General features: G+C 61.7%; 44 protein-coding genes. 27 read left to right on the top strand and 17 right to left on the bottom strand.

The window, feature by feature from the left end; genetic code table 11:
* Window positions 1–428: MBL fold metallo-hydrolase (locus VKV28_02965; protein ID HLH75746.1), on the bottom strand; the 428-nt coding region annotated here is incomplete at its 3' end.
* Window positions 429–579: 151 nt separating this feature from the next.
* Between VKV28_02965 and VKV28_02960 the strand changes: the two genes are divergently transcribed.
* The 8 genes from VKV28_02960 to VKV28_02925 all read left to right on the top strand — a co-directional run bounded on the left by VKV28_02960 (window position 580) and on the right by VKV28_02925 (window position 11277).
* A complete protein-coding gene (locus VKV28_02960) occupies window positions 580–1299 on the top strand; it encodes a response regulator transcription factor (GenBank protein HLH75745.1) in 720 nt (239 codons plus the stop codon).
* A complete protein-coding gene (locus VKV28_02955) occupies window positions 1296–2660 on the top strand; it encodes a HAMP domain-containing sensor histidine kinase (protein ID HLH75744.1) in 1365 nt (454 codons plus the stop codon). Before VKV28_02960 ends, VKV28_02955 begins: the two co-directional genes overlap by 4 nt.
* A 55-nt stretch (window positions 2661–2715) precedes the next feature.
* Window positions 2716–4014: a TolC family protein gene (locus VKV28_02950; GenBank protein ID HLH75743.1), complete on the top strand. Its 1299-nt coding sequence runs from the start codon at window positions 2716–2718 to the stop codon at window positions 4012–4014.
* A 110-nt stretch (window positions 4015–4124) separates the two neighbouring features.
* Window positions 4125–5093: an efflux RND transporter periplasmic adaptor subunit gene (locus VKV28_02945; protein ID HLH75742.1), complete on the top strand. Its 969-nt coding sequence runs from the start codon at window positions 4125–4127 to the stop codon at window positions 5091–5093.
* 59 nt (window positions 5094–5152) lie between these two features.
* Entirely contained in the window at window positions 5153–8173 is a 3021-nt protein-coding gene (locus VKV28_02940) for an efflux RND transporter permease subunit (GenBank protein ID HLH75741.1), read from the top strand.
* Between the two features lie 58 nt (window positions 8174–8231).
* Entirely contained in the window at window positions 8232–8693 is a 462-nt protein-coding gene (locus tag VKV28_02935; GenBank protein ID HLH75740.1) for a cupin domain-containing protein, read from the top strand.
* A gap of 144 nt (window positions 8694–8837) precedes the next feature.
* Window positions 8838–9887, top strand: coding sequence for an LLM class flavin-dependent oxidoreductase (locus tag VKV28_02930; protein ID HLH75739.1), 1050 nt, complete (start codon window positions 8838–8840; stop codon window positions 9885–9887).
* Between the two features lie 136 nt (window positions 9888–10023).
* Complete coding sequence (locus VKV28_02925) at window positions 10024–11277, top strand: MFS transporter (GenBank protein HLH75738.1); 1254 nt, start codon at window positions 10024–10026, stop codon at window positions 11275–11277.
* 83 nt (window positions 11278–11360) lie between these two features.
* On the opposite strand, the gene VKV28_02920 is transcribed toward VKV28_02925, so the two are convergent.
* Window positions 11361–11783 (bottom strand): secondary thiamine-phosphate synthase enzyme YjbQ, encoded by a 423-nt coding sequence (locus tag VKV28_02920; GenBank protein HLH75737.1) that lies wholly within the window; start codon window positions 11781–11783, stop codon window positions 11361–11363.
* Between the two features lie 749 nt (window positions 11784–12532).
* Between VKV28_02920 and VKV28_02915 the strand changes: the two genes are divergently transcribed.
* The 5 genes from VKV28_02915 (at window position 12533) to VKV28_02895 (ending at window position 16899) form a co-directional block, all read left to right on the top strand.
* The gene (locus VKV28_02915) at window positions 12533–14437 is read left to right on the top strand and encodes a thiamine pyrophosphate-binding protein (GenBank protein HLH75736.1); all 1905 of its coding nucleotides are present in this window, start codon (window positions 12533–12535) and stop codon (window positions 14435–14437) included.
* A gap of 20 nt (window positions 14438–14457) precedes the next feature.
* Complete coding sequence (locus VKV28_02910; protein HLH75735.1) at window positions 14458–15099, top strand: c-type cytochrome; 642 nt, start codon at window positions 14458–14460, stop codon at window positions 15097–15099.
* Window positions 15100–15340: 241 nt separating this feature from the next.
* Window positions 15341–15787: an Hsp20/alpha crystallin family protein gene (locus VKV28_02905; GenBank protein ID HLH75734.1), complete on the top strand. Its 447-nt coding sequence runs from the start codon at window positions 15341–15343 to the stop codon at window positions 15785–15787.
* Between the two features lie 16 nt (window positions 15788–15803).
* On the top strand, window positions 15804–16214 hold the full coding sequence (locus VKV28_02900) for an Hsp20/alpha crystallin family protein (GenBank protein ID HLH75733.1): 411 nt from the start codon (window positions 15804–15806) through the stop codon (window positions 16212–16214).
* 43 nt (window positions 16215–16257) lie between these two features.
* Window positions 16258–16899 (top strand): DnaJ domain-containing protein, encoded by a 642-nt coding sequence (locus tag VKV28_02895; GenBank protein ID HLH75732.1) that lies wholly within the window; start codon window positions 16258–16260, stop codon window positions 16897–16899.
* Between the two features lie 258 nt (window positions 16900–17157).
* On the opposite strand, the gene VKV28_02890 is transcribed toward VKV28_02895, so the two are convergent.
* The 5 genes from VKV28_02890 to VKV28_02870 form a co-directional block, all read right to left on the bottom strand.
* Window positions 17158–18162, bottom strand: coding sequence for a hypothetical protein (locus VKV28_02890; protein ID HLH75731.1), 1005 nt, complete (start codon window positions 18160–18162; stop codon window positions 17158–17160).
* 294 nt (window positions 18163–18456) lie between these two features.
* Window positions 18457–20082 carry an MFS transporter gene (locus tag VKV28_02885; GenBank protein ID HLH75730.1) on the bottom strand — a complete coding sequence of 542 codons (1626 nt, stop codon included), beginning with the start codon at window positions 20080–20082 and terminating at the stop codon, window positions 18457–18459.
* A 31-nt stretch (window positions 20083–20113) separates the two neighbouring features.
* Window positions 20114–21730: a thiamine pyrophosphate-requiring protein gene (locus VKV28_02880; GenBank protein HLH75729.1), complete on the bottom strand. Its 1617-nt coding sequence runs from the start codon at window positions 21728–21730 to the stop codon at window positions 20114–20116.
* Between the two features lie 86 nt (window positions 21731–21816).
* Window positions 21817–22971 carry a Rieske 2Fe-2S domain-containing protein gene (locus VKV28_02875; protein HLH75728.1) on the bottom strand — a complete coding sequence of 385 codons (1155 nt, stop codon included), beginning with the start codon at window positions 22969–22971 and terminating at the stop codon, window positions 21817–21819.
* Between the two features lie 206 nt (window positions 22972–23177).
* Window positions 23178–24707: a DHA2 family efflux MFS transporter permease subunit gene (locus VKV28_02870; GenBank protein HLH75727.1), complete on the bottom strand. Its 1530-nt coding sequence runs from the start codon at window positions 24705–24707 to the stop codon at window positions 23178–23180.
* Window positions 24708–24867: 160 nt separating this feature from the next.
* Between VKV28_02870 and VKV28_02865 the strand changes: the two genes are divergently transcribed.
* The 5 genes from VKV28_02865 (at window position 24868) to VKV28_02845 (ending at window position 29181) form a co-directional block, all read left to right on the top strand.
* Window positions 24868–25512, top strand: coding sequence for a TetR/AcrR family transcriptional regulator (locus VKV28_02865; GenBank protein HLH75726.1), 645 nt, complete (start codon window positions 24868–24870; stop codon window positions 25510–25512).
* The gene (locus VKV28_02860) at window positions 25509–26630 is read left to right on the top strand and encodes an HlyD family secretion protein (GenBank protein ID HLH75725.1); all 1122 of its coding nucleotides are present in this window, start codon (window positions 25509–25511) and stop codon (window positions 26628–26630) included. Before VKV28_02865 ends, VKV28_02860 begins: the two co-directional genes overlap by 4 nt.
* Before the next feature lie 56 nt (window positions 26631–26686).
* Window positions 26687–27202 carry a mismatch-specific DNA-glycosylase gene (locus VKV28_02855; GenBank protein HLH75724.1) on the top strand — a complete coding sequence of 172 codons (516 nt, stop codon included), beginning with the start codon at window positions 26687–26689 and terminating at the stop codon, window positions 27200–27202.
* Between the two features lie 115 nt (window positions 27203–27317).
* Window positions 27318–28007: a hypothetical protein gene (locus VKV28_02850; GenBank protein ID HLH75723.1), complete on the top strand. Its 690-nt coding sequence runs from the start codon at window positions 27318–27320 to the stop codon at window positions 28005–28007.
* Between the two features lie 373 nt (window positions 28008–28380).
* The gene (locus VKV28_02845; GenBank protein HLH75722.1) at window positions 28381–29181 is read left to right on the top strand and encodes an SDR family NAD(P)-dependent oxidoreductase; all 801 of its coding nucleotides are present in this window, start codon (window positions 28381–28383) and stop codon (window positions 29179–29181) included.
* Window positions 29182–29284: 103 nt separating this feature from the next.
* On the opposite strand, the gene VKV28_02840 is transcribed toward VKV28_02845, so the two are convergent.
* From VKV28_02840 to fabF, 7 genes are all read right to left on the bottom strand, one after another.
* A complete protein-coding gene (locus VKV28_02840) occupies window positions 29285–29659 on the bottom strand; it encodes a carboxypeptidase-like regulatory domain-containing protein (protein ID HLH75721.1) in 375 nt (124 codons plus the stop codon).
* A 545-nt stretch (window positions 29660–30204) separates the two neighbouring features.
* On the bottom strand, window positions 30205–30951 hold the full coding sequence (locus VKV28_02835; GenBank protein ID HLH75720.1) for an iron-containing redox enzyme family protein: 747 nt from the start codon (window positions 30949–30951) through the stop codon (window positions 30205–30207).
* A 98-nt stretch (window positions 30952–31049) separates the two neighbouring features.
* The gene (locus VKV28_02830) at window positions 31050–32108 is read right to left on the bottom strand and encodes an aromatic ring-hydroxylating dioxygenase subunit alpha (GenBank protein HLH75719.1); all 1059 of its coding nucleotides are present in this window, start codon (window positions 32106–32108) and stop codon (window positions 31050–31052) included.
* Between the two features lie 33 nt (window positions 32109–32141).
* Window positions 32142–32621, bottom strand: coding sequence for a hypothetical protein (locus VKV28_02825; protein HLH75718.1), 480 nt, complete (start codon window positions 32619–32621; stop codon window positions 32142–32144).
* 87 nt (window positions 32622–32708) lie between these two features.
* Window positions 32709–33650: an ArsA family ATPase gene (locus VKV28_02820; GenBank protein HLH75717.1), complete on the bottom strand. Its 942-nt coding sequence runs from the start codon at window positions 33648–33650 to the stop codon at window positions 32709–32711.
* Between the two features lie 48 nt (window positions 33651–33698).
* A complete protein-coding gene (locus VKV28_02815; protein ID HLH75716.1) occupies window positions 33699–34676 on the bottom strand; it encodes a beta-ketoacyl-ACP synthase III in 978 nt (325 codons plus the stop codon).
* A gap of 15 nt (window positions 34677–34691) precedes the next feature.
* Window positions 34692–35948 carry a beta-ketoacyl-ACP synthase II gene (fabF, locus tag VKV28_02810; GenBank protein ID HLH75715.1) on the bottom strand — a complete coding sequence of 419 codons (1257 nt, stop codon included), beginning with the start codon at window positions 35946–35948 and terminating at the stop codon, window positions 34692–34694.
* A 260-nt stretch (window positions 35949–36208) separates the two neighbouring features.
* Between fabF and tkt the strand changes: the two genes are divergently transcribed.
* The 9 genes from tkt to VKV28_02765 all read left to right on the top strand — a co-directional run bounded on the left by tkt (window position 36209) and on the right by VKV28_02765 (window position 47801).
* Entirely contained in the window at window positions 36209–38245 is a 2037-nt protein-coding gene (tkt, locus tag VKV28_02805) for a transketolase (GenBank protein HLH75714.1), read from the top strand.
* A 132-nt stretch (window positions 38246–38377) separates the two neighbouring features.
* Complete coding sequence (gene pgl / locus VKV28_02800) at window positions 38378–39115, top strand: 6-phosphogluconolactonase (GenBank protein HLH75713.1); 738 nt, start codon at window positions 38378–38380, stop codon at window positions 39113–39115.
* A gap of 26 nt (window positions 39116–39141) precedes the next feature.
* Window positions 39142–39693 (top strand): DUF2939 domain-containing protein, encoded by a 552-nt coding sequence (locus VKV28_02795; protein ID HLH75712.1) that lies wholly within the window; start codon window positions 39142–39144, stop codon window positions 39691–39693.
* A gap of 100 nt (window positions 39694–39793) precedes the next feature.
* Window positions 39794–41632 carry a translational GTPase TypA gene (gene typA, locus VKV28_02790; GenBank protein ID HLH75711.1) on the top strand — a complete coding sequence of 613 codons (1839 nt, stop codon included), beginning with the start codon at window positions 39794–39796 and terminating at the stop codon, window positions 41630–41632.
* Window positions 41633–41707: 75 nt separating this feature from the next.
* Complete coding sequence (locus VKV28_02785) at window positions 41708–44716, top strand: AsmA-like C-terminal domain-containing protein (GenBank protein HLH75710.1); 3009 nt, start codon at window positions 41708–41710, stop codon at window positions 44714–44716.
* 20 nt (window positions 44717–44736) lie between these two features.
* A complete protein-coding gene (locus VKV28_02780; protein ID HLH75709.1) occupies window positions 44737–44991 on the top strand; it encodes a glutaredoxin family protein in 255 nt (84 codons plus the stop codon).
* A complete protein-coding gene (cutA, locus tag VKV28_02775) occupies window positions 44988–45332 on the top strand; it encodes a divalent-cation tolerance protein CutA (GenBank protein ID HLH75708.1) in 345 nt (114 codons plus the stop codon). The genes VKV28_02780 and cutA overlap by 4 nt, the downstream gene beginning before the upstream one ends.
* A gap of 303 nt (window positions 45333–45635) precedes the next feature.
* Window positions 45636–46928: a hypothetical protein gene (locus VKV28_02770; GenBank protein ID HLH75707.1), complete on the top strand. Its 1293-nt coding sequence runs from the start codon at window positions 45636–45638 to the stop codon at window positions 46926–46928.
* Between the two features lie 63 nt (window positions 46929–46991).
* Complete coding sequence (locus tag VKV28_02765) at window positions 46992–47801, top strand: hypothetical protein (protein ID HLH75706.1); 810 nt, start codon at window positions 46992–46994, stop codon at window positions 47799–47801.
* 479 nt (window positions 47802–48280) lie between these two features.
* On the opposite strand, the gene VKV28_02760 is transcribed toward VKV28_02765, so the two are convergent.
* The 3 genes from VKV28_02760 to VKV28_02750 form a co-directional block, all read right to left on the bottom strand.
* Window positions 48281–49603 carry a DUF1329 domain-containing protein gene (locus VKV28_02760; GenBank protein HLH75705.1) on the bottom strand — a complete coding sequence of 441 codons (1323 nt, stop codon included), beginning with the start codon at window positions 49601–49603 and terminating at the stop codon, window positions 48281–48283.
* Between the two features lie 46 nt (window positions 49604–49649).
* Complete coding sequence (locus VKV28_02755; GenBank protein ID HLH75704.1) at window positions 49650–50027, bottom strand: hypothetical protein; 378 nt, start codon at window positions 50025–50027, stop codon at window positions 49650–49652.
* 69 nt (window positions 50028–50096) lie between these two features.
* The coding region (locus tag VKV28_02750; protein HLH75703.1) for a Rieske 2Fe-2S domain-containing protein at window positions 50097–51318 on the bottom strand (1222 nt) is incomplete at its 5' end.

Below are 51318 nucleotides of genomic sequence, written 5' to 3'. Positions count from 1 at the left end.
CGCGCGCGGCGGCCGAACATCCCCGGATGGGCATAGAAGGGGACCTCGCGACCACCGTTGCCAGCCCTAATCAGTTCCAGCGCCTTGAGCATTCCGCCCGCGTGATCCCAATGGCCGTGGCTGAGCACGACGCTTTCTACTTGCCCGAGATCCACGCCCAGGCGGCGTGAATTGCGTTCGAAGGCGTATTCCTCGGGGCCGGAGTCGAACAGCACGGTATGGCGCTCTCGTCCCCGCGAGGCGACAATCAAGCAGGACAAACCGTGGCATGCGCAGCACAGGCAATCACCGGTCAATTCTGTCATCCCGTGCCGTTCCAGATACGCGAGCTCCGTTTCCACGAAGGCGGGCGCGGTGGACAGGTTATCGGTTACGTTATCGACCAGAACCTGAATTTCGAGCTTGTCCACCGGTGTTAGAATGTCCATTGCCAACCTCCTGCGGTCGCTTCCTTATATCATGTGGTGTGTCTTCGACACTCGATCGGGCGCTTAAGTCGCGTCCATTTGCAAGTGCCCAAAGGCTTGGCACAATATTTTTTGCCGCATGTCAAGGCTTACGAGGCAGCAGCCTGAGCCAGTGGAAACGCTACAGCAGCTTTTAGTAGTTGAGGATGAAGCCAAGCTGGCGGCCAACCTGAAACGGGGGCTGGAGGAGGCCGGCTACGGTGTTGTGGTCGCGACGGATGCGCAGGCGGCTCGCCGCGCTTTGGGCGAGGGTAAATTCGATTTGATGACCCTCGACCTGCGCTTGCCGGGTGAAGACGGGCTGGAGTTCCTACACGCACTGCGGGCCGCCGGCTCGGCCCTGCCGGTGCTGGTTCTGACCGCGCGCGGCTCGACTGAGGAGCGGGTGAGCGGGTTGGATGGCGGCGCCGACGATTACCTCATCAAGCCCTTCGCCTTTAGCGAATTGCTGGCTCGCGTGCGCGCCCTGTTGCGCCGCCCGGTTTCTGCCACGCGCACTTTGATCGAGGTTGGGGAGCTGCGCTTGGACAGCGCGCGTCGGCAAGCCTGGCGCCAGCGACGTGAACTCAATTTATCGCCCAAGGAGCTAATGCTCCTTGAATATCTGATGCGTCGGGCGGGTGTAGCGGTCAGCCGCGACACCCTGGGAGAAGCGCTGTGGGGGACGGCATACAAGCCTCTGTCCAATCTGATCGAGGTATTTATCAACCGGGTGCGTCAGAAAATCGATCAGGTGGGCCAGCCCTCCATGATCGTCACGGTGCGCGGGCGCGGTTACCTGCTGCGGGTAGAAGTGCCCGAGCCTTTGCGCGGCGGCGGGCTGCTGGTGTGAGCCTGCGCCTGCGCCTGACCCTGTACTGGGCAATCGTCACCGCAGCGATCCTGTTGGGGGCCGGGTCACTCATTCTGGGTTATTTCTCGCGTGAGATGTGGGGCACGTTGGATCGGGCGCTGCTGGAGGAGGCCGATACCGCCGCTCACGCCTTGTCCCAAGCCTCGCCCCGCGAAGCCCAGGCCATCCTCAATGGCTTGAGCGTCGAGACCGATCTCGGGCCCGGCCGCCGCGTTCGTCTAAGCGCTCCCAGGCGGGTGTGGTTCGATCGAGGCGCGGCGGCGACGCGCCCGCCCGCGGGCTGGCCCCTAGTGCCCACGGGCGTGATCGCAAGCGGCGTTGATGGCCGCTCCCGCTTCGCCGTGGTGCCGCTGCAGTTTCAAGCTCAGCCGGCCTGGCTGCAAGACGGGATCGACGCGGCGCCGGTGGCGGCCACGGTGGCCCGCTTGCGCCGCACTTTGCTGCTGGTGTTGCCGCTTATCCTCGGCTTATGCGTGGCGGGTGGCTACTGGCTATCCGCACGAGCGCTGGCGCCTATCCGGGGGCTGGCCGCGGCCTTGGTGCGCATCGGCCCCAACGATCTGCGAGAGCGGCTGCCTCAGCCGGCCACTAAGGACGAGCTGCGTCGTCTGGTGGACTCGATCAACCAGCTGCTTACGCGCCTGGAGCGGGCTTCCGCCGCGCAGCGACGCTTTATTTCAGAAGCGGCCCACGAATTGCGAACACCCCTGACCGTCGCTCGCAGCGGGCTTGAAGTATCACTGCGCCGCCCGCGCAGCGTGCAGGAAAGCCGCCTGGCGATGGAGGAAGCGCTGGCGGAAGTGGAAAAACTCTGCGCCACGGCCGAGGATCTTTTGGCGCTGGCGCGCCTGGATGCGGCTTACACTGCCACCTCCGACATCCTGGATATGGCTGCCCTGGTGGTTGCGGTTGCCTATCGCGCGCAGCCGCTAGCTGCCGCTCGCCGCCAACGGATCAGCGTATGCACCGACGGTGAATTGCCGGTGCGCGGCAGCCGCCGCGATTTGGAGCGCGTGATGCTAAACCTGCTTGATAACGCGATCAAGTTCACCCCCGAGCGGGGCGCGATCGAGTTGGTGACCAGTCGCGAAGGGCAGTTTGCCCGGCTGGCGGTATGTGACAACGGACCAGGCTTGATGACGGGTGAAGCCGAGCGCATCTTCGATCCCTTCTTCACCAGCCCCAATACCAAGGCGGCCGGCAGCGGTTTGGGCTTGGCGCTGTGCCGCGAAATCGTCTCGCTGCATCATGGTACTGTTGTCGCCCGCCAGCGCGCCGAGGGCGGGTGCGAGGTCGAGGTGCGGCTGCCGCTGAGCGGCTCGAACATAAATATTTGTTAATTAGGTTTAGGTTCGCACCCCTGCTACTTCTTATCCCATGGCTGGCAACCTTGGGATGGGTCTTTTCAAGTTTGGTCAACCACGGCTGGCAGCGGGCAGGAGAACGGCTCAGGGCCTGCGCGTTTCGACTCTGATGCTAGCCGGCCTGCTGCTGGGAGCCTCGAGCGCAGGTGCGCAGAACCTGACTCTGAACGAGGTGATCGAGCGGGCGCTGAAGTTTACGCCGGCGATGGAATCGGCGAGCGCGCAACAGCAACTGGGCGCCGCGAATGTCGACGTAGCGCGTGCTCCGCTGCTGCCCAACCTGGAATACGACACCGAGTATTATCAGGCGCCTGGCTACAGTCCGATTATTACCAATAGCGGCCAATCGGACACCATGTTGGTGCTGACTTATACCGCCTTTGACGGTGGGCAGCGGCTGGCGCGCTACCGAGCCGCGCGCTATGCCAGCCAGGCCGCTGCGATGGGAATGGCGGCGGCGCGCGCACAGGTGGTGTTCGATGCTAGTTTGGCCTATTACAATCTGCTGCAAACCAGCCAAATTGAAACCGAGCTCAAGGCCAGTCTGCACCGGCTGGATCAGTACGTTACTATCGTCATCGCGCTGCAGCGCAACGGACGGGCGATCGTAAGCGATGTGTTGAAAATCCAAAATGCGCGCAACGCCGCCGAGCTCTCCCTGGTCGGCGCGCGCGCGGCGCGCCAGCGCGCCTCGGTAGTACTGGGCGCGTTGATGGGCGATTTCGATCAGACCGATATCGGAATTGCCGATATCACCGCGCCGCCCCCACCTCCGGGCGACGACATCGAGCGCAATCCGCTTCTGGTGGCGGCTCAGCGCCGAGTCAACGCAGCGCAGCAGGAAGTTACGGCGGCGCGTGCCGAAGCCTATCCGACCTTCAGCCTGGCTCTCACCAGCGGCTTTCTCGGAGTCAACCCGCCGCATACGGTGGCTCACAACCTGGGGGCTTCCTACGACGGCCTGGTGACGGTGCCGATCTTTGAAGGCGGCCTGATCCGCGCGCACGTCAATCAGGCCAAGGCGCGCCGGATGGCGGCGCTAGCCCAGCAACATCAGATCGAGATCGATCTTAAGCAGCGCTTGGCCGATGCGCGTCTGCGCTACCAGCAGGCGAGCGAGGAGCTAGCGATGCTGGCCCATGCGCTACCCACTGCGACCAACGCCTTCGCGTTGTATTGGACCCGTTTTCTGGGTGGCGGCAACACCACCTTGCTGGAAGTGCTGGATGCCTACAATCAGGCGGAACAGATGAAGCTCAGCCGCATCCAGCAAGTGTTCGCGCAACGGTTGGCCAGCATCGAGGGCCAACTGATCGTGGCCCAGCCGTGAGCGACTCTCGGCCACGGAGGTGCTCGCGCTGGTGTGCGCCGGCGCTCGGTGCGCTGGCGATCGCGGTGTTGGGGTGCGCTCGCTCGGAGGACTCTAGCACGGCTGGTAATGTGGCCTCGGTGCCCGTGATGGCGGTATCGGCGGCGCGGGTTACGCGGGCGCCGATCCAGCAGAGCACGCGGCTGCTGGGACTGACCCAGGCCTTGCGACATGTTACCCTGCGCGCACCGTGCGCAGGGATGGTCCAGGGGCTAGAACTGCAAAGTGGCGACCGGGTGCGGCGGGGGCAAATCGTGGCCCAGGTGATCAATCAGGAAGATCTAGCGGCCCAAGCAGGCCTGGGCGTGGCGCGCAAGCTGGATCCGGCCTCGGCCGCGCAACTGGCGCGCACGATCAAACGCTTTGCCTCCGATGCGGGCGTGCCAGTGGTGGTTCCGCAAGCGGCGGTGGTGGCCAAGCGCCTGGTCAGCAATGGTCAGATCGTTGCCTACCTCGATCCGCTGGTTGATCTGATTGATCCTTCCAGCATCTACGTCCAGGCCACCGTGCCGATCGATCAGGCCCGTCGCCTGAAACCAGGGATGATGGCGGAAATCAGCTCGCCGCTCGCGCCGGGAGAGGTATTTCCCGCCCGCTTGCAGGCCTTGGCTCCCAGTTTCGACCTCAATCCTGCCACTGCCTCCGCCCGGCTCGCCTTTTTGCGCTCGCCCCCGCTGGCGGTGGCTGGAATCGCGGTGGAGGTCACTATAGTAACCGAGACCGTTTCACAGGCGGTGGTTATACCCAAGGCGGCACTGTTCGAGAGCGCGGGCACGCGTAGTTACTACGTGTTCGTTGATCAAAATCAGATCGCGCGCCGCACAACTATCGTGCCGGGGGTTCGCCAGGATGATTTGGTCGAGGTGCGCAGCGGCCTGCGTCCGGGTCAAATCGTCATTACCTCGGGTGGTTATGCGCTCTCCGACGGCCTCAAGGTGCGCGCCACCATCGAGCCTGACAATGGCGCCGCCAGCAAGCTAATGGCGCCTGCGGCGCAGACGGGTGCGCGCAGACCGGTGGCAAAACCCGGCGACCAGTGATGTTTTGCACAACCGACAGGTAAAAGATCGGTCATTACCGGGCCAGGTTGGCGATTAGCATGAAGCATGATTACTCATTGCTCGCGTTGCTGGCTGTGTTTGCCACTAGCATCCTGGGCGTGCTGCTCGCCCTGGGCATTCCCAATTCGGTCTTTCCCGAGATCACTTTCAACCGCGCGGTGATCATCGCCAACAGTGGTGACCTGCCGGCTGCTCAAATGCTGGTAGCGGTCACGCGCCCGCTAGAGCAGGCCTCTTATGGAGTAATCGGAACGCAGCTCGTACGTTCCTCCACGACTCGCGGGTCGACCGAGATCGACGTCAATTTCAGCGAGGGCAGCGATGCCAACACCGATTACCAATTGCTCAATGCGGCGTTGGGTCAGGTGCGCAGTCAGCTGCCGCCCGAAACAACTATTGACACCCGCCTGCTCACCAGCAGCACCTATGAGATTCTCGACGTCAGCATTAGCTCGCCGGTGCGCAGCTTGGCTGAGCTGACCGATATCGCCTTCTATGAGATGGTGCCCAGCTTCCATCGCATTCCAGGGGTCTACCTGGTCCAGATGGGAGGGGACAAGTACAGGGAATTTGTCGTCCATCTCAATCCGGCCAAGCTTTTGGCCTATAACCTGACGCCACAAGCAGTAGTCGCGGGGTTGGCGCAAGCCAACGTGATCGCCTCGGCCGGGCGGGTCAATGATACCCATCGGCTGTTGCTCACGGTGATCAGCAGCAACCTGCGCGGCACGGAAGATCTGGAAGGCGTAGCAGTGGCCAACAGCGGCGGTCGTCCGATTCGGGTCAGCGATCTGGCCACGGTCGAAGTGGGAATTCGCGAGGACTACGTGCGCTGTGAATCGGAGGACGGCCCGGCGGTCCTGATCGGGGTGTCGCGCCAACCCAGCGGCAACACAGTCGCGATTTCGCGCGAGGCCCACGCACTGGTCAACGAATTCCGCCGCCGCTATCCCGACGTGCGCTTTTCCTTCAATTACGATCAGGCTCAACTGGTCAACGAATCTTTCGGCAGCGTGCGTGACGCCATCGTGATCGGTCTGGTGCTGGCGGTCGCAGTCGTGCTGCTGTTCACGATGAGCCCACTGAGCGCCCTGGTTTCCGCGATCGTCGTGCCGTGCACCATCGCCACCACCTTCTGCGTGCTCAAGGCGACCTCGATGAGCTTCAACATGATGACGCTGGGCGGGCTGGCGGCCGGTATTGGGCTGTTCATCGATGACGCTATCGTGATGATCGAGGCGATCCATCGCTCGCTGGCTCACAGCCGCGAGATCGGCGAAGCGGTGCGCGGGGCACTGAGCGAACTGACGCGCCCCCTAATAGCCTCGACCCTGACCGTGATTGTGGTCTTTTTACCGCTGGCGTTCATTTCGGGCGTGACGGGGCTGTTCTTTCGCGCCTTGGCCATCACGCTGGGCGCCGGGCTGCTGATCTCTTTAGCCATCGCGTTGGCCTTTACTCCCGCTTTGGAGCGCAAGGTCGGCCGTTGGCGGCGACGCAGCCGCCCTCCCGGGCGGCTGTTCCATGGCGCGCTGTTTTTGTACGACCGGATGCTGTGGCCGTTTCTGCGCTTTCCCGCCCTTGCGGTGCTGGCGGTTGTGCTCTCGTTGGGCGCGGCGGGCTGGCTGGCCAGTAATATAGGCACCGACTATCTGCCGGCGATGGATGAGGGCGCATTTGTCCTGGACTACATCACGCCGCCCCAGAGTACCCTGCACGAAACCGATCATTTGCTGCATATGATCCAGGCGGTCTTGAAAAACACGCCCGAGGTGGTCGCCTTCGCTCGTCGCACTGGTACGCAACGCGGTTTCCAGCTCACCGAATCCAACACCGGGGACATCACGGTGCGGCTCAAAGCCAATCGTCAACGTGGGATCAACGCGGTGATGGAGGCGGTGCGCGAGCGCGTGCTGGCCAGCGTGCCTGGCGTGCAGGTCGATTTTTCGCAGGTGCTACAGGATCTGATTGGCGATCTGTCCGGGACCCCGCAACCGATCGAGGTCAAGGTCTTCGGTTCCGATCAAAGTGCCATTCAAAGCACCGCCAACACTATCGCTGCGAGGCTGCAACAAACGCCGGGTCTGGTCGACGTTTACAACGGCGTGGTGCTGAGCAGTCCCGAGGAAGAGCTGGTCGTCGATCACGCCCAGGCCCTGCGCTACGGGCTGTCGGCGCAGGATATTCAAACTGCCTTGCACGCCGTGGTCGAAGGCACGGTGGCCACCCAGTTGCGCGTGGGTGATCGCTTGATCGACGTGCGCGTGCGCTATCCTTCGGATTATCACAACAATCTCGATCTGCTCTCCCAAGTTCTGCTCAAAACTCCGGGCCCCGGTAATATTCCGCTCTCGATGGTGACGAGAATGCGCTACCTGGGTGAGAGCACCGAGTTGGATCGCGAGCGACTGCGCCCGGTGGTTCACGTTACCGCCCGGATCAGCGGCACTAATCTGGGAGTTGCGATGGCCAGGGTAAAGGCGCGGCTGGCCAATCTCGCGCTGCCGCCAGGTGTGACGCTGGAATACGGCGGTTTGTACGCCGAACAGCAGCAGGCCTTTGGACAGTTGGCCTTGGTGATGGTGGTCGGAACTGTGCTGATGTTTCTGGTGGTGGTGTGGGAATTCGGCCGCCTGACTCCCGCGCTGGCGATCGTGCTGGGCGCGCTCTCCTGTTTGGCTGGCAGCCTGATTGCGCTGGAGTTGACCGGCATCACCTTAAACATTTCCTCTTTCATGGGACTAATCATGGTCGCCGGCATCACCGCCAAAAACGGCATCCTGCTGCTCGACCACGCCGAGCATGAAATCACCGACGGCAAGACGCCGCGGGCCGCGCTGACCAGTGCGGCCGAAATCCGCCTGCGTCCTATCATGATGACTACTCTGGCCACTGCCGCGGGTTTGCTGCCATTGGCGATGGGTTTTGGTGCGGGCGCCAAGATTCAGCAGCCGCTGGCGATTGCGGTGATCGGCGGACTGGCTTTCGCGATGGTGCTTTCGACCGCTCTGGCGGGTGGCCTGTATCTCATCGGTACGCCCCGTCCGACGCGCGCTTGAGTCTGGATTGCGGAACGTGTGCGGGCAGGAATAGGGTCGGGGACGGAGAGGACTTTTAATGGCAGCTTCCGATTGGAAAATTAACGGGGTCAAGGTTATCCCTGCCGGCACGCTGGACCCTGATACCGCGCAAACGCCTGGGATGAGCCGGGCGGCGGCGATCAATTATGCGCGCGTGGGAGCGCAAAAACTGTGGGCTGGTACCGTCAACATCGCGCCCGACGCCAAAACCGGAGCCCATCATCATGGCGCTTTGGAAAGCGTAATCTATGTGATCCGGGGCCGCGCCCGGATGCGTTGGGGTGAGCGGCTGGAATTCATGGCCGAAGCGGGGCCTGGCGATTTCATCTTCGTTCCGCCCTATGTCCCTCATCAGGAGATCAACGCCAGCGCCCAGCAGGCACTGGAATGCGTGGTTGTGCGCAGCGACAACGAAGCGGTAGTAGTTAACCTGGATATCGAGCCGGTCGAGCAGCCGCAGCAGGTGCCGTGGATCGATCCCATCCATAAACCGCGTTGAGCAAAGCCACGCGGCGGCGAATGAAAGCCGGCCCGGCGTGGGCGAGTGGAGGCGGGTTGCCTTGGACTGTCCGCTCGGTCATTTTACAAAGCTGCTCTGGAAGCGCTTTTCAACCTTGGGCGCAGCCTCGGCGCGGGAGACGAGATGGATTTTGGCTATTTCACCCTCAGTGACAATCATTACGACCATAATACCCGCTCCGCCGATACGTTTGTCGCCGACATTCTAGACGAAGCGATTTACGCCGAGCAGGTTGGGATGCATTCGGCCTGGATCGGCGAGCATCATTTCAGCACCTTGGGCGTGCTTTCCTGCCCCGAATTGGTGCTGGCCAACGTAGCCGCACGTACTTGCCGAATCCGTTTGGCTCCGGCTGTGACAGTGTTGCCGCTCCATCATCCCATCCAGGTGGCTGAGCAATGGGCCACGTTGGACCTGCTAAGTAATGGCCGGGTCGATTTCGCCGCTGGCCGCGGCTACGACCAACGGGAATATCTCCCGTTGAAGGTTTCATTCGAAGACAACCAGGTGCTCTTCGAGGAGGGATTGGAGATAGTACGCCGTTTGTGGTCGGGGCCACGCCCGATCTCTTATCGCGGTCGCTACTATCAGTTCGAGAATGTCGCCGTTACGCCCCAGCCCGTTCAGCGCCCTATCCCAACGTACGTCGCTTCGTTTTCCAAACCATCAATCGAATTGGCGGCCCGGCTGGGATGCGGACTAATCGTCGCTCCTTTCGCTGCCGCGATGAGTTACGGCGGCCTGCGCCAGGTCGCTCAGCTTTATCACGAGACCTGCGCCCGTCACGGCACCACGCCCGGGCGCCTGATGTGCAGCTACTTCACCCATTTTGCCGATACGCCGGCGCAGGAGCAGGCGGCCCGTGCCCGCCAGATCCGCTATTACAAGGAATGCGTGATTCCGGCCTTCCCCGGCGATCCAAAGACCGCGCCACCCAGTTATCGTTACTTTATCGAGATGGTCGAGCGGTTGCGCCAGGTTAAGCCCGAGGATCTGACCGAGAACTCGGTGCTGCTAGGGTCGCCGGTGGCGATGATCGACACCCTCAAGAAAGTAGAAGAGGCGGGTTTCGACGAGGTGATTTTATATTTCAACGTCGGCCTCAAGGACCACGCCCAGGTCAAGGATGAGATGGCGCGCTTCATGGCGGAGGTGGCTACCAGCCTCACCTGACGCCGCTTCTACTGCGGCGCCTGCTTTATCAACACGGCTTTCGGCCAGCCCGCGCAGCTTGCGTTCTGGCCGCGCTGATGGCACAACCAGGGCGGCCTGGAGTGAGCGGGTAAATCGAGCGTTTTTAGAGGCGGGCTTGAAAGAGTACCAGCCAGGTGCCTGGAGTGTGATGTCGGGATTGCTGGTCACCCAGATCCTGGTTTCCAGCCCCTATCTCACGCTGACTGCTGTCTTCATGACCCCCTTTATTCGGACCTTTGGCTGGAGCCATGCGGCGGTTGGCGAATTGGCTTTTGCCGCGGCCTTGGTGGGCGGTTTCGTAGCTCCAGCAGCGGGCTGGTTGCTGGATCGGGTCGATGCGCGCTGGACCATGGCGGCTGGGATCTCGCTGATGGCGCTGCTGTATTGCTTCGCCGCTCGCTGCTCGTCCTTTGGCGCGATGGCGCTGGTATGGGCGCTGCTGGGGGTCGGCAGCCAGCTCGCGATAATTCCAATCATGGTGGTTTCGATCAACTGGTTCGGTGGCCGGCGCGGCTTTGCCGGCGGCGTGATCATGTTTGGGCGAGGCCTGGGAATGGCACTCTCACCTCTCGTTTTGACCACTCTGATTATCCATTATGGATGGCGCAGCGCGATCGGCTGGATGACCGCTCCAGCCCTGCTCGTTGCGCTACCTTACGTGCTGTGGGTGATGCGAACGCGGCCGGCGGCGACCCAAGCCCGCGGCACCGCCGCGGAAGTCGCCACGCTGCCCGGGCTGGAGCTGAAGGCGGCCTTGAGCAGCACGCCATTTCTGCTGGTTTTGGCCGCCGAATTCCTCTTCACCAGCGGATTTTCCGCTTCGCTGACCCACTCCATTACCTACATGATTGGCCTGGGCTTCAGACCCCAGCGTGCCGCCCTGATCTATAGCGCGCAAACCATGGGGACTGCTTTGTGCACGGTACCACTGGGCTTGCTTGCCGACCGGGTCGGGACCCGTCGTGTTCTGGCGCTGGCCTTGATGGCGGTTGCGATCGGCAATGGTGCTCTCGCGGGCTTCAGCAACCTATACCTGCAACCTTTCATGATTCCGTTGTACATCGTGGGTTGGGGCGTCCCGTGCGGCACCATCTTCGCGCTGTTACCGGTGCTGCTAGCGGAATCGATCGGCTTGCGCCGGCTGGGAACGGCGGTCGGCGTGATGGGTTTTACCACCGCCATTGGCATGGCGACGGGGCCGATCTGGGCGGGCCGCATTTTCGATCTCAACGGCAGCTATGTACCGGCCTTGCTCATCGCCAGCGGCGCGATCCTCCTCGGAGCTGGGTTCGTACAAAACGTGCGGCCTGCACCTGGGCACGACCAGCTTCCACTGCCTCGAGTGCAAGCTGTCTCGGCCACGGCTTGACCACCGTTCCCGCTCCGGCTTCCGCGACGATCTAGAGCCGCGCATCCTGTTACAGCGGGCGGTAAGTGCTGCGCTGGGTTGGCTTATTCGCCGATTATCTTGATCAAAACGCGCTTGGGACGGCGGCCGTCGAACTCGCCGTAGAAAATCTGCTCCCAGGGGCCGAAGTCCAGCTTGCCCGCGGTGATTGCCACCATCACTTCCCGGCCCATCACCTGGCGCTTGTGGTGGGCATCGCCATTGTCCTCGCCCGAGCGATTGTGATGGTAGCGAGTCGAACTGGGATCGAAGGGTGCCAGCTCTTCAAGCCAGCGCTTATAGTCCTCCAGCAGGCCGGGTTCGTCGTCGTTGATAAAGACTGACGCGGTGATGTGCATCGCGTTAACCAGGCATAGCCCTTCGTGCACCCCGGAGTTTGCGACCGCATTTTCGACTTGGCGCGTGATGTTGACGAACTCCATCCGCGCCGGCACGTTCATCGTAAGATAACTGGTATGAGATTTCATTGCCTTCGCTCCGTAACCGCCCTCCTGTACGCCATCAAAATTGTTATGCAAAGCCCGATCCGTCAGTCCTTTTTTGGGTATTTTATTAAATTGCTAGTCCGAGTGGTAAAATATAAATCCAGGTTAAGAAGCTTAGGTCGATCGCATGGAGGGGCAGGCTCGAAAAGAAATGCGGCGGAAGCATTAGACTCAGCACCGCGCGTCGCCAGCATATTCAAGGGCGTAGACAAATTTGCCATCCGACCGCCCCATTTCAACTAAGCAAAATTGACTATCTTTGCGCAAAAATAATCGGACTCGAGAATTACGCGCCGGGGCAACATGCGGTGCCCTGCACGCACGCTTTCTGGCATGAAAAAGTCGACGCAATAGAGCAGCGTAAAGCCTTGCACAATGGGTAAGGCTTGGTCTATGGGTTGCTCTGGCAAAGGGGAAACCTTAGTCCGGAGAAGTTCGGCGCACGCTCTTTCAGCATTATTGCCGCCGTATAAAAGATGGCGTTGTTTCGAAATCTTTTTCTTCAGACCCGTGGAAGATGACCGATAACGGGCCGGTTTGCGGAGACCCGTTTCCACGGCCTACTGAATAAAAAGTGATTTTGGAAAATTCTGCTTATCCGGCGGCTTTTTGTGGATCGCCGGCGGGGCCAGGATAATCACGAGGGCCAGATGCGAAAGCCAAAAGCGCCGACACGCGGCGGTTCGGAAGCTCGATCACTGGATCGCCGAACGTTCATAAAGGGTGCGGCGGTGGCGGTCACCGCGGCTGCCGTGACAAGCCGTATCGCGCCTGGGGCCGCCGCTCAGGCCAGCCCTCCCGACACCGCTGACTTGGTCGGCACCTCCACCCAGCGCGCGGCACGCGCCGCCGTCAACCGCAGTAAGCTGCTCGCGGCCCCTGCGCCACCGCTGAGCGCAATGGTTATCCCCCATCCTGGTTCGGATTTCATGGTGGACGTCATCAAGAGCTTGAACATCGATTACCTTGCGGCCAATCCCGGTTCGAGCTTTCGCAGCCTGCAGGAATCTTTAATCAACTACGGTGGCAACTCGAAACCCGAGTTTATAACCTGCAACCATGAAGAAATTTCAGTAGCTTTTGCCCACGGTTACTACAAAGCGGCGGGCAAACCAATCGCGATTCTGGCGCATAGTACGGTGGGGCTGCAGCATGCCGCGATGGCGGTTTACAACGCCTGGAGCGACCGAGTTCCGGTTATCATGATGGCGGGTAACCTGGTCGACGCCGCTTACCGGCGGCCGGGCGTGGAATGGTTTCATTCCGCCCAGGATCCGGCCGCCATGCTGCGCGATTTCACCAAATGGGACGACCAGCCCGCCTCGCTTCAACATTTCGCCGAGTCGCTGGTACGGGCTTACGAGTTTTCGATGACCCCACCGATGGGGCCCAGTCTGATTGTCGCCGATGCCAAGCTGCAGGAAAGTCCGGTCGATCCGGCGGGACTGCTTGGGATACCCAAAGTCGGTCCCATCTTTTTTCCCCAGGGCGACGAAGGCAGCTTACGTGAGGCGGCTGCGATGTTAGCCGCGGCTCGCCACCCGGTGATCCTGGCGGATCGCGCGGCGCGCACCCAGCAAGGCATGCAACTGCTGGTTCAGCTGGCTGAATTGACCGCGATTCCGGTGGTCGATTTGGGCGGGCGAATGAATTTTCCCAATCGCCATTACGCCAACCTGTCGGGGATGAAACGCCGGCTGATCCGCGAGGCCGACGTGATTTTGGCGTTGGAGGTTTCCGACCTGTGGGGCCAACTCAACACGGTTGGCGATCCGTATCACAACTACCGCCGGCTGGCGCCAACCGATGTCAAACTGATTCACATTAACATGGCAGCCGCCTATATGAAGTCCAACTACCAGGACTTCGAGCGCTATCAAGCGGTGGATCTCGATATTATCGGCGACGTCCAGACCAGCCTGCCGCCGCTTATCGAGTCCTGTCGGCGCGCCTTTCACAATAAGCAGGCGGTTGTCGCGCAACGCACCCAGGCCCTCAAGGCGATGGGCCAGAAAGCATTGCGCCAGACGTTGACAACGGCGACCTACGCCTGGAACGCAAGTCCTATCAGTACGGCTCGGCTGGCGGCCGAAACCTGGAACGTGATCAAAGACGAAAACTGGTGTTTGGCCGCCAACGGCCAAACCATCTGGCCGCACGCGCTGTGGAACTTCACCGAGTATCAGCAATATCTCGGCGGTCCAGGGGGGTATGGAGTCGGTTATGCGATTTCCGCTTCAGCCGGAGCCGCACTTGCCAACAAGGCCTCGGACCGCATCACCGTCAGCTTTCAACCCGACGGCGATCTGATGTACTCCCCCGGTGCGCTGTGGACTGCCGCGCACCATCGCCTGCCCCTGATGACCATCATGTTCAACAACCGCGCCTACCATCAGGAGATGATGCACCTACAGAACATGGCCTCGCTTCACGGCCGCAGCCCTGACCGCGCCTATATTGGCACGGCAATCACCGATCCCGATATCGATTTCGCCAAGCTGGCGTCGGGACTCGGGGTGTGGTCATCGGGGCCGGTCAGCGATCCGGCTCAACTCGGTCAAACCCTGCGCGCCGCGCTGAACATCGTCAAAGGCGGCCATCCCGCCCTGGTCGACGTCATCTGTCAGCCCCGTTAACAACTGGCGGTAAGGTTTCGATGAAAACGGCTATCGCGACCCTGGTACTTGGCTTGCTCGTGGCGGTCAACGGTCATGCCGCCGACACCGGTTCGGCGGCCCATGGCCAAATCCTGTTTAACACGCTGGGCTGCACTGCCTGTCATGGTGCCCAGGGCGAGGGGGGAAACGCCCGTCCTGGCGTACCGGCGCCCAAGCTGGCGGGGATCACGCTCGGCCTGTCGGATTTTATTCGTCAAATCAGGCGACCGCGCGGCGCGATGCCGGCCTTTCCTGCGGCATTCGCCAGCGATCGCGATTTATCCGACCTTTATGCCTATCTTACCTCGGTAGGCGGTAAACCAGCCGCTCTGCCTATGTCAGCGGCACCCCTTGCTCCTTCGGGGTCAGCCGCGCGGGGCAAGCTGCTATTCATCAAGGTGGGCTGCTACGAGTGTCACGACTACGCCGGCGAGGGTTCGGTCTTCACCGGTCCCAGCCTCAGCCCCAACCCGCTGCCCTACCCGGCTTTCGCCGCACAGGTCAGGTTACCTCGCCAATATATGCCTAAGTATCCAGTCAAGTATCTGAGCGAGCAGCAGCTCGCCGATATCTATGCCTACGTCCGGTCGCTGCCGCCGCCTCCGGCGCTCAAGAATTTACCGCTGCTGACCAACCGCTGACGGCAGCGGCTAAAGCCGCTGGCGCTCGCTCACCAACCTACTGTTGCAGCCCTCCAGGCAAAGTTTTTTGGGTCTGCTTCAGGACTTGCGCGCCTGCTTGACGATGCTTATTCGAAATTCAGTCGGCACGTGCTCGAGAAATCCTTCGGGTTTAGTTCAGGCGTTCGAAAGGCCTTGATCAAACCGGCCTCGGACCGCCTTTGCGCAAGGCCATCCCATCAGAGAAAGGAGGTTCTCGCAAATGGCTTTGTTGAGATTCGACACCAGCCCGGACTCGTTTGGGTCTTTAGTGAGCCTACAGCAAGAGCTCGAGCGATTCATGCGAAATCCGGCGTTCGCGATGGGGCCATCGGGGTTCGGTGCCTACCCGCCGGTCAACATCTTTGAATCGTCCGAGGGCGCTTTGATCATTGCCGAGGCTCCCGGTCTGAACGCGGCGAAGCTGAACCTCAGCGGGACCGGGCACACCTTGACCGTCAGTGGCGAGCGAATCTTCGAGCCGGACGGTAATGGTTGGGGGTATCATCGACGCGAACTCAACAAGGGGAAGTTCTCTCGGTCGATTCACTTGCCTGAAAATTATGAGCTCGCAAACGCCGAGGCCCGCTACGAGGCCGGGTTACTGATTATTCGCGTTCCAAGGGCCGAGCGTGCCAAGCCGCGGCAGATTGCCGTCCAAACGGCGTGAAAGGAGGCGAAACATCATGGCAGAAAAAGAAACTCGTGAGATCGCCACCAAGGAGAAGCAGCAGGTGGCCAAGCCGCAGGAACAAACTCGTCCCGGACGGTATTATGTGCCTGACGTGAACATCTACGAGTTTGATGATTCATTAAAGCTTTGGGCCGACATGCCAGGTGTCAAGGAGAAGGATGTAAATGTGACGCTCAAGGATGGCGTGCTGACGATAGTCGGCAAGGTTGCCACCGAGATGTATGCGGGACTGCGCCCGATGTATACTGAGTATAACGTCGGCAACTACTACCGCGAGTTTGCGCTGAACGAAGACATCGACGAGGCGAAGATAAGGGCTACCCTGCGTAGCGGCGTGCTCGAACTCGAATTGCCCAAGAAAGAGCAAGCTAAACCCCGGCGAATCGAGGTTCGTAGCGCGTAGGGCCTGAGCGATAGAGAAAAACTTCTCGCGTGGTGGTTATATCATGCCCAAGCGAGACCTGTATCGAGTTCTTGGCGTTTCAGCAAATGCGGCGCCGGGTGAGATCAAGCGAGCCTATCGGCGAATCGCCTTCACCGTCCATCCCGACGTGGGCGAGCGTCCCGATCCGGAACGCTTCCGAGAAATCCACGAAGCCTACGAGATCTTAAGCAATCCCGACCGGCGCCGCACCTATGACGTTGAGATTGCTGTCCAACAACCCTTTTCGGCCCAGCCCTTGCGGGCGAGGCGAGAACCGGTTGCGGTTCGCGATGATTTCCTCGCGGTTCAACGTTCACTTGGATCGCTGTTCGATCAGATCGAGCAGCATTTCTTCGGATATCGGACGAAGAACGGCGGGCCTCCACGACGGCTCGGGGTGGAAGCGGTGCTCGACGCTGAGGAGGCGCGTTTTGGCTGTCGGGTGCCATTCAGCGTCTTCTGTTACGTCACCTGTCAACGCTGCGGTGGAAGGGGCGAAGGGTGGAGTCTATGTCCGGACTGTTATGGGGACGGAGTTGTCGAAAGCACGCGTGAAGTGGTCATCGATATTCCGCCCGGCGCGAGTGACGGCGACAGATTCGAAGTTCTGAGCGACGCTGGAATAACGAATTTGCTGTTAGAAGTGCGGGTGACCGTGACGTGAGGCTTAATTCCACTATGCCACACACGGGCAGGCTCCCGTAACTACGAGTCGGTATCAAGCGCTCGTTGATGAGCCGTTTGTATTTCGCCACCATCACGAAAAAGCTGCCGAACCGTAGTTCTTAATCGACGTATTCATCGCGACGGTGGTGTTAGCGATGAGGACCGAGACAGCCCGACAGTGCCAGAAATGCGATCCCGCAGGCGGGCGCGTTTGCAGCCGGTCGAATCCGGGCAAACAGCAGCTCGCGGATCAGGCTCAGTTGGGTAACCAGGCCAGCGCGCGAATCTCGCTGAATTCGCGCGCCAGCTTGTGCCATGAATCGCCCCCGTCGCGACTTAAATAAAGGTAGCCGTTGATACTGTTGGCCACGACCAGCTCGGGATCGGCGGCGTTGACCGCGAACCCGTTGATGGTGGAATTGGGCGCCACCGGCAACCTCATCGCATGCCAACTGCGGCCGCCGTCGAGTGAGCGATAAGCCGCGCCGGTCTCGCCGAAAACAACATTGCCGACGCCCGCGAAAATGACCTCGGAGGTGCCGGGCTTGAGCGCTAGACCGCGCGTATAGGCGCAATTTGGCTGATCGCCGATCGGGGCAAACTGATGGAGAGTGAAATCGCCCCCGCCCTCTTCTTTTATCCAAATTCCGTCGGGAGTGGCGACCAGCAGTCTGGCGCAATCACCCGCGCTCAGAGCCAGGCCATGAATATCGAAGCCGCTTTCGATTCGCGGCCCGAGCTGGGGCAATTGTCGCCAACTCTGGCCGCCGTCATGGCTGTGAAAGATGCCTCCCACCTCCACGCCAGCAAACAGTTTGCGCGGGTCGCGCGGATCGACTGCCAGCGCGGTGACGCGTGGCGGGCCAATGGGGATCGGGCAACGCTGGGGTAGCGGCGCGTTAAGCTGCGTCCAGGTGCGACCGCGGTCGCTGGAGCGGAAAATCGCGGGCGGTTTGGTCCCGGCCAGGATAACGTCAGGGTCGGCTGGATCCAGCAACAACGACCAGATGTGTGCGCCTTCCAGCTTCAGTCCCAGCATCTCCCAACTAACGCCGTTGTCCTCGCTGAAATGAACTCCCACGTCCGAGCCGGCGTAGATGCGATGAGGGTCGTGAGGCGAGACTGCCAGGGCGCGTACTTGGATGTCGCCGATTTCCCAGAAGAAGGGCAGTTGCATTCGTGCTTTTTTGAAATGCTCGCCGCCGTCGGGACTGTACCAGATACCGGCGCCAACCGTGCCTACGCAGATTGTAAAACTCATGGCTTGCCTCCGCAGAGCGGCGAGATTCGGCTTGCTGTTTGCCTTATACGTCCGGCCGCGCCATCGGGGCAAGTCGCGTTTCCTAGGGGCTTGCGACTCCCAAATCAGTTGAGCGCTTCGCGGTCTCGGAAACTGGTACCGGCTTGGGCTTAGTGGCGCGGGCCGCCGCGCCCGCCTGCGCCACTGCGATGGGGCCGAGCTGCAAGAGCCTTTGTTGGCCCCCGCTCGCTTCGCTAAAGGACGACATGTCGGCGGTTCGGCGCGTCAGTTACTTGCCGGCGAAGTAGCGCCGCTTCAGAGCCGAACACGCGCTTGCAGCGACGGTTCTTCAACTGTCCACACTTCGCGGATCGCACGGTTGTGCCCCTCCTCAATCAACAAGGCGCCGAGCACGAAGACCAAGCTGCACGCGATGACCGGAAACCACAGGCCAAAGAAGATATCGCCAGCTCGCACCGAAAGTATCGAGATGAAAAAAGGAGTCAGGCCGCCGACCCATCCGGCGCCAAAGTTGTAGGCGATCGAAACCGCGCTGAAGCGAATGCGGGTGGGAAATTGTTCGGTCAGGAACGCGCCCAGTGGACCGAAGGTCATGGTCGCGTACAGAATAATCGCCACCAGGATCAGCTCGACTTTTAGTTTGTCGATTCGGTGCGGATCAGCGCCGGGCGGATAGCCTTGCGCGCGCAGCGCCGCCATATATTGGGTCGCGTCAAAACCATGCAGCTTGCGTGTGCCGATGGTCACGATGGTGCCCTCGGCCGTGCCCGGCAGCGAGCGATAGCTGATCCCTTTGCTGGTAAGAAAATCCCGCGCCCGGTCGCAGGCACTCAGCTTGGTGGCCGCGGTCACCAGGAAATGGAGATGGCAGCTATCGGCGGCGATAGTCACCGGCACGCGGGCCTGAAAGTCGGCCAGCGCCGGATTGGCCGCGCGGGTCAGCGCGGCGAAGAGCGGAAAATAGGTCAGGGCACCAAGCAGACAGCCGCCCAGCATGATCCATTTTCGACCGACGAAATCTGACAGCCAGCCGCTGGCGATCGCCATTGGGAAGGCTATTACTTGCGAGACCAGGATCAAGCTGTAAGTGGTTGCATATCCCACCTTGAGCACGGCAAGCAGGAAGATCAACGAATAGGTCGTCATGAATCCGACCACCACCTGTCCGCTGCACATCATGAAGGCGATCGCGACATAGCGCAGGTTGCGCAGGCTGCCGAAGGTTTCGGCCACTGGCGCGCGCGAGCCCTGGTGGGCCTGGCGCATCTCGCGAAAGACCGGCGATTCTTCCAGCCCGTAGCGGATGTAGATCGAGATCGCCAAAATCACTATGGAGAGCAGAAAGGGCAGCCGCCAGCCCCAGCTCATGAATTGAGGCTGGGTCATCGAAAGGCGCGTGATCAGGATGGTGGCGCCCGACAGCGCCACGCCCAGGAAAACCGCGATCTGCACCCACGAGGTTTGATAGCCGCGCCGCCCGTCGCTAGCATGCTCGGCAACGTAGGTGGCGGCGCCGCTGTACTCGCCCGCCATCGAGAGTCCCTGGGTCAGGCGCAATGCCACCAGCATCGCCGGCGCCATCCAGCCAATCTGGGCGAAGGTGGGTAGCAGGCCGATCGCGGCGGTGGCCCCTCCCATCATTGTTATGCTCACCAGGAAGGTGTTCTTGCGTCCCGCGCGATCGCCGAAATGGCCGAAGACGAAAGCCCCCAGCGGGCGCACGACGTAAGAGACGCTGTAAGTGACCAGTCCTGCGAGCAGATTGGCGGTGGGATTGCCGGGGGGGAAGAACTGCTCGCTGAAAAAAACCACCAAGGCCGGGAAAAGCAGGAAGTCGTACCACTCGAACATGCTGCCGGCCAGCGCCGCCACGATAACTTTGCGCAGCGTGGCGGCGGGGACGGCGGCGGTGGGCTTCATCAGGCGTTGCTCCGGGCAAGCCCTCAGCGGCTCAGTAGCGCGAGAAGTGATAACACTGCTTGGCCACGCATTCGATCAGCGCGGGATGGTTGGCGCGGGTAACTTCCAACGCTTCGCGCAGGGCGGGCAAAAACGCCTCGGCGCGCTCGATCCGAGTGGCCCATCCGCCCAGCCCCTTGGCGACCTCGCAGTAGTTGCCACCCAGATCGAGCGCGTGATGTTTCTCGATCGATTTGGGCATCGAGGCTCGCTCGCCCGCCATCACGCCATTATTGAATACGATCGTCAGGATCCCGATCCGGTTGCGCACCGCGGTCTCCAGATCCATTCCCACCTGGCCCATCGCCGCATCGCCCATGAAGTTGACACATAGTTTGTCAGGGTGGGCAAGCTTGGCTCCCATGATTAGCCCCAGCCCGTGCCCTAGCTGGGTGGACTTGCCCCATCCCAAATAGCCGCGCGGGGTAACGCAGGGCCAGAACGGAACCACCTGCTCGCGTGGACTGCCCGAGTCGTGGGTGGCGATAGTGTTGGCCGGATCGACCGCGCCAATCAAGTCGTGAATGATGCGATATTGATTGATTGGCACTTCACTGGAAGTCAGCTCTGGCGCCCATTCCTTTTGCCATTCTTCCTTGAGCGCGCGCACCTGCGAAGCCATCCCGGTGCGCCGCCGGCGCGGGCCGATCTCAGCGATCAAGGCTTCCAGCACCAATTTGGCGTCGCCCAGAAGCGCGGCTCGTGTGGCGAACTCCTTGTTGATGTCGCCCGGATCGTTGGTCATGTGCAGGATAGTCTTGCCGGCTGGGATCTGTGGCCCCCAGGGAGTGCGGCTGAAGCTGGTGCCGATTCCGACGATCGGATCAGCCTGGCGGAGAAAATGGAATGCTGCCTTGGGAGCCGAAATTGCCGAACCGCCCAGGGATAGGGGATGGTCCTCGGGAAAAGCGCTCTTGCCGGTGTTGGTGGTCAGCACCGGGGCGTCGATCAGTTCAGCCAGCTTGACCAATTCCGCGCTCGCACCAGCATAAAGAATACCCTGGCCGGCATGGATCACCGGGCATTTGGCTGCCAACAGCAACTCGGCCATGGTACGCACCTCAGCCGGATCGGGGCCGGTGCGCAGTGGCTTGACCGGAGTGTAATCGAGCTCGCCCTCCAACTCTGCTTCGCTTATGTCGCCGGGCAGCTCCAGCAGCACCGGCCCCGGCTTGCCCGAGCGCAATTGCTGAAACGCGCGGCGCATCAATTCGCCCACTCGGCGCGGCTGATTGAGTTCGGCGGCGAACTTGGTGATGTGCGCGAAATTGTCCACCGCGGAGAACGTCGGTGGGGTGTAGCGCCGGCCCGTCGCCTGCCCCGCCGGCAGGATCAGTACAGGCACGTTATCGGCGAAGAGCTGAGCTACTCCGGCAAAGGAGTTTTCCACCCCCGGTCCCCCCTGCATCGCAAATACGCCGATACGCGCGCCGTTGGTAGAGCGGCTGATGCCGTCGGCGATCCCCGCGCCCACCCGTTCCTGGCGGCAGATGATCGGGCGGATTCCCACTTCGGTGCAGGCGTCGATCAGCAATTGGCGAGGATAACAGACCAGGAACTCAATCCCCTCCGCCTTGAGTACCCGTGCGATCGCTTCGGTAACTTTCATTTCTACTCCTGGGCCAAGCTACAACTTGCCGCGCGCTGCCCGTTAAGTGCGTGGCTGCTGATCAACCAAAGCCAGTGGTTACCTGCTCAGCGGGCCGCGCTTTGCGCCGCCGGCGGCGAGGGCATGTCGGGAGCTTCTTGCAGCTTGCGCCAAGGCTTGGGCGGCTTGCCTGCGCGAATTGCTGCCAGCTCGCGCAGGAAGATTTTGCGGAGCAGCGCGATTCCGGCGTCGGTGCGTCCAAGCCGCTCGGCACCCCGATCGGCGATTGCCCCCTGGCCGCGCAGCGCCACGTAATCCTGGGTCGAGGTCAAGCCGTAACCTTCGCCCTGCTTGGGCACGTGATGGCGGTCGAACAGTTCGTCGTAATGTTGAGAGGGGTCGTAATTGTTGGCCATTTCGGCCGCCATTAGCTCGGCGGTGGCGGCGGCCGTGGGCGGAATAGCGACGATAGTGAAGCGGCGCGTGTTGCGCTCATCGATCGGCACCGCCCACACGCTGGTATGGAACCAGGGTTCGCCCTTGACCAAGCCGGCCGAGACGATGTGATTGTTGTTGGGAAAGGTCCAGTCGCTGACCCGCACGTTGTTGCCCGGCCGCCGCGCGATCTGCCGAATACCCGCGCTGGTCTCCTCGTAGGACAGCTCTGGACTGGCCGCGGTAATTTCCTCGCCGAAGCGGCCGAGCTTGCCCCACATATGGACGTAGCTGACGTGGGCCGCGTCCAGGGAATTTTCGATCTGCTGGAACCAATGGCAGTCCCACACCTGCTCCTGATGGAGAATGAAACAGCCGGGTTCCTCCAAGCTGTCCTTGCGCGGCAGCTCGAAGCTGGGTGCAGGTCCTTCGCCCATGTATGCGAACAGCACGCCGCAATATTCATGCAGCGGATAGCCTGCGATCTTGACCAGCTCGGGGCGCGGATGGGTTTCTGCCGGCATCTCGGTGCATTGGCCCGTTCCCGCGTAGCGCCAGCCGTGATACATGCAGCGAATCTGTTCGCCCTGAACCCAGCCCGTATGCAGCACGGTGCCGCGATGGGCGCAGCGGCCGCCTACAAGATAAAAGCGCCCGCTCTGACCGCGGAAAAGCGTCAGCTCCTCATTCATCACGCGCAAGCCGCGCGCCTGGCCCGGCGCCAGCTTGTCGGCCACCGCGATGGGCTGCCAGAAACTTCGTAACAGGATGCCCATCGGAGTGCCGGCTGAAACTTCCACCAGCAGCTTGGATTGCTCTGCGTCCACGGCGATGCTCCTTCATGAAAGGGCGGGCCACTTTATCCCGCCGCTGAGCGTCTAGTCGGGTCTTGGCCTGCGCTACGCAGCCACCAACCGGCTTACCTGTAGCGCTTGGATAGTGCCACTGTAAAGCGCCGTCAGCCACTTGGGGCGTGCTGGCAGACCAGAGCCTATAACTTTTTGAGTGAGATCGGTTTGCGGGTTTCTGCTAACTAATGCATCGTTGTGCCGCCGCCGCTGCCTACCCGCCGCAAGAGTAAGAAACCGGGCACGAACAGTAGCGCGCCCACGGCCAGCAGCCGATAGATATCGTTGTAGGCCATCAACTGCGCCTGCTGCACCATCTGATGGTAGAGTAGGCCGTAGCCCCGCATCTGATGGGTTGTCAGGCCCGGGATCAGATTGAGTCGTGGCGCGCCCGGTGCGCGCGCCATCTGATCTATCCGCCAGGCGTCGAAGATCTGGAAATGGCCGGCCAGATATGACTGATGGATCTGCTCGCGGCTGTTGAGCAGATTGGAAACCATAGAGATGCCGATCGCAGAGCCGGTATTGCGCATCATGTTGTATAAGCTCGCCGCGTAGCCCATCCGTTGCGGTTCCACGCAGGACAGAGTGGAGGCCGACATGATGGGAAAGATCAGCCCACCGCCCACGCCGGAGATAAACACCGGGGCCACCAGATTGTTCATACCCACCGCCAGGGTCCATTGCCCCATTTGCCACACCGCATAGCTCAGGACGACGAAGCCCAGGCCGACCAGAAAGCGGGTGTCCCAGCCTCGGCGCGACATCTCACCCACCATTAGCATCGCGCACAACGTGCCCGCTCCACGCGGCACCACCGCCAACCCTGCGTCCCAGGCCGAGTAGCCGAGGAGATCCTGAAAGAACAGGGGATTGAGTAGATTGGTGCCATACACGATCAGCACCAGCCCCATGATTACGATTACGGCAACGTCGAAATTGACGATCTTGAGGATGCTGAGATCGAGAATCGGTTCGGGAAAGCGCAATTCGTGAATCACCAGCAGGATGAGCGCCAACGCCGCGCCGGCGGTGAACAGGCAGACCCATGAGGCATTAAACCAATCGGCGCGCTGCCCGCGATCCAGCACGATCTGTAGCAGGCCCAAGCCCAGCGTAAGGTAGGCAATACCCCAATAATCGATTCGGCGCGCCTGCTTGCGCGACTGGCGCAGGTACTCGGGATCGTGGACGAAGGTGGTGACCATGATCGCGGCCAGAATGCCGGTGGGCAGGTTGATGTAGAAATTCCAGCGCCAGTTCCAGTTGTCTGTGATCCAGCCGCCCAGAGTCGGCCCCAGGACTGGCGCCGCCATCAGCCCCACACCCCACAGCGCCATCGCCATACCTTGCTCTTCGGGCGGAAAGGTCTCCATCAAAATCGCTTGCGAAGAGGGAATCATCGCCGCTCCCGCCGCGCCTTGAATCAGACGAAAGACCACCATCTGACTCAGCGAGCCGGCCGCGCCGCACAGCCCCGAGGCGATCACGAAGACCACTACCGAAGTCAGAAAGTACCGCTTGCGACCGAAGCGGGCCGAAATCCACCCGGTCAGCGGAATCATGATCCCGTTGGCCACGATATAGCTGGTCAAGACCCAGGTGACTTCGTCCACACTGGCCGAGAAGCTTCCTTGCATGTGGGGCAGGCAGACGTTGACGATCGAGGTGTCGAGCACCTCCAACGTCGCGCCCAACATTACGGCGAATGCCACCAGCCATTTATGAGACGAAGCTGGGGCGGGGGCGGGAAAAGTTATGGTTTCAGAAAGCGTTGCCGAGGCCATCGAGAACAACCTTGTTGCTCCTGGAACTGAAAGGCGGAAGCGGAGCCGGTCTATTGATAATGACTGACCAGTCAGTTATTATCAAGCCATGCCGCGAATCGCCGCCGATAAGCGCGAGCAACATACCGAAGCGCGTTGTGAGCAGATCCTCCACGCCGCCTTGCTGCTGTTCGCCCGCAAGGGCTTCGCCGAAACCACCATGGAGGAGGTCGCGGCCGAGGCTAATCTCGCCAAAGGCAGTCTTTATTTGTATTTTCCAAGTAAAGACGCGCTTTTGGAGCAACTGCTCCGGGGCAACCTGCTGCTTCCTGGCGGTACGGAATTGCTAGCTTCCTTGCGCTATCTACCGGCCCGGACGGCGATTCCCAAGCTGGTTCTTACGCTGTGGCGCACGCTCAAGGAGCGCAAGCCGATTACTCGTCTGGTAGTGCGCGAAATTTTGAGCCGGCCCGATCGTGCCCGGCTTTATCTGGAGCAGGTGCGCTTGCCCGCTTTGCGCGCCCTGGCCGAATGCCTGGGCCACTGGATGGATCGCGGTGAGCTACGCCGAGGCGACCCGATGGTGGCCTCGCAATGTCTATTCGGGATGTTGTGGTACCTCATCCAGTCGCAGGAGTTCTTGGGGGAGGGGGACGAAGGACCATCTGACGAGACGATCGAGCAGATGGTTGCGACCATTTTTCTTGATGGCGCCGCGGCGCGGGAGAGCCAGGCGCCCGGAAAACACCAATGAACAGGAATTTTCTGCGTCGCTTAGTGGTGATTGCGCTGGTCCCGGTTATCGTGACCGCGGGCGCGCTCTTTGGGTGGCCCTATTATCGCTATCTGGCAAGCCACGTCTCCACCGACGACGCCTATGTGGACGGAACCTCGGCTACGATTGCCGCGCGAGTAGCGGGCACGGTGGTGGCAGTCGGGGTTAAAAGCAACTGGTCGGTCAAACGTGGCCAGGTGCTGGCGCGCTTGGACCCGCGCGATTACCAGGTCGCGCTGGAACAGGCGCAGGCCCAGTTGGAGCGGGCGCGCCAGAGCGTCGACAGCCTGTATGCCGGCTATCAATCGGCGCAATCGGCGCTGGCGCTGACCCAGGCCGAGTTGCGCCAGGCCAAGCTGGACTACGACCGCGCCAAGAGCTTGCGAGTGCTAGGAGTAATTGCCCAGGAGAAGCTGGATCAGGCCGCTACCGCCTATCGTTCCGCGCAGGCCGAGCGGGGACTGGCCGAGCATGCGCTGGAACAGGCGCGCGCCTCCCTGGGCGCGTCGGCCGAGGATCACGATCGTTACGATCGGCCGATCGTCCACCAGGCGCAGGCCGCCTTGGATGCCGCCCGCTTGCAACTCAGCTACACCGTAATTCGCGCTCCGCTTGACGGGATCGTGACTAATAAGCACATCGCATTGGGCGACCGCGTGCAGGCGGGGGAACCCTTGATGACTCTGGTGCCGCCTCCGGCGCGGCTTTACGTTACCGCCAACTTCAAGGAAACCCAATTGCGTGATGTCCGGGTCGGGCAGCCGGTGACGATGAGCGCTGATGCCTATCCGGGCTACGTATATCGTGCTCACGTCGATTCGATTGGAATGGGCACCGGTTCGGCCTTTGCCCTACTGCCGCCCGAAAACGCCACCGGCAACTGGGTTAAGGTGGTTCAGCGGGTCCCGGTCAAGATCGTGCTGGACGGCCCGCCTCCGGCCCGGATGCCGTTGCGAATCGGGCTTTCGATGGACGTTTCCATCGATGTCAGCGACCGGCACGGCTCGGTGCTGGCCTCGCAGGGGCAGGAGGACCAAGGCGTTTTGGCGGCGCGCGATCCGCAGCGCAATCAGGACAGCACGGCGCTGGCGCGGTGACGCGAGCGGCAAGGATCGCCCATGGGGCATTCGTTCTCCGGTCGAGGCCGGCGCACATGCTGCGCGATGTGATAGGCGCCAATCCCGTGGTGCTTTTGGTTGGAATCAACCCTAGCTTGCATTCCGAGCGGCTGGGCCATCATTTTGCCGGGCCCGGCAATCCGTTTTGGCGCCTGCTGCATGCAAGCGGCCTGGTGCCGATCGCGCTGACCTGCGCCGAGGATCAGCGTCTGTCTGAGTTTGGCTTGGCCCTGACCAATCTTTGCGCGCGCGCCTCGGCCAGCGCCGCGGAACTGCGGCGCGACGAGTTCGAGGAGGGCAAGCGGCAGCTGCGGAGCAAGATCGAGCGGCTCAAACCCAAGTTCGTGGTCTTTGTTGGCTTGAGCGCCTACCAGCAATTCTTCGGCAAGAGCCGCAGCGGCGGAGCCGGGCTTAAAGAGGAGCGGATCGCCGGCGCGCGAGTTTTTGTTCTGCCCAACCCCAGCGGGCGCAACGCCAGCTTTCCCGGCTTCGAGGACAAGTTGCGATGGTTCAGGCGCCTGGCCGAACTGCTCGCCGCGGAGCCGCTTTGACGCTTGAGCCCTCGCGAGGGCAGGGAAAGTTCGCTATCAACGTTAGCAACATCGGGCACAGTGATCCCGATTCTCCAAAATTATCCTGGGCTTTAAGCCATGGGAGATCAGCATCATGAGCTGTAGGGTGGCGGCAAACTGGATGCGACGGGTTGCGAAGACGGCGATCATGATGCCGGCGCTGGTGATGGTGCTGGCGGCGGGCGCGCCGGTCTGGGCCTTCGACACCACCCCGCTCAACTGGGATGAAGTCTTCGCGCCCTGGACCAAGGCGATTTCGGTGGAGGGCGCGCTAGCCCATTACGGCAGCCGACTACCCGGGGATGGCATCCAGGCCTGGAATCTGGCCGGGCGAATCTCGTTGTTCCCCTTTGGCAACTTCGACCTGCGCCGGCACAAATATTTGAAGTACCTAGGCGGTGCATTTGAGTTGGGTGCCGAGCCGATGTTTGCGCATTTTCGCAACAAGGGACAGAATTTCGCCGGTTTGGGCGTGGCGGGCCATTACTATTTTACTGGCATGAGCTTTTATCGCATCGTGCCCTGGATTGGTGGTGCGGCGATCCCCGGTGGCTCAGACCTCGATCTGGGCACCGAGACCGGGGGCACTCGTCTGACCGGTCCGTTTCTAGCCACGATTCAAGGCGAAGCCGGCGCTTCTTATTTTGTAACCCCTCGCCAACTCGTCTATCTGGGCTTGCAGGCGGAGCATTTCTCCAACGCGATGCTCAATGGCACCTATCACAACTACTCACTCAACACTCCTTGGGGCGGCGTTCTCGGCTATACCTTCCTATTCAAGTAGCGGCCTGGCGGCTGCCTGAGCGGCAAAGCTGTGTCAAGCTTACGCGCTAGCGCCGCGTTTCTTAAGTATTTGACGCGGCCAGCTGCCAGGATGTCATCCTGAGCGAAGCGAGCGGAGGCGAGCGCAGTCGAAGGATCTCGGACAGGTTGCTAAGTCGCAGTGGTGCCGGGCGGCCCGGCCCGCGCAAACGATGGGCGGGTACGGCGGCACCGCTAGGCCCAAGCCGGTAGCGTTTCTGCGACCCCGAAACTCTCCACTTATTTTGGAGACGCCAGCGAGCAATCCGACGCTGGAGCACCCAAGACCCGTGCTTGAGTTGTCGGCGGGAAGTTGAAAACCTTGGTCCATTATCTCTGAAAGGGTGGAAGTTCCCATGCGCCTTGAGGGCAAAGTGGCAGTGATCGTTGGTGCTGGTCAGAGTCCAGGTGAAGGAATCGGCAATGGGCGCGCCACGGTGCTGCGCTTTGCGCAGGAAGGGGCGAAAATTCTCGCCGTCGATCGGGACCTGATCTCGGCTGCCGCAAGTGCCGAGATGGCGATCGAGGCGGGCGGTGAATGCGTTCCGTTCCAGGCCGACGTCACGCGTGAGGCTACGCTGGCGGCGGCTGTGAATGCCGCGCTCGAACGCTGGGGCCGACTCGACATCCTGCACAACAACGTCGGCGTGAGTCTGGCTGCGGGCGACGCGCCGGTGACGGAGATTAGCGAGGAGATCTTCGACCGAATCTGCGCGATCAACCTGCGTGGCGCAATCATGGCGTGCAAGCATGCTCTGCCGATCATGCGCCGGCAGCGTGGCGGCGTGATTATCAATATTTCCTCTACCGCAGCTTATGAGGATTACCCCACGGTCGGTTACAAGGCGACCAAGGCCGCGCTGATCGCTTTCACCCAGCAACTGGCGATTCAAAACGCCGAATTCGGCATCCGCGTCAACGTGATTTTACCCGGACTGATCGACACGCCGATGGCGGTCGACACCCGCGCCCGGGTGTGGGGCAAAAGTCGGGCGGAAGTAGTCGCGATGCGCAATGCGCGAGTTCCTTTAGGTGCTCGCATGGGCAGCGCATGGGACGTCGCCAATGCGGCGCTTTTTCTTGCCTCCGACGAAGCCGGCTTTATCACCGGAGCCGCGCTGCCGGTGGACGGGGGTCGGTTGCTTAAGGTCGGATAGGGTGGCGCGAACCCAATATTCCAATCGTCGCACCGACGGGATCGCGCAATGGCCGTCGCCAGCGCGGCTAGGGTAAAAGTCAGCAAGCACCACGGCTACTTCTTCAGCGAACTTCAAACATGAATTGCCGCAATTCCACCGTGGTCGTTTGACCGCTGACTACTCGTGCGAATGCTTTGGCTCTGGGACCAAGCACCTGGTAAGTGCCTGGCACAGCGCTGAAGCTGAACGACCCGTCCTTGGCGGTCACCGTTTGCGCGACTATCTTCCCGTTGCTGGAATTGGCCAGACGTATCTGCGCCGCAGGCACGCCCCGCGGTTGCGCCGACTCCCCGTTAGCTCCGGGAATTACCACCAGGCGTCCCCGAATCGAGCCGATGGCGGAGGATGCGGTCTGGTCGGCTCGGACGATGGCCGGGCTCGTCACGCAGGCCGCGCAAAGAAGCATCCAGATGGTCCAACCAATGAAATGCGACATAATAAAGAGCCAACCTAAAGCTAGGGCGAATGGCAATACTCCCGGCTGGACGGTATTGCCGGTTGACCAGGATTTGCTTGAACCTACGGATTGAGCGCGAGCGTCCCTAGGTTGCCGGGCAGTCCCGAGACCTGCAGGGGTTGGCTGCTGGCCGCGATCCAAACCTGAGTCACGGCCTACGACGATGTGCCGATCGGAGTGGGGTTATGAGTCAAACTCGCTGTTACAATCGAGGTTGAAGTAGCACTCGCGGTTGAGATGGAAACCGGAGTTAGGCTCGGCTTGGAGGATGATGAGCTGCAGCAACCGCTTTGTGCGACCAAGGCAGCGAGCAGGACCATCGCGGGCAGCCAGCGCCGGGTGCCAGAAACAATCAGTAGGACCAGCCCGAACGCCGCCAGGCCCCGCCACCTTGGCCGTGCCCATCGGGTGATCGTTCTCGCGCGCGGCCTGGTAAGCGGCCACGCGCTTGCGATCCTTTAGTCGCCAGCCGGGCTTTTTGGGTAGGGCGGGCGTAGCCGCTCGCCCTACCCGCCGAGGTGACTTCAGGCCGCGGCGGGTAGGCCCGGCGGCAGGATGTCGGGCTCCCTGAGCACTTCGCTGCGATAGACTTCGGAGATCGAGGCCCAGCGCAGGCGCACCGCGGTCTCGCATACCTCCAGCAGATGGTCGCGCTCGGCGGGGTCAATATATTTGGTGCACAGCTCGAGTTGGCGGCGGCTGTGTTCCTCGTCGGCCTCGGCATGCTCGACGAAGAAGGCGATTTCGGGCGATTCCAGGGTGTAGCCGTAATATTTCTGAAAGGCGGGCAGAGTGATCTCGCGATTGAGCGCGACCTGCTGCCCCTCTTGGGTGGATTGCATCGCCAGGGTCACGCCCATCGATTCCACTCGCAAGACATGGGCGTAGTGCAGCGCGCGGGCCCACCAAGCCGGAGTAAGCTTCAGGTGTTCGACTTGGTCGCGCGAAAAGCCTGCGGCCTTGCAGAAAGCGAAGATCATCTCGTTGTGATCGTGGGGTTTATGCCCGGGGCGCGGGATCGCCAACAGCCCCTCCTCTTCGGAAAGATTGCTGGCCACCGCCTTGCGCACGTCCAACGGCGCCCGCGAATAGAGCAAGCCCATCGAGGGCAGGGCGTAGGAGACGAAGCGGTAATGGCCAGCCATGTACAAACCCAGCGCGCGCAGCGGCGCCTTGCCTTGGGCCATGTCTTGAAACAGAGGATGGCGCTTGGTGTGCCAGCGCTCGCGCAGCGCGATGACTTCCTCGACGATTTTCGCCTTGTCTGACATTACGAACCTCCCACGCTGCGCCGGCGCGGGCAGGCCGGCGGGTGAATACAGTCTTCCATAGCACAATTCGCGCGCCGATCGATCGGGCGGCGATTGGATCAGGCGCGAGTGCGAGAAGCGGCTCGCCGGCGAGCGGCGGCTGGTTTGGCGCGCTGGGCAATTAGCCGGCGCATCAGCACCGATCCCGCGTCCAGCGAGATATTGACGGTGGCGGCGTTGGGATTGTCGATCATCGCCTGCTGCTGAGCCTCGATCACCGCCTTGTCCTCGCCGAAGATGCGCTCCGAAGCGTCGTGCAGCTCCCGGGTCAGCTCCTGATCGTCAAGCAGAAAGTTGCGCGTCGCCGACCAGAAATACCAGCTCGTGGTAGGAGTGGCGGGGGTTAGCGAATTGAGCTGCATCAGGCTTACTGCGCGGCTGAAGTCGCCCTGGCGCGCACCGCTGTTGGCCTCGGCCACTCCCACGTGCAGCACGCAATTGCTGGGCGGCACGAACTTGACCACCTGCCAGCGGTCGCAGCGTCCCTGCCAGCCGCGAGCGCGCGCGATCATCTGGCGCCAGAACGGGGCTGGCGCATGATCCAGAATCCAACGCGTCACAGTGACGCCACCATCGACGGCTGCGGTTTCGATTGGGGCGGCGGGAATGGCCTCGTTTCCCAGCGAGGTGGGATGGACGTAGGTCTCGTGGGTCAGATCGAGCAGGTTGTCGATCACCAGCCGGTAATCGCAGGCCATTGGCAACAGATCTCCGGCGAAGGCCCAGTTGGGGTCATCGTTCCAGTGCAGATCGGGTATTTGCGCCGGATCGGCCTGCGCCGGCTCGCCGATCCAGACCCAGATCAGGCGATGCCGCTCGAACAGTGGAAAGCTGGCCACGCGCGTGCGGGCGTTGGGCTGCTGCAGACTGGGCATGTGGACGCATTGCCCATTGGGGTCGAAGGTCAGGCCATGATAGCCGCAAACCAAGCGATCGCCCTCCAGCCGGCCGTGAGAGAGTGGCAACAGGCGATGGCAGCATAGATCCTCTAGCGCCACCGGGCTGCCATTTTCGCGCCGATACAAGACCAGCGGGCGATCGCAGATGCGCCGCGCCAGCAGGTTGCGGCTTACTTCCCAGCTCCAAGCCGCTGCGTACCACGCGTTGCGCATGAACATAATTCGCTCTCCCTGAAAGATGGCTTGCGATCGTCAGCGATTGCTGCTGGCGGTCAGGGAAATGTCGCACAAGCCCGGATTGTTGGCATGGTAGCAAAAGTTCGCCAACTCGCCGGGGCGAGTGTTATCCACCACGCGGGCCGGGCAGAACCAATGACCGTTGGCGCGGAACAAGGCGACCGCATAGAACTGCCCGCGTCCCACGATGGCCGAAGAGGGGCTGTCGCCACGCAAGGGATAGCTGCTGGTGACGGTGAAACCGTCGTGACCACTGTTGATATTGAACTTCATCAGGAACACTTCCCATTGGCGTCGATCGTGCCGACGCACGGTCAGTTGTGCCTGGTTGGGGGAGGAGAAGACCGGCTTGTCGCGGCACAGCCATGGCCGCGGCTGCGCCGCTTGCACGGCAAGAGGGGCTGACATCGCCAGCGCCAGCAGGCTTAATGCCACCATCCATTGTCTGGCCGGGAAAGCTCTCTTCTCCATTCGACCCTCGATCCTCGCGCTCATCGCTATCCTCTTGTGCCCTTACGGCTGGGGATCTTGTCAAGCTACGTTAACGGCAGCTTAGGGGCTGCGCCAGAGCTTGCCCGCCGCTCAGCCGGCGGCGCCATGCAGATCGCCAGGATCGCTGGACAGTTCGGCCGCTATCCGGGCCATCAGGGCCCGTCCGGAGAATTCGGGAAGGTCGGATAGTTCGATAATCGGACAGGCGACTTGGGTTCGCAAATAACCCACCGCCCGGCGCGCCGTCGCGGCACGGATTGCCTGTTGCCGAGCCAGCGCGTCGAAGTAGGCCAGATGCGGATTGCCGCGCAGCGCCGGGCTGCGCCGCAGCCGGGCCAGGTCGGCGGCCGTGTACGAGAGTTGGCTGTAGCGATTGAGAAAAATTGCTTGTACCGACAATTCCATCCGTAACAGTTCCTGATAAGTTTCGCGGGTCTCGCGCAGGGCCAGCGGTTCGGGCGTGGTAACCAGCAGCAGGGCACAGTGTTCGCGTGCGTGCAGCAGAGCGGCGATATGACGGGCCTCGCGCCCGACCCGACTGTCGCCGAAGCTGCGCGCGGCCGCCTGCGGCATCCGCAATAGATTGAGTGCGTGACCGCTGGCGGCGGCGTCGAACACGATGTTGGTCCAATGGGGCCGGCCGCCCTGGCCCAATTCCGCCTCGTAATAGACCTTTCCCAGGACCATCAGTTCGCGCAGTCCGGGCGCGGCCAGGGTGAAGTATTGAAACAGGCGGCTGGGAGTGATGGTGGCCAGCAGAGCGCGCGGCACCACCAACTTGAGATATTCCTCCAGCGCTTGGCGCCCTTCCAGCCGCATCACCGACAGGTTATGGGCTGCCGCAACCGGCGCATAGGAGGGATGGGCCCCCAGCAAGTTAGCCAGTGGCGCGTTTTCGTCGGTCTCCATCGCCAGGGTCGCGCCGCGCCGGCGCGAGGCCAGCCAGGCCAGGGCCGCGCTCAAGGTGGTCCGTCCCACCCCACCCTTTCCAAACAGGATAACGAGGCGCCGGCTCAGCAGCTCGTCGATCATCGGGTGCAAGGGAAACCGCCGCGGCTCTGTGCGAGAGCGCCCGCGCCCTTACCAGCGCAGTACGCTGGCGCCCCAAGTTAGGCCGCCGCCGCAGGCATTGAGCAGGATCAAGTCGTCGGTATGAATTAGGCCGGCTTGGCAGGCTTCGTCTAGGGCGATAGGGACCGAGGCCGCCGAGGTGTTGCCATAGCGATCGAGATTGGTGAAGACCTTGTTGGATGCGATTCCCAGCCGTTCCGCGACTGCGGTCAAAATGCGCAGGTTGGCCTGATGGGGCACTACCAGATGAATATCGGCGACGCTCAGGCCGGCCCGTTCGATTACCAGCCGGGTGATTTCCTCCATGCTTTTGACCGCGACCTTGAATAGTTCTGGTCCGCGCATCTTGAGCGCATCGGCGGGTTCACGGCGTGTTTGAGCGTCGGCGGACGCACGTGTGCCGGTGGCTCGCACCGAGAGCAGATTCCAAGCCTCGCCGGCGGCGCGCAATTGAGTGTCAAGGATGCCGCGGGGACCGGGCTCAAAGGCCATCACCGCCGCACCGGCGCCGTCGCCAAAAAGGACAGCAGTGCGCCGATCGCTCCAATCCACCATGGTCGAGAGCGCGTCCGCCCCTACTACCAGCACTCGCTTCCAGCCCCCGCCGCGCAATGCATGGTCAGCCACCGCCATCGCGTACAGAAAGCCGGAGCAGGCCGCGGCTACATCGAAGGCGGGTATCGAACTCAGCCCCAGCTCGCGTTGGACCTGGCAGGCGAAGGAGGGAAAGGCGTATTCCGAGGAGACCGTGGCGGCAATGATTGCATCGAGCTGCGAACCCTCCAGGCCGGCGGCCTGAAGCGCCTTACGACTGGCCGCGGTGGCGATATCCACCAGCGATTCGGCGTGGCCTAGGAGATGGCGTTGGCTTATCCCAGTGCGGGTCTTGATCCATTCGTCGGAAGTATCCAGGCGGCTTTCGAGGTCGGAATTGGTTAGACACAAGGCCGGAAGCGCACGGCCGGTGCCGATAATCCGTGAACCCATGGGTATGGTTTCCTGTCAGTTTTCGGTGTGCGGGGCGAAGGCCAGCGTGGTGTTGGTCCCGCCGAAACCAAAGGAATTATTCAGCGCCAGCCTGATCTTGGCCGGCCGCGCCCGGTTGGGAACATAATCCAGGTCGCATTCGGGGTCGGGATACTCCTGATTGATGGTTGGCGGCAGCATCCCGCGGCTGATCGCCAACACCGTATAGACCGATTCCACCGCGCCCGCCGCGCCCAGTAGATGGCCGGTCATCGATTTGGTCGAGCTGACCGCGATTTGGGCCGCGTGCTCGCCGAAGATTTGCTTGATCGCCTGGGTCTCGGCCAAGTCACCCTGGGGCGTGGAAGTGCCATGGGCGTTGATGTAGTCAACTTGGTTGGGGTCGAGGTCGTAATCGCGCAGGCACAGTTGCATGCAGCGCGCGGCGCCTTCGCCGTTGGGTGAGGGCGATGTGATGTGGTAGGCGTCGCCATTGGTAGCATAGCCGACAATCTCCGCCAAAATGGTTGCGCCGCGGGCCAGGGCGCGCTCGCGTTCCTCCAAAATCAGGATGGCGGCGCCGTCGGACATCACGAAGCCGTCGCGTTCACGATCGAAGGGACGACTGGCGCGTTGCGGCTCGTCGTTGCGGGTGGACAGCGCGCGCATCACCGCGAAGCCGCCCAGTCCCAACGGTGTGAGCGCCGCCTCGGTGCCGCCGGTGATGGCGGCGTTAAGGTAGCCCTGCTGGATCATACGGAAGGCCTCGCCGATCGCGTGGCTGGCAGAGGCGCAGGCGCTGGTGGTGGTCAAGTTGATGCCCTTGGCGCCGTAGCGGATGGCGATATTGCCCGGGGCCAGGTTGCTGATCAGCTTGGGAATGAAAAAGGGCGTGACCTTTTTCAGCCGGGTGGCGAGAAAATGTTTGTGATACTCCTCGATCGTCAGCAGACCACCGATGCCCACCCCGACGATAACCCCGATTAACTCAGCCTCTTCGGGTTCGAACTTCAGCGCCGATTCGCGCATCGCCTGCTCGGCACTGGCCATGGCGTACTGGATGAATAGATCCATGCGCCGGATCTCCTTGCGGTCGATCCAGTCCTCGGGGTTGAAGTCGCGAATTTCACCGGCGATTTGGCTGGGGAAATCGCTTACATCGAAGCGTTCGATACGACTGATGCCCGAGCGCCCCGTCATCAGCGCCTCCCAGTTACGCTCTACCCCGGTCCCCAGCGGCGTCACCAGCCCCGTCCCGGTCACCACAACTCGTCGATTCAAAATCCGTCTCATCGAGGAGGACCCTCGTCGGTCCTGAAGCCTTTTATTGTTTACTATTCGGCCGCTTGCGTCGAGTGCTGCCGCTCGCCCGCGCCGGTGGCTCTGCGTTTAGCCTTGAAGCAGTCGCAGTTCAAGAGAAGAATAAGAAAGGAACGCGGCTGAGCCGTAAAGTCAGCGGCGCGTTTTAGATAATCGGCCGGCGGCAGGGCGGGAGGAAGGGTCTGAGGGAGCGCAGCCTCGCGCTCAGTGCGCCGTCGCGCGATGGAGGGTTCGTGGCACTGGCAAGTGAAATCGACGAGGCCTTGAACCAGGCCCCGCTGGATGAAGTTTGCGTTAATTCCATCCGGGTGCTGGCGATCGACGCAATACAGCGGGCCAATTCCGGCCATCCCGGTCTGCCGATGGGCGCGGCGCCGATGGCCTATGCGCTGTGGAACGGCTTTTTGCGCCATAACCCGGCCCATCCCAAATGGTACGGCCGCGATCGCTTCGTACTCTCCGCCGGCCATGGCTCGATGTTGCTCTATAGCCTGCTGTATCTGACCGGTTACGACCTTACGCTTGATGATCTCAAAGCTTTTCGCCAGTTGGGCAGCCGCACTCCGGGCCATCCCGAAAGTCATCTCACCGCGGGGGTGGAGACCACCACCGGACCGCTGGGGCAGGGCTTTGGCAATGGAGTTGGGATGGCGATTGCGGCCCAACACCTGCGCGCGCGTTTCGCCCGTCCCGGTTTCGAGCTGTTCGATCATCGCATCTTCGCCTTGGTCAGCGACGGCGACATGATGGAAGGAGTCGCCAGCGAGGCGGCTTCGCTAGCTGGCCATCTGCAACTGGGCAACCTGATCTATCTGTACGACGACAACCACATCACGATCGATGGGTCCACCGCCATCACCTTCTCCGAGGACGTCTGCAAGCGCTTCGAGGCCTACGGCTGGCATATCCAGGTGGTCGAGGATGGCAACGATTTGACCGCCATCGGGTCGGCCCTGGCGCGCGCCTGCGCCGAACTGACGCGCCCCTCGCTGATTCGGGTCCGCACCCATATCGGCTACGGCAGCCCCCATCGCCAGGATAGTTCCGAAGCCCACGGCAAGGCACTGGGAGCCGAAGAGGTTAAGCTGACCAAGCGCAACTACGGTTGGCCGACGGAGGCGGAATTTTATGTGCCGGCGCGCGCTCTGGCTCATTTTCGCCAGGCCCGCGATCGCGGCGCCCGTTGGGAGGCAGAGTGGAACGGCGCGATGGAGCGCTACGCCAACCGTTATCCGCAGGAGGCGGCCGAGTTCCGCCGGATGCTGGCAGGCGAGCTGCCCTCGGGTTGGGATGAAGCGCTACCTGAATTCACCGTCAAGGATAACCTGGCCACTCGCGAGTCCGCCTCGCGCGCTCAACAGGCGATTGCCGCGCGGCTGCCCGAATTGTTCGGCGGCTCGGCCGATCTCAACGAATCGACCTTTACCGACGTCAAGGACGGGGGCGATTTCGAGCCGCAAAATTATGGCGGGCGCAACCTGCACTTCGGTATTCGCGAGCACGCGATGTGCGCCGCGCTCAACGGCATGGCCTATCATGGCGGAATCATTCCCTACGGCTCCAGCTTCCTGGTCTTTACCGATTATTGCCGCGCCTCGATTCGCCTGTCGGCGCTGGCCGGGCTGCACGTTATCTACGTGTTCACCCACGATTCGATAGGCTTGGGTGAAGACGGCCCCACCCATCAGCCGATCGAACATCTGACCTCGCTGCGCGCCATTCCCAACCTGGTCGTGATTCGGCCGGGCGACGCCAACGAAGCCGTACAAGCTTGGCGCGTGGCCCTGACCCATCGCGGGGGGCCGGTGCTGCTCGCGCTTAGCCGCCAGAAGGTGCCCACCCTCGATCGAGCAGCGATGGCACCCGCCACCGAGTTGAGCAAGGGTGGCTATGTGCTGTGCGAGAGCGCGGGTAAGCGGCCCGATATCATCTTGATTGGGACGGGCGCCGAGCTTCATCTGGCGGTGGAGGCCAAAACTGTGCTTGAGCGGCAAGGGGCGGCGGTACGGGTCGTCAGCATGCCCAGCGTCGAGCTGTTCGCCGCCCAAGAGCGCGCCTACCAGGAAGCGGTGCTGCCAGCGGCGATCAAGCGGCGGGTGGCGATCGAGGCGGGAGCATCGCTGAGCTGGTACCGTTGGGTGGGCAGCGACGGCGACATCGTGGGGATCGATCGCTTCGGAGCCTCGGGTCCCTATACCGAGGTTTTGAAGTATTTCGGCTTCACGGTGGAAAATCTGGTCGAGCGTGCCCGCCGTCTGTTGGCGGGTTGATATCCCCAGGGCGCGGCTCGCGATGTTGGGCAGGCTAGGCGCCAGGGCCAGTCAAGTGCTATTTTTATCCTCCAAAATCCCACTGCCGGCGGTCTTGGGACGCCGATGGCGTGGAGTCAGTGGAAGGCCAGGTTGAAAGAGCCCGAAATCATCGTTTTGGCAGACGGCAGCGCGATGGCGGTGCGCGCAGCCGAGGAAATTGTCCATTTCTCCGGCGAGGCGATATGCACCCATGGCCAGTTTTCCCTGTGCCTGACCGGCGGCAACACTCCAGCGCCGATTTATGAGTTGATCGCCACCCGCTTCCATCTCAGCGTGGATTGGAACGCGGTCCAATTGTTCTGGGGCGATGAGCGCTGTGTGCCTCCAGACCATCCCGCGAGCAACTACGGGATGGCCCAGCGCACGATGCTCTCCAAGCTCAGCCTGCGTGCCGACCAGGTTCATCGGATGCGGGGCGAGGATCCGCCCGAGGAGGGTGCGCGTGCCTATGAGGAGCTATTGCGCGAGCAGTTCGGATTGGAAGAAGGCGAGGTGCCCCGTTTCGACCTGGTCCTGCTAGGGTTGGGTGACAACGTTCACACTGCCTCGCTCTTTCCCGGTCAGCCCGCGTTGCATGAAAGCACGCGTCTGGTGGTGCCGGTAGATGTGGATGCCGAGCCGCGCCGCCGCCTGACTATGACCGTGCCGACGCTCAACCAAGCCGCGCGCGTGATGTTCATGGTCGCGGGCGAGGGCAAAGCGCAGGCGGTTAAGGCCGCCCTGCAAGGGCCGCGCGATCCGGAGCGCTTTCCAGCTCAATTGGTCGCACCCACCCACGGGGAAGTGATGTGGGTGTTGGACAAGGCTGCGGCGCGTCTGCTGAGCTGACGGCGCACGCAATTTGGGGGACTTGAATGGCTTGGTTTCTGCGCCATTGGACAGCGACCCTGGTAGTGGTGGTGTTGGCGGCCTGGGCGCTGTTGTACGTGCCGGGCACGCCCAGTTATGCGGTCTTTCAGTTAAAGCAAGCTATCGACGCGCGCGACGGTAGTCGCGCCGTGCGCTTCATCAACTTTCCCAAGGTGGTCCGCAGCGCCGCGGCTGAGATCGTCGCCCAGCAGGTGGGTCACAACGATCCCCTGGGTAGCGTGATTGGCAACGGCGCCGCCCAATTGTTCAGCTCGCCCGCGGCGGAGTTGGCTCGCAGTTGGGCCGAACGCGAGGTCGATCAGGGGGCGCGCAGAGTACAGATGCCGGCGACTGCGTTAGTGGCGGCGCTGGTTCTGCTCCATCGCGAGGGTGACCAGGCTTCCACCCGCTTTCGCGATCGCCAGGGCCGGCTATGGGACATTCGCATGGCCCGCAACGCTCAGGGGCGCTGGCAGGTGGTCGAGGTCAAGAACGTTCAGCAATTGCTCGCCAGCCTGCAGGGCGCGCCCAACTCAGCGGCCTCGGCCTCGCCCTGAGCTGGGGCGCTAGGCTCTTTAACCGCCATCAAGCGCCATGTAACGTAAAGCGGCGTGGCATCTTAGGCGCGCGTCGTGCGCCCCGGTTTAAAATAGAATTATGCGTCGTTCGGATTTGCGCAATCTGGCAATTATTGCTCACGTCGATCACGGTAAGACCACTCTGGTCGATGGTCTGCTGCGGCAGGCGGGCGTCTTTCGGGCCAACGAACAGGTGATGGAGCGGGTCTTGGATTCTTTCGCGCTGGAGCGCGAGCGCGGTATCACGATCATGGCCAAGAATACCGCCCTATTCTGGCGCGGAGTGAAAATTAACATCGTCGACACCCCCGGCCATTCCGATTTTGGTGGTGAGGTCGAGCGCAGTTTGTCGATGGTGGATGGTGTGATGCTGCTGGTGGATGCGTCCGAAGGGCCGATGCCGCAGACCCGCTTCGTGCTCAAGAAGGCGCTGGAAGCCAAGCTGGGAACCATCGTGTGCATCAACAAGATTGACCGCCCCGATGCCCGGCCCGTGGCCGTACTCGATGAGATCTACGATCTGTTCATCGACCTGGGCGCCGACGAGGCCCAACTGGAGTTTCCCGTCCTCTATACCAGCGCTCGCCAAGGCGTGGCTTCCTACGACGCGCAACAGGTGGGCACGGACCTGGCGCCGTTGTTTGAGACTATCGTGGCCCATTTGCCCGGTCCCGAAGTGCAGGCTGAGGCGCCCTTGCAGTTTCAAGCCAACAACCTGGGCTATAGCGATTATGTGGGCAAGCTGGCGATTGGCCGAATCGTGAGCGGCGCCATGCGCGCCGCTGCCAGCGTCGCCCATATTGGGCGTGACGGGGTGGCGAGACCGGTTAAAATCACCCACCTGTATACTTGGCGCGGCCTCAATCGAGTGGAGGTCGAAGAAAGCGGGGCAGGGGATATCGTGGCAGTGGCCGGAGTGAGTGACATCGACATCGGCGACACGCTGGGCGCGCTGGATGCGCCGCGCGCGTTGCCGCCCATTCGGATCGATGAGCCTACTGTGGCGATGACCTTTTCGGTCAACGATTCGCCGTGGGCCGGCCGCGAGGGAGAGTACGTGACCTCGCGCAAACTGCGTGAGCGCATCGAGTACGAGGCGCGCACCAACGTGAGCGTGCGGGTGGAGGAACTCAGCCCGGACTCGTGGCGGGTGGTGGCGCGCGGCGAGCTATCGCTGGCAGTAATCGTGGAGACGATGCGACGGGAGGGTTATGAACTACAAGTCTCCAAGCCCACCGTGATCACGCGTACCGATAACGGGGTGCTGCTGGAGCCGATGGAGTTGGTGATGATCGATTGTCCCGACGACTACATCGGAATCATTACCCAATTGCTGGCGGCCCGCCGCGGTCGCATGCGTGACATGAAGAACACCGGCGGTGGGCGGACGCGCTTCGAATTCGAGGTGCCCTCGCGCGGCATGATCGGCTTTCGCAACTCTTTTCTGACCGATACCCGGGGCACCGGCGTGATGCACGCGCTGTTCAATGGCTACGCCCCGTGGTGCGGGCCAATTCAGGCGCGGGCCAACGGCGCGATGGTTTCCGACCGCGAGGGAGTGGCCACCGCCTACGCCCTGTTTCATTTGCAGGAGCGCGGGGTGATGTTCATCGGGCCCGGTCAACCGGTTTATGAAGGCATGGTGGTGGGCGAATATTCACGCGAGATCAACCTGCCGGTCAACGTCTGCCGCGAGAAGAAGCTGACCAATATCCGGGCCGCCGGCCACGACGAGGCAATTCGGTTGACCCCGGCGCGCGCACTCAGCCTGGATCTGGCTTTGGAATGGATCGATGAAGAGGAGCTGGTAGAAGTCACGCCGCAATCGGTGCGCTTGCGCAATCGGGTGCTCAAGACGGCGCTGCGCAACAAACATCGGGCCGCCGCGACGGAATTAGCGGCTGCGGCCCGCACCTGAAATCAAGCGCGTGGTGGTCCGGCGTCGGCCTATTGCCTCTCCTAACGATCTTGAGCCGAAGCCGCGAGGTGGTCGATGGCACGCCTGCCGCGCTTAGCATTATGGTCGATCCTGTTTGTGCTGGGCGCAAGCCTGGTCGCTGGCTATGTGTTTCGCGCGCGGCTTGAGCGCTTGGGCAATCGAAAGTTAGCCGCCCTGATTGTGGCGCGCGTGGCGGCGCAAAGCGGCGTTCAGATAATTGCCACCGCCACCACCACCAGTTATTGGGGCCACCTGCGAGTCTATTTTGACCATCCACTGCTCGTACGCGGGGGACGGGAGCTGTGCCGCCTGAGTCAATTGACCCTAGTGTTCAGCTATCACGCCTTGCTGTTCAATCACGGCCTGCCCTTGCTGGCGATCGATTTGCGCGCACCTTGGCTGAGCTTGTCGGGAACGGGAGAGCCTCCCGTTGCGCGCCCCGATGCTCACATGGTAGCTCAGGTCCGCGCCCTGCTGCGTGAGCTGGCGGGAATCACGCGCGACGTCGAAGTGGAGGGCGGCCAAATCGAACTGGCCGACGGCCGCCCGCTGGCTCAGGATGTGCGCGTCAGCGCTCAGCGCCCCTTGCTGCGAGTCTCGCCCTGGCACATCGACGTATCGGCGCGGCTCCGGCCGCCCGACCTGCTCCCACTGAGGGCGCATCTAGAGCTACAAGTGGATGCTCGCCCAGAGCATGCCGCAAGTCCGCTGGCACGGGGGACGCTCTGGTTGGCCCAGGCGCGCCTGGATGGTTTGGCCATGGGTGGCGTGCAACTGAGTGGCGCACTGCAAGCCCGAAGCACGCTCACAATCGACGGGCAGGGGCAGCTCGAGGGCGCGCTCAACACTCAGGTCGCCCATCTGCTGGTCGCGGGCACGCGCCTGCGCAGCCCGCTCAGCGTCCAGGACGCATGGCTTAACACCCAGTTTCTGGCGACCCCTGACCAGATTTGGATCCATGCGCTCAGAATCGGGGTAGGTACCAAGCCAGCTTTGGCTTCAGCCCAAATTCGGCTCGCGCCGCAGTTTGCCGATCCGACGGTCAGCTTCAACTTGAGCTTGGCTCCGGTGCCGCTGACTTCGATTGGAGAGTTGGCGCAGCGGGTTAATGGCCTGCCCAGCGGCGTGGTGCGCATCAGCCAACTGCCCAGTGCCGGCACTCTGACATTGGATGAAGCGGCGGTGAGCGTCAGCCCGCGCCAATTACAGACTTGGACGGCGGCGCAGTGGGTGCACAATTCACGCCTGGAGATAAGTCTGGCCGGCGTCTCGCTTAAGTCGCAAACTCTGCGCTCGCTGCCGGACAACCGTTTGGACGGTCAGCTCAGCCTGCGCAATGGGGTGGTCAGCTTGACCCAGGCCCAGGCCCAACTGGGCCAGTCCGTGTTCAGTAAAATCGTACTGCAGGCTGAACTTTCACGCCGCCTGCGCCGAATAGCTTATCACGGCGCGCTAGCCGCAAAGTTGGATTTGGACAGCCTGTTTCCGCTGGTAATCGATAACCTCCCGCCAGTATTGCTGGCCGAACTGCATCCGCTCAAGGCCCTGGGTGGCCGTGCCGACGGCAGTGCCCAGGTGCGCGGGCAAGTGCGCGACTTCAAGTTACTTTCACCTGCCAGCTATGCGATCGTGGTACGTCCCTCCGCCGTCAACATGGAGCTCCGGCGCGAGCCCGCCCATTATGAGATTGTCGGCGGAAGCCTGAGACTGTCACCGCGAGGGTTGGTGGTTCGACGGATGGACGTGGCGGCGCGCAACGGTCACGCGATCGTCGATGCCGAGTTGGCTCGAATTGGGGCGAACCAGCAATTTGCACTGGAGCACTTGAGCCTGGAATTGCATCAGATCCAAGCCCAGGACTGGCTGCCCCACGTCGTCAGCCCCAAGGTAGTCGCGGTGCGTGGTCCCGTCGGTGGGCGGGTGAGCGTAAATCGCGCGACGTCCAGCGCTCACTTAAGCATGACCGGCGCCCTGACCATTGGCCCGGGCAAAGTGAGCTTCGGCTTTTTGCGCTCGCCCATCGTGCTAATCAATGTCGCTTCGGTCGCGCTGGCCCAGGGCGGCTTGACTCTAACGATGCTAGGCACTCGCTTCGAGGGGGCGCCATTGGACGTCAGGGTGAAAGTGCCCGACCTCGCGCAACCCGAGTTTCACATCGACGCGACCGCGCAGCGGCTGGACATCGGCGCCATCAAAGCGATTCGAATGCCGTGGACTCCGCCCACCCCGCCCAGCAATGACGACAACCGCTACGTGGTTCATCTGATCGCCGGCAATGCCACCTTGGGTCGGCTGGAGATGAAGGACTTGCAAGCCGATTTCACCCGCGGCTACAACCAATGGCGGGTTTCCAACATGCGCGCCGAGGCTCTGGGTGGCCGAATCACGATGGAACTGCGCGGGCGCCATTCCGACGATTGGGTCGATATCGGCGCGCGCCTGATTGGAGTGCAGGCGGCCGCGCTCCAGAGTTTGGGCGGCTGGCACCAAGCCATCCTGACGGGGAGCGTGGACGGGCAATGTTCGCTGACGGCCGATACCGACAACGATTTCTTCCAAACCCTCGCCGGCTATCTCTCGGTGCAGGTCCGCAATGGACTGTTAAAGCGCTTCACCCTGCTCTCCCGCATGCTCAGCTTGGTCGATATCAGTGCTTGGCTGAACGCCCGAGTACCCGACCCGCGCGTGGCCGGCGTCCCCTTTCAGAGCATCACCGCCAACTTCAGGGGCAGCGCCGGCGTGTTCGCCACCGACGACTTCCTGCTCGATGGTCCGGTGATGAAGATAACCGCGGCAGGTAAGCTGGCTCTGATCAACAACACCCTCGACATGCAGGTCGGGATGCGCCCCTTTCAGCTCCTGGATACCGTGTTCAGCAAGATTCCCCTGATTGGCGCGCGACTGGCCGCCAGCCAGAGCGGAATCGTGGCAGCCTATTTTCACGTCACCGGTCCGGTGACCAATCCTAGGGTGCTCCCGGCCCCGATTACCTCGATCAGCAAGCTCTTGATCAGGACCCTAGCGATCCCCATTAATTTGATTCGTCCTGACACTGTGCGTTGAACCTGGGAGGCAAGCTCTCAATGCTCGAGCTGACTTTGGTAAGCCGCGATCAGTGCCACCTGTGCGAAGAGATGGAGCGGATGCTGGTGGGCGAGTTACGCCATTATCCGCACCGCTTCAGGCGGCTGGAGGTCGGCGCCGAACCCGGGCTGGAGGAGCTTTATGGAACGGAGGTCCCAGTGCTTTTGATCAACGGTCGCAAGGCCTTCAAATATCGCTGCACGCCGGTCCAGTTGCGTCGCGCGCTGGCGCGTGCGGCCCGCTTGTTGCCGTGAGCGTTCCGGCCTTGCTGGTGTTGGTAACCGTGCCCGACCAAGCTGATGCCGCCGCGATCGGCCATGCCCTGGTGGAAGAGCGCTTGGCGGCCTGTGTCAACCTGATAGGCCCGATCCGATCGATCTATCGCTGGGAGGGAACGGTTGCGGACGAGGGCGAGTTTTTGCTTTTGATCAAGACTCGCCCCGAGCTGTATACAGCGCTCGAAACGCGGGTGCGGGCCTTGCATTCCTACCAAGTGGCGGAAGTCATCGCCGTGCCGATCGAGCGCGGCTCCGCACCCTACCTGCAATGGCTGGCACAGGCTACAGGAACGCCTGGCCGCGGCTCTCCCCAATGAGCGAAGGCGGCCGTGCTAGCAACAAACTCCTGCGTGAAATAAGGCTCGCCTGTATGGCCTTTCTCCCTTTCTTCCCCCATGATGTGTCATAGCGGAGGGTGAAGATGGGGGTGACCGCAGGCTGCGCCGTGCCGGCCTTCACAACCCCCTTTCCCCACGACGCGGGGGGAAGAGAGAGAAAAGAATGTCCTTGCCATAGCGGCCGATCATTTTGCTGCGTAAGCGAGGTGCCAACAATTTTGTCTTGTGCATAATTCCTTTAAACATAATCAAAGCCCTGATGCGTCCCGAGGAAATCCGAAAATGAGAAAAATTGCTGGCCGCCAAACCAAAATTGCTAGCCTGCTGGTCGCGGTGGCGTTCGGAGGAGCTGGCCTGTGGCTACCGGGGGGGCCGCTCCAGGCCGCATTGCTTGCGGTCAGGGGAGTTTTGGCCCCGGTGGCCTATGCTGCCCCCGCGGGTAGTAACGACCCCCACGGATCGGCAGGCTCTCCACCGCAAGAGTCGCCGCAATTCCTGAAGATCCTGAATACGATTCCCGGCGGCGACGTGCAGCCGTGCAGTGTCCTGGCCGATCCTTACCCGTCCTTTAACGGGGTTGCGATCGATCCCAAGGCCCGCCTGGCAATCCTGACTGACCCCAATTTGCGCAGTGCCATGATTTACGATCTCGACGTCGCCGCCGCGCCCCAAGCCAAGGGAATCACGCCGCGCAAGGCGTGGGTGCGCGGGCCGGCGACCTGGCTTTCCTTTGCTACTGGGGTGGCACTGGATCCGGTGCGCCAGCGCTTTTATGTGACCGAAAACGACTGGGGCGACGATCTGGCCAATTTTCCCTATACCGCCAACGGCGATTACAAGGCGCACGTGCTGGCGATTCCCCATGGCACTTACGGCATCGGAATCAGCCAGCGTTACGGTCAAATCGCGCTGGCGATAGAGCACTCCATTCAGATCGCGTTTTTCAAGATCGGAGCGCAGAACGCCGACCCGCCGCTGCGCTCCATCCGCGGCCCGCACACCGGCCTGGCCGATCCGCACGGCTTGTTCTGGGACGAGAAGAACGGCGAGATTGTGGTGGCCAATTACGGCAATTGGTCGCAAGGACAATGGGATCGGGATTATCCCGGCGGCGGCCATTACTATCCCCCTTCAATTACGGTTTACAAGGACGATGGCAAGGGCGACGTGGCCCCGCTGCGGGTGATCGAGGGCAGCAAGACCCGGCTTAACTGGCCCACCGGGGTGATGGTCGATACGAATCATAACGAGCTGTTTGTAACCAATCAGGCGGCCAACCAGATCCTGGTGTTTGCGCGCACTGCCAGCGGCAACGTCGCGCCGCTGCGCGTGCTGGGCGGGCCGCGCACGCTCATCAGCCATCCGATGGGAGTGGCCTACGACCCCGTGCGCGACCAGATTTGGGTGGCCAACTACGGCCACACCGCCGAAGTGTTCGCGCGTGCCGCCGGTGGCGATGCGGCTCCGTTGCGGGTGATTCGCAATGCGCCGGCGGGCACTCCGGAGGCGGGTTTTGGCGGTCCGTCGGCGATTGCCTACGACAGCCGGCGTGATCAAATCCTGGCCACTAATTGAATCAGCGATCCGCGTATCGCGGCATTTGCCCGTGAGGCAAGTGGAAACGTACTGCCGGCAAGCGTGATCGAAGGTCAGCATACCAAGCTGACTCGAGTCGCCCACGGAATTGACTACGACCCGGTTCATGACTTGATCGTCGCCAGCGAGCCGCTGGCCAGCTCGATTGTAACCTATCGCGGCGGCAGCAACGGTGACGTGCCGCCCGTGCGCGTGATTCAGGGCACGCGGACCAAAATTCATTCGCCCTGGCAGGTGGCGGTGGACAGCGCGCATAACGAGATCTGGTATGCCGACTTCGGCGGCGGTTACGTGGCCGCCTTTCCTTTGATGGCAAACGGCGACGTCGCGCCGTTGCGGACTATCCGCGACCACGAGGACGGGATGCGCGGAGTGTCGGGCGTGGCGGTCGACCCTGAGCGCAATTTGGTGTTCGTGGCCGCGCGTAGCGCGCATGCCCCGGGCGCGATCTTGGTCTTCGATCGCTTGGCTGATGGCGAGAGTAGCCCGCGCGCGATAATCGCCGGTCCGACCACCGGTATCACCGGTTTGTGGCACGTGCAGGTGCACGGTGGCAAAATTTTCGCTTCCATCACCGGCAACGACTACCGGCCGCCTTACGATTCGGGAGGCTACGCGCCAGTTGCCGATTGTAAGGGGCCGATCTCCGAGTACGCGCCGCGTCCGCTGGGCTTCATTGCCATCTGGAATGAAAACGACCATGGCGACGTGCCGCCTCGTGCGATCATCCGGGGCCCTTCCACCGGTATTACGACCATCACTGGGCTAGCGATCGATCCGATCCACGGCGAGGTGTTTACCCGCGGGACTCTCAACGGAGTACTGGCATTTTTGATTCCAAATTTTTTCTAGTTTGGTCTTTTAACCCTAAAGGCGGACCAGTATGCCGCACTCAGGTTGCGCTCTCACCGGCGCGGCGTGCTGGCTGCCCTCTGCCGCAAAGAAGCGGGCGAGGGGAGAAAAGTCTGAGGCAACTAATCCCATATAGCCTGTGAAAAAGTAAAACAATAGCCGCTCTATATATAAACTAGGATAAATAAGAAAAGCACTTCGTGGTCGAAGAAACCGCTACCTACTTAGTGAGTAGGACAGCATTGCCCGCCCATAGTTGGCGGTGCGGAGCCGCCCGTCATACTGTAACGGCTAAGCTGTTGCCAAGTCGTTCGGCTGCGCGCCTGGTTTAGCGCATAGGGGAGCGTGGCTGCCATCGTCCAGCGACGCCAGATCTAGTACGAAGATAAGGGTAACAATTTAGGCGGCTTAGGGCGTGCAGCAGGAGGGTATATCGCGGCCGGCCTTGTTTCTTCAAGGCCGGCCGCGATACGGTTGGTTTACTGGGTGATCTCGTTCAGGCCGGCAGGGTTTCCAAAGCGATCGTAATTGACGAATCGCTTGGGAGCTTCCTGATTGTACCAGAACCCAGTCATCGGTGGCAGCAGGTTGGAGTTGTCGAAGTTCTGGAAGTCGGGATTGATGTGCGCCCAGACCCCGCTATAGAAGGAATAGCCGTTGGTGCCAGGAACCCGCTTGGCCGGGTTGTAGTTGTACTGACCGCGCCAGAACTTGCCATTCTGATCGAAGTCGTCGTACGCGATGGACATGGTCTGCTCTTTGTCCAGCCAGTCGTAGTGCTGCGCCTCGCAATAGCCAGCGGCATGAGCAGGCGTACGCTGCATTGCAAGCTGCAGCCAAGGGCGGGCTTCCCAATGGCCGCCTATCTTAGGGGTGGGGAAAATCCCGTAATGGATTTCCCAATTGTGATAATCCCCGGCCTGCTTGAAGCGGTCCTCCGGCACAATGTAGGTGATCTCGTACTTGGTGCCTAGGTACTGGGCCTTGAACCAGGTTGGGGGCAACTGGACGCGAGAGTGGTCGTCGTAGCTGAAATTTACGTTGGCCACGAACGGTGCGCAGCGCGCGGCTTGGGATAGCTGCAGGACGCGGCGAATGCTGGGGATATAGGCCCAGTTGTCGGGAATCCGCGAGGGATCCATGTAGTCCCATTCCACCCCGGCGATATACTGGAGCTGGGTGGGATACAATTGTTCGGTGTAGTTGGTGAAATAGACTCCTTTATCTTCTCCGGGCGAGTTTGGAATGGTCATCGGATAGACTGCGTCAGTGTTAGCTTCCACCACGTAGTCCATGGTGTAGGAAGAGCCCTCGAAGCGGTTGCCGTAGCGGTCGATGCTTAGGGTGTGGACCCCATAACCCACCATCACCGCCGGCTGATACTGAAAGTAAGCATCATACATCAGTTTAAAGCCGGCCAGGGGGTCGTTACGGTCCAGCTTGTCGTAAGGGAACGGCATCCCGGCGATGTACCCCTTGATGTTGTAGCTGCCGTCGCCGGTGGGAACCAGTCTGACCTGCTTGCTGTATTTTTCGGTGGCGTCCCAGTAGGTGGAAGGTACCGGATAGGATTGCGTCGGCGCGATTACGATTTGGAGATCCGGTGGCATGCTATTTTGCGGCGCAGTTTCGGTACATTCGTGCTGCCAGCCGACGTCGAAATGGTCGAGATACTGCTGGCAATTGGCCTTGGTGATGACGGTGCCAACCGGCACCTTGGCGAACGGATCCGCGTGAGCGGTGCTCAGCAGTCCGAAGGAAACAACACCCACACAGAGGGCGAGAATAGCCCTTTTGTTCATGGCAAAACACTCCCCACAAAAGCGGTTTTAAGAGAAATTATGCTTGCTAGAGAATCGGAAGGGAGGTGAACGGCGCGTTGTCAGCTCCGGGCGGCGCCATCCTTCGCGCCAGTCGGGGCAGATCGATCGGATTGGCGAAAAGCCCAGGTTCCGGGCGCGGTCGCAAGATAAGGGGCGGACGCGAGAGGATCTCCCCGATCGGCATCAGGCGGGCTCGAGCGTTGGCAAAGTCGGTATTCGAGACCGTGTTGGCGCAATCTTCGCAAACGCACTTGCTGGCGGTGGTCACGGCCACCCCTCGTGGCGAACACAGCATCCGCACTCCGGTGCGTTCGCTAGGTAGCAGAGCCACGCTCACCAAGCTCAGCGCCAAGAGCAGCCGAGTCAGGTTCTGCAGCAGCGTGAATGGTTGTTTCGCTTGCAAGGAACCGCGCTCCAATTCTTTCTGATACCACGCCCGCGTTTTGCAAGCTAGCGACTAAAGGCGACCGTCTTAGTACCAAGGCAAGGAGGGCGGCGGGTCGAAGGGATCGATGTTACGCCAATCCACGGTTTTTTCGTAGCGAATCGCCATCGCTCGCACCCGCCCATAGTCGGGCGAGTGCTCCTGGCCAAAGACCGGCTGGCCTTGCTCCAGCTTGCGCAGCCCCTCAAGCAATAGCCGGCGCACCCGGATTACGATGCTGTCGCTGGAGCCCAGATATTCGCGGCTGCGATCGACAATGGGACCCATTGCTTCCTCGACCGCGAAATCCTCATAGATGAAATTACGCGTGATGCCCGTGAAATGCCCCTCCCGCATGGCCGCGCGGTCTTGATGCCACAGATTGTCGATACTGCCTAGATCACCGCAGAAATTGTTGGGGTCGCCCCGTTTTCTTATGCCCTCGATGAACTGATTGTCCTCGGCCAGGGGTTTGTCGGGGTGGTACCAGAACAGCCATTGGGCGTTCCAATGGTCGTCGATCGGAATCGCGCACATCGCGAAATTGGGCTGTGGGTGGTCGTTGGGAATAAAGGAAAAGTAGGGCAGTACGACTTCGCGGATACGGGTATAGAAGGTGCCATCATCCAAATCGCGGATTGCCGCTTCGCGGAAACCATAGGGCCGTTCCATCACTTCGAACAGCGGAGCGGTGCGAGTGGCTAAGCGCGTGGTGGTGGTACGAGGACGCAGCCAGGATTGATGCAGAATCCCCAGATGGGCCGAGTCCAGCACCTGCTCGAAGGCCTGCAGCCAGTTGCAATGCACGCTGCCGCGAATGGCGTAACAATGCGAGGCGGGAAGACGATTGAATTCGAAATCGAAAAAGCGCGGCGGTGTCGCAGCCGTTCCAAGGTAGACCCAAATCGCTCCACCCGCCTCACGCACCGGATAATGGCGTACGCGTACCTTGGCGGCGAATTCGGCCCGTCGCTCGGGTGGCTCGGAGGGCACTTCGACCACCTTGCCCGAGACGTCGATTTTCCAACCGTGAAAGATGCAGGTCAGGGCGTTGTCTTGATTGCGCGCCAAGGCCAATGAAGTGCATCGATGGGGGCAGCCTTCGTCGAAAAAGCCCACCTGTCCATTGCTTGAGCGGAAGGCGACGAAGTTCTCGCCCAATAACCGCACCCGTATCGGTGCACCGTCGGCCTCCACTGCGGCGGAACGCAGGGCCGGAGTCCAGAACTCCCGCAACATCCGCCCCATTGGTGTGCCCAGCCCCACTCGC

This window comes from Candidatus Binataceae bacterium, from assembly GCA_035294265.1.
Classification (GTDB): Bacteria; Desulfobacterota; Binatia; order Binatales; family Binataceae; genus DATGLK01.
Note: the sequence above shows the minus strand (reverse complement) of the source record. Positions and strands in the feature narration are given on the sequence as shown.

Coding starts and splice junctions, on each gene's coding strand:
- VKV28_02780 (HLH75709.1), top strand. CDS start 44,737: ATGCTCGAGCTGACTTTGGTAAGCCGCGATCAGTGCCACCTGTGCGAA.
- VKV28_02795 (HLH75712.1), top strand. CDS start 39,142: ATGGCTTGGTTTCTGCGCCATTGGACAGCGACCCTGGTAGTGGTGGTG.
- VKV28_02845 (HLH75722.1), top strand. CDS start 28,381: ATGCGCCTTGAGGGCAAAGTGGCAGTGATCGTTGGTGCTGGTCAGAGT.
- VKV28_02910 (HLH75735.1), top strand. CDS start 14,458: ATGAAAACGGCTATCGCGACCCTGGTACTTGGCTTGCTCGTGGCGGTC.
- VKV28_02770 (HLH75707.1), top strand. CDS start 45,636: ATGAGAAAAATTGCTGGCCGCCAAACCAAAATTGCTAGCCTGCTGGTC.
- VKV28_02830 (HLH75719.1), bottom strand. CDS start 32,108: ATGTTCATGCGCAACGCGTGGTACGCAGCGGCTTGGAGCTGGGAAGTA.
- fabF (HLH75715.1), bottom strand. CDS start 35,948: ATGAGACGGATTTTGAATCGACGAGTTGTGGTGACCGGGACGGGGCTG.
- VKV28_02840 (HLH75721.1), bottom strand. CDS start 29,659: ATGTCGCATTTCATTGGTTGGACCATCTGGATGCTTCTTTGCGCGGCC.
- VKV28_02930 (HLH75739.1), top strand. CDS start 8,838: ATGGATTTTGGCTATTTCACCCTCAGTGACAATCATTACGACCATAAT.
- VKV28_02920 (HLH75737.1), bottom strand. CDS start 11,783: ATGAAATCTCATACCAGTTATCTTACGATGAACGTGCCGGCGCGGATG.
- VKV28_02785 (HLH75710.1), top strand. CDS start 41,708: ATGGCACGCCTGCCGCGCTTAGCATTATGGTCGATCCTGTTTGTGCTG.
- VKV28_02935 (HLH75740.1), top strand. CDS start 8,232: ATGGCAGCTTCCGATTGGAAAATTAACGGGGTCAAGGTTATCCCTGCC.
- VKV28_02900 (HLH75733.1), top strand. CDS start 15,804: ATGGCAGAAAAAGAAACTCGTGAGATCGCCACCAAGGAGAAGCAGCAG.
- VKV28_02825 (HLH75718.1), bottom strand. CDS start 32,621: ATGAGCGCGAGGATCGAGGGTCGAATGGAGAAGAGAGCTTTCCCGGCC.
- VKV28_02895 (HLH75732.1), top strand. CDS start 16,258: ATGCCCAAGCGAGACCTGTATCGAGTTCTTGGCGTTTCAGCAAATGCG.
- VKV28_02860 (HLH75725.1), top strand. CDS start 25,509: ATGAACAGGAATTTTCTGCGTCGCTTAGTGGTGATTGCGCTGGTCCCG.
- VKV28_02760 (HLH75705.1), bottom strand. CDS start 49,603: ATGAACAAAAGGGCTATTCTCGCCCTCTGTGTGGGTGTTGTTTCCTTC.
- VKV28_02880 (HLH75729.1), bottom strand. CDS start 21,730: ATGAAAGTTACCGAAGCGATCGCACGGGTACTCAAGGCGGAGGGGATT.
- VKV28_02890 (HLH75731.1), bottom strand. CDS start 18,162: ATGAGTTTTACAATCTGCGTAGGCACGGTTGGCGCCGGTATCTGGTAC.
- VKV28_02855 (HLH75724.1), top strand. CDS start 26,687: ATGCTGCGCGATGTGATAGGCGCCAATCCCGTGGTGCTTTTGGTTGGA.
- VKV28_02940 (HLH75741.1), top strand. CDS start 5,153: ATGAAGCATGATTACTCATTGCTCGCGTTGCTGGCTGTGTTTGCCACT.
- VKV28_02905 (HLH75734.1), top strand. CDS start 15,341: ATGGCTTTGTTGAGATTCGACACCAGCCCGGACTCGTTTGGGTCTTTA.
- VKV28_02820 (HLH75717.1), bottom strand. CDS start 33,650: ATGATCGACGAGCTGCTGAGCCGGCGCCTCGTTATCCTGTTTGGAAAG.
- VKV28_02815 (HLH75716.1), bottom strand. CDS start 34,676: ATGGGTTCACGGATTATCGGCACCGGCCGTGCGCTTCCGGCCTTGTGT.
- VKV28_02885 (HLH75730.1), bottom strand. CDS start 20,082: ATGAAGCCCACCGCCGCCGTCCCCGCCGCCACGCTGCGCAAAGTTATC.
- VKV28_02950 (HLH75743.1), top strand. CDS start 2,716: ATGGGTCTTTTCAAGTTTGGTCAACCACGGCTGGCAGCGGGCAGGAGA.
- VKV28_02835 (HLH75720.1), bottom strand. CDS start 30,951: ATGTCAGACAAGGCGAAAATCGTCGAGGAAGTCATCGCGCTGCGCGAG.
- VKV28_02850 (HLH75723.1), top strand. CDS start 27,318: ATGAGCTGTAGGGTGGCGGCAAACTGGATGCGACGGGTTGCGAAGACG.
- typA (HLH75711.1), top strand. CDS start 39,794: ATGCGTCGTTCGGATTTGCGCAATCTGGCAATTATTGCTCACGTCGAT.
- VKV28_02865 (HLH75726.1), top strand. CDS start 24,868: ATGCCGCGAATCGCCGCCGATAAGCGCGAGCAACATACCGAAGCGCGT.